A 57,671-nucleotide genomic window follows, 5' to 3' on the forward strand; every position below is an offset into this window, starting at 1 on the left:
CGGCTGTGCCTGGCCGAGCCGTTCGAGGGACTGCTGACGGCGGGCCTGCGGCCGGCCGGGGCGGTGCCCGCCGAACTGGTCGTCACCGAGGCCGCCGCGGACGCCGACCCGGCCGCACTGGCCGCCGCCGCGCGGACCAGGCTGGCGCTGGACCAGGGCGTCACCGTGCAGGTGGTGCTCACCGGGCGGCGCATCCTGGTGCTGGCGCACGAACTGGTCGTGGACGCCGCGTCCTGGCGGGTGCTGGTGGCGGACCTGCTCGCCGGATGCCGGGAGGCCGTCGCCGGCCGGGTGCCGGCGGCCGGCGAGGTGCCGGTGGAGTACCGCACCTGGGCGGCGGAGCTGGCCGGGCAGGCGCGCGCCGCACGCCGGGTACGGGAACTGCCGCTGTGGACGGAACAGCTCGACGCCGACGCCCAGTTGGTGCCCGACGCCGTACTGGACCCGGCCAGGCACACCGTGGGCGCCCTGCGCCACCTCCGCCAGGAGGTGTCCGCCGCGACCAGCGCGGCACTGCTGTCCGCGCTGCCGTCGGCCTTCCACGCCGGCCCCGAGGACGCGCTGCTGGCCGCGCTGGCGCTGGCCGGCTCCGCCCACCGCGGCGAGGCCGGGACGGGCCGCACCGCCCTCCTCGTCGAACTGGACGGACACGGCCGGGAACGCCAGGCCGGGGAACTCGACCTCGGCCGCACCGTCGGCCGCTGCACCACCGGCTTCCCGGTCCGCGCCGACGCGGCCGTGCCGTACGTCGAGGACCTCACCCCCGGCGACCCGGACCTGGACGACGCCGTCAAGCGGGTCAAGGAGCAGCTCAGGGCGCTGCCCGACGGCGGCTCCGGCTACGGACCGCTGCGCCACCTCAACCCGGGGACCGGACAGGTCCTCGCCCGGCGCGGCACCCCGCAGGTGAGGCTGCGGTTCGCCGGCGAACTGCCCGGCCCGGTGACCGCCGGGGCGGACCCGGCCACCCCGGCCGGCCACGTGGTGACCGTGACGGTGACCGTGTGCGACGGCCGTCTGGTCGCCGACTGGGCGTACCTGCCCGATCTGCTCCCCGGCGGCGACGGGCTCGCCGCCGAGTGGCTGCGGCTGCTGGACCTGCTGGCCGAGCACACCGCCACCCCGGGCGCGGGCGGCCGTACCCCCTCCGACCTGACGGTGGGCACGCTGACCCAGCGGGAGATCGACGGGCTGGAGGCGGACCTCGGCCCGCTGCAGGACGTGCTGTCGCTGTCCCCGCTGCAGAAGGGCATGCTGTTCCACGCGGGCCTGCACAAGAACGAACTGGACGTCTACCACGTCCAGGTGCTCGCCGACCTGACCGGCCCGCTCGACCGCGACAGGCTGCGCGCCGCCGCGGCGGGCCTGCTGGACCGGCACGTCAACCTGCGCTGCTGCTTCCGCTACAGCGCCACCGGCGAGCAGCTCCAGGTCGTCCCCGAGTCCGTGGAACTGCCCTGGTCCGAGGCCGACCTGACCGGCGCCTCCGAGGCGGAGCTGGCCGAGTTCGCCGCCGCCGACCGGGAGCGCGGCGTCGACCTGGCCGTGCCGCCGCTGATGCGGTTCACCCTGGTCCGTCTCGCCCCGGACCGGCACCGCCTGCTGTGGACGTTCCACCACATCGTGGCGGACGGCTGGTCCACCCCGATCGTCATGCGCGAACTGCTCACCGGCTACCGGGAGGGCCCGGCCGGGCTGCCCGCACCCCGCCCGTACCACGACTACCTGGCGTGGCTCGACGGCCGGGACGTGCCCACCGCCGAGCGGGCCTGGCGGACGGCGATGGCCGACGTCACCGAGGGCACCCTGGTCGCGCCGCACGGCGAGGAGACCCCGCCGGTCCGGCCCGAGCACCTCTTCTTCGACCTGCCCGCGGAGCTGACCTCGGCGGTCACCGACTTCGCCCGCCGCAGCGACCTCACCCTGGGCACCGTGATGCACTGCTGCTGGGCGCTGCTGATCGGCCGCCTCACCGGCGGCCGGGACGTGGTGTTCGGCAGCGTGCAGTCCGGGCGCCCGGCCGGCCTGTCCGGGGTGGACGAGATGGTCGGCATGTTCGTGAACACCCTGCCGGTGCCGGTGCGCCTGGACCCCTACCGGTCGTTCACCGAGGTGGCGGCCGAGGTGCAGGACCAGCAGATGGGGCTGGCCGAGCACCAGCACCTCGGCCTCGGCGACATCCAGCGGCTGACCGGCATCCGCAAGCTGCTGGACACCTCGGTGACCATCCAGAACTACCCGATGGACATCGCGGAGCTGAGCGCGATCGTGCCCGGCCTGACGGTGGACGACATCCGCGCCGACCTCTCCGGCGAGTACTCGATGGCGCTGCTGGTGCACCCCGGCACCCGCCTGCGGCTCCAACTGGCCTACCGGCCCGACCTGTTCACGCCGGACGCCGCCGACCGGGTCGCGCAGCGGCTGATCGGGCTGCTGGGCACCGTGGTGGACCACGCCGACCGGCCGCTGGGGACCCTCGACGCCCTCACCGACGCCGAACGCGCCGACCTCACCGGCCCGTGGGCGGGCGCGATCGCCGAGCGCCGGGTGTGCGACGTGCCGACGCTGTTCGCCGAACGGGTCGCCGCCGACCCGGACGCCCCGGCGCTGAGCTGGACCGGCGGCACCATGAGCTACGCCGAACTGGACGCGCGGGCCGCCCGGACGGCGCGCGAGCTGATCGCGTGCGGCGCCGGACCGGACACCGTGGTCGCACTGGTGCTGCCGCGCACCCCCGAGCTGCTGGTGTCGGTGCTGGCCACGCAGCAGGCCGGGGCCGCCTATCTGCCGGTCGACCCGCAGTATCCGCCGGACCGGATCGCCTTCATGCTCGGCGACTCCCGGCCCGCCGTGGTCGTCACCACCGCGGACCTCGCCACCGCGCTGCCCGCGCACGACGGGCGGACCATCCTGGTCGACGACCCCGGGCGGGTGGCCCGCGTCGCCGCCCGCCCCGCGGGCCCGGTCACCGACGCCGAACGCACCCGGCCGCTGCTGCCCGCCGACGCCGCGTACGTCATCTACACCTCCGGCTCGACCGGACGGCCCAAGGGCGTGGTGGTGGACCACCTCGGGTTCACCAAGATGGTCTTCGACCTGATCGAGCGGTTCGACGTCGCCCCCGGCACCCGCATGCTCCAGTTCGCGCCGTCCAGCTTCGACGCCTCCATCTGGGAGTGGTCGATGGCCCTGCTCGGCGGCGGCACGCTGGTGCTCACCGACGAATTGAGCAGGCTGCCCGGCCCGGAGCTGGTCGACCTCATCGCCGAGCAGCGGGTCAACCTGCTGGCCTTCCCGCCCGCCGTCGCCGCCGCGCTGCCCGAGGGCAGCACCCTGCCCGCCGACCTGACCATGGTGGTGGCCGGCGAGGCGTGCCAGAAGGAGGTGGTGACCCGCTGGTCGGACAGCGTCCGGATGTTCAACGGCTACGGACCGACCGAGACCGTGCTCGCCGCCACCGCCGCGGGCCCGCTGCACGGACCCGAACGCCCGGCCATCGGCCGCCCGCTGGGAGCGCACCGCGTCTACCTCCTGGACTCCGCGCTGCGCCCGGTCCCGGCCGGGGTCACCGGGGAGATCTACGTCAGCGGCGGCCTGGCCCGCGGCTATCTCGACCGGCCCGGCCTGACCGCCGCCCGGTTCGTCGCCTCCCCGTTCGACCCCGCCGGGGAGCGGATGTACCGCACCGGCGACCTGGCCCGCTGGGACGAGCACGGCGTGCTGCACTACGCCGGCCGCGTCGACGACCAGGTGAAGCTGCGCGGCTACCGGATCGAACTGGGCGAGGTGGAGGCCGCGCTGCGCGACGCCCCCGCGGTCGGCGACGCCTCGGTGGTGCTCGGCGCGGACGCCGGCGGCACCCGGCTGGTCGGTTACGTCGTCCCCGTACCCGGCGGCGAGGCGCCGGACGTCGACCTGGTGCGCGAGCACGTGTCCGGGTCGCTGCCCGACTACATGGTGCCCGCCGCGCTGGTCGCCCTGGAGACCCTGCCGCTCACCCCGAACGGCAAGGTGGACCGCGCGGCGCTGCCCGAGCCGGGCGCCGTCGCCCGGCCGGCCGGCCGCTCCCCGCGCACCCCGCTGGAGGAGACCCTCGCGTTCGTCTTCGCCCGGGTGCTGGGCGTGGACTCGGTCGGCATCGACGACGACTTCTTCGTCCTCGGCGGGCACTCCCTGCTGGCGACGAAGGTCATCGCCCGGCTGCGCTCGATGCTCAACCTGGAGGTGCCGATCCGGGCGCTGTTCGAGGCCCCGACCGTGGCCGGCCTCGCGCTGCGCATCGGCGGCGCGTCGGCGGCCCGCCCGCCGCTGGTCCCGGCACCCCGCCAGGACGCCCCGGGCGGGCTGTCCTTCGCCCAGCAGCGCCTGTGGTTCCTGGACCAGCTCCAGGAGGACGAGGCGGCCGGCATGTACAACGTGCCGATCGCGATCCGGCTGTCCGCCGCCGCCGACCGGCCCGCGCTGCGCGCCGCCCTCGCCGACGTGGCCGCCCGCCACGAGGTGCTGCGCACCGTGTACGCCGACATGGGCGGCGCCGCCGTGCAGCGCGTCCTCGACCCGCTGCCCGAACTGCCGGTCACCGTCGTGCCGATCGCGGCCGGCGACCTGGACGAGGCGCTCGCGGCCCAGGCGGACACCCGGATCGACCTGACCGGGACCCCGCTGCGCTGCGTGCTGTACGAGGTGGAGGACGGGCAGCACGTGCTGCTCCTGGTGATCCACCACATCGCCTTCGACGGCGGCTCGATCACCCCCCTGGTCCGGGACCTGTGCACCGCCTACGAGGCCCGCACCGCCGGGCACGCCCCCGAGTGGCCGCCGCTGCCCGTGCAGTACGGCGACTACGCGGTGTGGCAGCGCGACCTCCTCGGCGACCCCGACGACCCGGACAGCGTCTCCGCGCGCCAGCTCGACTACTGGCGCAAGGCGCTGGAGGACATCCCCGAGGCCCTGGACGTGGCGACCGACTACCTGCGGCCCGCCACCGCCGAATACGCCGGTGAGGAACTGCCGTTCGAGATCCCGGCGGCGCTGCACCGCGAGCTGACCCGGCTCGCCGCCGACCTGGACGCCAGCCTCTTCATGGTGGTCCAGGCCGCGTTCGCCGCGCTGCTCACCCAGCTCGGCGCGGGCACCGACATCCCCGTCGGCACCCCGGTCGCCGGCCGGGACGACGAGGCGCTGGAGGACCTGATCGGGTTCTTCGTCAACACGCTGGTGCTGCGCACCGACACCAGCGGCGACCCGACCTTCGCCGAACTCGTCGACCGGGTACGGGAGACGGACCTGGCCGCCTACGCCCACCAGGACCTGCCGTTCGAGCACCTGGTCGAGGCGCTCAACCCGAACCGCTCGCTCACCCGGCAGCCGCTGTTCCAGTACCTGCTGACCATGACCAGCCGGGAGGACACCACCGCGGACGCGGCCGAACTGTTCGGATCGATCGAGCCGGTCCCGCTGCGCCGCGCCAAGTTCGACCTGTCGCTCCTGCTCGACCAGCGCTTCCGGGACGGCGAGCCCGACTCGATGGTCGGGGTCCTGGAGTACCGCACCGAGCTGTACGCCCGCGCCACCGCCCGGCGCACCGTCGACCGGTTCCTGGCCCTGCTCGCCGCGACGGCCGCCGACCCGCACGCCCCGCTCAGCCGCCTGACCGCGCTGCCCCCGGCGGAGCGCGCCCACCTGAACGCGCTGGGCACCGGCCCGGTCACCGCGGAGCCCTACCAGGGCGTGGTGGCCCGCGTCCGGGCCCAGGCCGCGGCCCGGCCCGACGCCCCCGCGGTGATCGACCCGGACGGCACCTGCACCACCTACGCCGGCCTGGCCGGCCGGGCGAGCGCCCTGTCCCGCAGGCTGGCCGGCGTCGGACCGGTGGCCGTGCTGTCCGACCGGGGCGCCGGCCACCTCGCCGCCGTCCTCGCCGTACTGGGCGCCGGACGGGCGTACGTACCGCTGGACGGCACGGCGGACCGGGACGGCCTCGTCGGCACCCTGCTGGACTGCGGGGCCGGCCACCTGGTCGTCGACGAGTCGCACCGCGCGCTGGCCGACGACCTCCTCACCGAGCTGGCGGCGGACCACGGAGTGCAGGCCGAGGCGGTACCGCTGGGCCCGGAGACGGACGACGCCGACGCCCTCGCGCCGGACGCGGACTCCCCGCAGGCCCTGGCGTACGTCGTCCTCACCTCCGGCACCACCGGCCCGCCCAAGGCGGTCGCCGTCCACCGCGCGGCCCTGGTCGACCGACTGCTGGCCAGGGCCGAGGCGCTGCGGCTGACCCCGGAGGACCGGGTCCTGCACAGCGCCCCGGTCAGCGCCGAGACCTCGGTGTGGCAGACACTGGCCCCGCTGCTGGCCGGCGGCGTCGTCCACGTCACGGACCCCGGCACGGCCCGCGCGCCGCGCGCCCTGTTCGAGACCGCGGCGACCGAGGGCGTCACCGTGCTGGAGGTGCTGCCGTCCCTGCTGTCGGCCGCGCTCGACGCCTGGGAGACCGACGGCGCGCCGGCCGGCCTGGGCCGGGTGCGCCTGCTGGCGGTCACCGGCGAGGCGCTGCCGCGGGACCTGGCCGGCCGCTGGCTGACCAGGTTCCCGCACGTGCCGCTGATGAACCGCTACGGCCTGGCCGAGTGCGCGGGCGACGTCACCCACGCCGTGCTCCGCGCCCCCCTGCCGGCCTCCCGCCGGGTGCCGATCGGCAGGCCCGCGCGGAACACCACGCTGCGCGTCCTCGGCCCCGACCTGCGCCCGGTCCCCACCGGCGTGCCCGGCGACCTCTACGTCGGCGGCCCCGGGGTCGCCATCGGCTACCCGGGCCTGACCGCCCTGACCGCCACCGCGTTCCTGGCCGACCCCGACTCGGCGGCCGGCGGCCGGCTGCACCGCACCGGCGACCTGGTCCGCTGGGGCGCCGACGGCGAACTGGAGTTCCTGGGCCGGCGCGACGAGCAGGCCGAGGTCCGCGGCTTCCGGATCGAACCGGGCGAGGTCGAGACCGCGCTGCGCGCGCTGCCCTACGTCCGCGAGGCCGTGGTGCGCGTGGACGGAGAGGCGGGCGGCACCTGGCTGTCCGGCTACGTCGTGCCCGCCCCCGGCGCGGCCGTCCCGGAGGCCGCCGTCGTCCGGGCCGACCTCGCCGCGGTCCTGCCCGACCACATGGTGCCGGCGGTGGTGGTGCCGCTGGACGCGCTGCCGCTGACGGCCGACGGCAAGGTGGACCGCGCCGCGCTGACGGCGGTCGAGCCGGAGGCCGCCGGGGAGAGCCGCGCCCCGCGCGACCCGATGGAGCGACTGGTGTGCACCGTCTTCGCGGACGTGCTCGGCCGGACCGACCTGGGCATCGACGACGACTTCTTCGAACTGGGCGGCCACTCGTTGCTGGCGATCTACGCCCTGGGCCGGCTGCGCGCCGAGACGGGCGTCGGCCTGCCGGTGCGCGCGCTGTTCGAGGCACGCACCCCGGCCGCGCTGGCCGCGCTGCTGCCCGAGGCCGAGCGCACGGACCGGCCGCCGCTGCGGCCCGCGCCCCCGCTCGCCGAGGGCGAGCACTGGCCGCTGTCCTTCGCGCAGCGCAGGCTCTGGTTCCTCAACCACATGACCGAGGGCGGCACCGGCACCTACAACGTGCCCAAGGCGGTGCGCTATTCGGGCGTGCCCGACCCGGCGGCCTTCGAGGCGGCCCTCGGTGACGTCGTGGCGCGCCACCAGGTCCTGCACACGGTCTTCCCGCAGGACGCCGACGGAGTGCCGCACCAGGTGCCCAGGCCCGGGTTCCGGCCGAGGCTGCGGGTGGTGGACCTGCCGGCCGCGGCGCTGGCGGCCGAGCTGGCCCGCGAGGTCGACCGCGGCTTCGACCTGGAGACCGAGTGCCCGGTACGGGCCTTCCTGTACCGGCTCGACGACGGCGAGTCGGTGTCGCTGATGGTGTTCCACCACATCGCGCTGGACGGGGTGTCGACCGGGCCGCTGATGCGGCAGTTCGCCGAGGCGTACACCGAGCGGCTGGCGGGCCGGGAACCCGGCTGGGCGCCGGAGCCCCTGCAGTACACGGACTTCGCGGTCTGGCAGCGGGACCTGTTCGGCTCCGAACGGGACCCGGAGGGCCCGCTCTCCGCGCAACTGGCCGAGTGGCGCGAGGTGCTGGCCGATCTGCCGGACGAACTGGAACTGCCGCGCGACTTCCCCCGGCCCGCGGTCAGCGGCCACACCGGCGACATGGTCCGCTTCGACCTCGGCCCCGACCTGCACCGCGCGCTGGCCGAGCTGGCCCAGCGGCACAACAGCACCCTGTTCATGGTCCTCCAGGCCGCCGTCGCCGCCCTGCTCACCAAGCTGGGGGCCGGCACGGACATCCCGCTGGGCAGCACCGTGGCCGGCCGCGACGACGAGGGCCTGCACGACATGGTCGGGTTCTTCGTCAACACCCTGGTGCTGCGCACCGACACCGGCGGCGACCCGAGCTTCGCGGAACTCCTGGACCGGGTCCGGGAGACCGACCTGGCCGCCTACGCCCGGCAGGACGTGCCGTTCGAGTTCCTCGTGGAGGAGCTGAACCCGGCCCGGTCGCTGGCCCGGCACCCGCTGTTCCAGGTGCTGGTGCAGTTCACCGCGGACGACGGCGCCCCGGCGGCGGACCTGCCCGGCCTGACCGCCCGCGAGGAGCCGCTCACCACCACCCGGCCCAAAGTGGACCTCGCCTTCGACCTGTTCGAGCGGCGCTGCGACGGCGACCCGGACGGCATCGCCGGCGTGCTGGTCTTCAGCTCCGACCTGTTCACCCGGGCCTCGGCCGAGGAGCTGACCGAACGGCTGGCCGGCCTGCTGCGCGCGGTCGCCGACCGGCCGGACCAGAGGCTGGGCGCGATCACGCTGCTCGCACCGCGGGAGCGGGAGCGCATCCTCGTCACCCGCAACGACACCCGCGCCGCCGTACCGGACGCGCTGCTGCCCGGCCTGTTCGCCGATTCGGTGCGCCGCAACCCCGACCTGGTGGCCCTGCGCTGCGGCGGCCACGCCCTCACCTACCGGGAACTGGACGAGCGGGTCGGCAGACTGGCCGCCGCGCTGCTCGCGCGGGGCGCCGGACCGGAGACGGTGATCGGCATCGCCCTGCCCCGCGTGAGCGACCTGGTGGTCGCCGCGCTCGCGGTGGTCCGCGCCGGGGCGGCGTACCTGCCGCTGGACCCCGACCACCCGGCCGACCGCATCCGCTACATGCTGACGGACGCGGACCCGCTGCTGGTGATCACCGACGCGGCGACCACGGCCGAGCTGCCGGACACGGACGTCGCCCGGTTCCTGACGGAGGAGCTGGACCGGCCGGACGCCCCGGCGGCGACGGCACCCGCCCGGCCCGCCGGACTGCTGCCCGACCACGCGGCGTACACCATCTACACCTCCGGCTCGACCGGCCGCCCCAAGGGCGTCACCGTGCCGCACGGCGCGCTGCGCAACCTGCTGGCCGACATGGGCGGCCGGCTGGCCGTCCAGCCTGGCGAGCGGTTCCTGGCGACCACCACCTTCGGCTTCGACATGGCCAACCTGGAACTGCTGGTCCCGCTGCTGGCGGGCGGCGAGGTGGTGCTCGCCGACCGGGCGGCGGTACGCGACGCGCAGGCGCTGGCGGCGCTGGTCACGGCCGAACGCGTCGACGTCATGCAGGCCACCCCGAGCCTGTGGCGGGCGCTGCTGGACGCGGACGCCACGGCGCTGCGCGGCGTGCGCGCGATCACCGGCGGGGAGGCGGTCAGCGAACCGCTGGCCGCCGACCTGGCCGCGGCGGCCCGCTCGGTGCTCAACGTCTACGGCCCCACCGAGACCACCATCTGGTCCACCTCCTGCGACATCGACCCGGCCCGGCCCGGGGCGCCCGCGATCGGCCTGCCGATCGCCAACACCCGGGTGTACGTCCTGGACAGCGCGCTGCGCCCGGTGCCGGACCGGGTGCTGGGCGAGCTGTACATCGCCGGCGACGGGCTCGCCCGCGGCTACCACGACCGCCCCGGCCTGACCGCGGACCGGTTCACCGCCGACCCGTACGGCCCGCCCGGCTCCCGGATGTACCGCACCGGCGACCTGGCCCGCTGGGGCCGCGACGGCCTGCTGGAGTACGTCGGCCGCCGCGACCACCAGGTCAAGATCCGCGGCTACCGGATCGAGCTGGGCGAGGTCGAGGCCGCGCTGCGCGCGCTGCCGGGCGTCCGGGACGCCCTGGTGACGGTCGACGGCGAACGGGCCCGGCTGCTCGGCTACGTCGTGCCCGAGCCGGGCGCCGCCCCGGACCCGGCGGAGCTGCGCGCGTCGCTGGTGGCCTGGCTGCCGGAGTACCTGCGGCCGTCGGTGCTGGCCGTGCTGGAAGCCTGGCCGCTGACGCCCAACGGCAAGGTGGACCGGTCGGCGCTGCCGATGCCGGAGGTCGCGGCCACCGGCCAGCGGGCACCGGAGACGGTGCTGGAGGAGCTGCTGTGCGGGGTGTTCGCGGAGGTGCTCGGCCTGCCCCGGGTCGGCGTCCTGGACGACTTCTTCGACCTCGGCGGACACTCGCTGCTCGCCCCCGGGCTGATCGGCCGCGCCGTGCGGGCCGGGCTGCGGCTGGACATCGCCGACCTGTTCACCCACCGCACGGCCGCCGGCCTGGCCGCGGTCGCGGCCGAACGGCAGCCCCCCGAGCGGGCGGCGGCCTGGCGCGGCGAGGCGATGGGCCGCGTCTTCGAGGACGCCGCCGGCGTCGGGGACTTCGACCCGGTCGCCCCGGTGCTCCCCATCCGGCCGGACGGCGACCGGCCCCCGCTGTTCTTCGTGCACAGCGGCGTCGGCTTCGCCCTGCCGTACATCGGCCTGGCCCGGCGCCTGACGGCCGGCCACCCGGTGTACGGCCTGCAGTCACCGGCGCTGTCCGGCACCACCGGGCTGCCCACGAGCATGGGCGAGCTGGCCGACGACTACCTGGCCCGGATTCGGCAGATCCAGCCCGAGGGCCCCTACCACCTGTTCGGCTGGTCGTTCGGCGGCCTGGTGGTGCAGGAGCTGGCGGTCCGGCTGCGGGAGGCGGGGGAGCGGGTCGCCCTCGTGGTCGACCTGGACGGCTACCCCGAGCACGGCAGGCCGGCCGAGCAGCGCTCGGAGTCCGAGATGCTGGTGAACGTCCTGGAGGTGATCGGACACGACCGGTCCCGGTTCGACGGCCGCGTCCTCACCCCGGACGACGTCCTGGACGTGCTGCGCGGCGACGACCATCCGCTGCTCGCGCTCGGCGAGGACACCGTGCGCCGGATCATGGCGCTGTCCCACCGGCACGGGGCGCTGCTGCGGGAGTTCGTGCCGCGCCCCTACGACGGCGAACTGCACCTGGTGGCCGCCACCGCCGACCGCGACGACGCGGAGCAGGCGGCGATGGCCGACCGCTGGCGGCCGTACGTCGGCCGGCTCACCGAGCACGCCGTGGACGTCGGGCACGAGTACCTCATGCACCCGGCCCCGCAGGCATGGCTCGCGGCCGTGATCAACCGTCTGCTGAAGGGCGGTTCCGCCTGATGTCCGAGCAGGAACACGAGGCCGTATCCGGACGACCGGAGGCCCAGACGAGAGGCGGTGCGGCATGACCGCGCACGCGGTGCGGGTCCGGGAACGCCCCCTGGCGTCGGCCCTGATCGAGATCGAGACGGTGGCGGCCCGGCGGCTGCGCAGACTGCGCCGGGCACCGGGCAGGCTGGTCGGGATCATCATGAACCCGATCATCGTGCTGGTGGCCTTCGGCTATCTGCTCGGCGGCTCGGTGGTGGCGCCCGGCGACGGCGAGTACACCGAGTACATCTTCGCCGGCGGGCTGATGCAGGTGGGGCTGGCGGGCATCACGCCGACGGCGGTGGCCGTGGCGCTGGACCTGCGCAGCGGCCTGGTCGACCGGCTGCGCTCGCTGCCGATCTCCCGGGCCACCGTCCTGATCGGCAACTCGCTCGGCGACCTGGTGATGGGGCTGCTGGGCATCACCGTGGTCACCCTCGCCGGCCTCCTCCTCGGCTGGCGCCCGCACACCGACCCGCTGTCCGTGCTCGCCGGGTTCGGGGTGGCGGCCGTGTTCGTCTACGCCATGGTCTGGGTCGGCATCATGCTCGGCCTGCTCTGGCGCAACCTGGAGACCATCGAGTCCGTCGGCGGCCTCATCGCGGTGGTGTTCTCCTTCCTGTCCACGGGCTTCATCTCGCCCGACCGGATGCCCGCGCTGGTCCGCCCGATCGCCGAGTGGAACCCGGTCAGCGCCGTGGTCACGTCGGTGCGCGACCTGTGGGGCAACCCGCAGAACGTCACCGGGTTCGCCGCCACCCACTCCACCCTCGTGGTCGTGCTGTCGCTGGCGGCCGTGCTGGCGGTCACCGGCACGATCAGCATCCGGCGCTACCGGACCGACACCCACTGAGCAGTCCCACCCCGAAGGAGTCCACGATGTCGAGGGAGCCGTCATGACCGCGCACCCGGCCGAGCGGGCCGGCCCGCGCTTCCCGGACCTGGCCGACCCGCGCACGTTCATCGACGCCGACCTGCCCGCCCTGTGGCGCCGGCTGCGCGCCGAGGCACCGGTGCACTGGAACCCGCCCGCCGAGGACCGGCCCGGCTTCTGGGCGGTCACCCGCTACGAGGACGTACTGGCGGTCTACAAGGACAACCGCAGGTTCACCTCCGAGCAGGGCAACGTGCTCTCCACCCTGCTCCAGGGCGGGGACTCCGCGGCCGGCAAGATGCTCGCCGTCACCGACGGGCCCCGGCACCGCGAGACCCGCAAGCTGATGCTGAAGTCGTTCTCGCCGCGCGTCCTGGAACACGTCGGCCAACTGGTGCGCCGGCGCACCCAGCGGCTGATCGCCGAGGTGGTGGCCCGCGGCGAGGCGGACTTCGCCACCGACGTCGCGGACCACATCCCGATCAACACCATCGGCGACCTGATGGACATCCCGGTGGCCGACCGCGGCAAGCTCGTCGAGTGGAACAACCGCACCCTGTCCCGCTACGACGAGAACGACTCGCAGTTGGAGGAGTGGCTGGCCCGCAACGAGATCCTGCTCTACTTCGGCGAACTGGCCCGCGAGCGCCGCAGATCGCCGGGGGAGGACGTGGTCAGCGCGCTGGCCACCGGGCTGGTGGACGGCGAGCCGCTCACCGAGGACGAGATCGTCTTCAACTGCTACAGCCTGGTGCTCGGCGCGGACGAGTCCAGCCGGATGTCCTCCATCGGCGCGCTCATCGCGCTGGCCGAACACCCCGGGCAGTGGCGGGCGCTGAAGAGCGGCGAGGTCAGCATCGCCGAGGCCACCGAGGAGGTGCTGCGCTGGACGACGCCCGCCATGCACTTCGGCCGCCGGGCACTGGAGGACGTACCGCTGGGCGGCGAGGTGATCCGCGCCGGTGACGTGGTGACCCTGTGGAACTCCTCGGCCAACTTCGACGAGGAGGTCTTCCCGGACGCACAGCGGTTCGACCTCGGCCGCAAACCCAACCGGCACGTCGCCTTCGGCCACGGCCCGCATTACTGCATCGGCGCGTTCCTGGGCCGCGCACACGTTTCCGCGGTGCTGGAGGCATTGCGCGACCAGGTCGCCGCGGTGGAAATCCGCGGCGAGCCGCGGCGGCTGTTCTCCAATTTCGTCTACGGATATCTGGGACTGCCGGTCGCACTGACCGAAGAACGGTGAAGACGCGTACAGGAGGAGTGGGGAAATGAGCGGCAATCCTTTCGACGACGAGAACGGTACGTTCCTGGTGCTGGCCAACGCCGAGGAACAGCATTCGATCTGGCCGGCGTTCGCCGAGGTGCCCGACGGCTGGACGGTCGTGCACCCGGAGAGCGGCCGGGCCGAGGCGCTGGAGTACGTCGAGCGGCACTGGAGCGACATGCGGCCCAGGTCGCTGCGGGAACGCGTGGCCCAGCGGTGACGCACGCCATCAGGGCCGAGGGCCTGGCCCGGCGCTACGGCGGGGTGACCGCGCTGGCCGGCATCGACCTGGAGGTGGCGGCGGGCACCGTGCTCGGCCTGCTCGGCCCCAACGGTGCGGGCAAGACGACCGCGGTCCGCATCCTCACCACGCTGCTGAAGCCCAGCGGCGGCCGGGCCGAGGTGGCCGGGTTCGACGTGGCCCGCGAACCGGCCCGGGTGCGCTCGCGGATCGGGCTGGCCGGGCAGTACGCGGCGGTGGACGAGCTGCTCACCGGCCGGGAGAACCTGGTGATGTTCGGCCGGCTGCTGCACATGAGCCGGCGCACCGCCCGGGACCGCGCGGACGAGCTGGTGCGCCGGTTCGAACTGACCCAGGCCGCCGACCGGCCGGCGGGCACCTACTCCGGCGGGATGCGCAGACGGCTGGACCTGGCGAGCTGCCTGATCGGGTCGCCGGAGGTGCTGTTCCTCGACGAGCCGACGGTGGGGCTGGACCCGGCGAGCCGGATCGTGCTGTGGAGCACCGTCCGCGGCCTGGTCGACGACGGCATGACGGTGCTGCTGACCACCCAGTACCTGGACGAGGCCGACTGGCTGGCCGACGAGGTCGCGGTGATCGAGTCCGGCCGGACCATCGCGGCCGGCACCCCGGAGGAACTCAAGCGCAAGGTCGGCGAGGACCGGCTGGAGGTGCAGCTCGTCGCCTCGGCCGGCCCCGAGGAGACCGCCGCGACCACCGCGGCGGCGGTGCGCGTGCTCACCCCCATCGCGCAGGCGCCGCCCACCGTGGACAAGGTCACCGGCCGGATCTCCGTACAGCTCAACGACGGAGCCCAGGGCGTCGGCGCCGCCGCGGTCGCGCTCCGCGAGGCGGGCGTGGACGTCGCGGACTTCGTGCTGCGCAGGCCCACGCTGGACGACGTGTTCCTCAACCTGGTCGGTCACTCGGCCGACAACGGCTGACGCCCGTATCCCTACGCGCGGCGTGTTTCCAGTGCCTCATCGCATCCGATCGAGGCGAATCTCGAAGAACCCGGAGGACGGGGTATGAGCGAAGTGAGCAGTATTCGGGTGCGTGAGGACATGTACGCCGGATGGCTGAGCGCCGCGGTGTACAGCGCGGCGCGGCTGCGGGTGGCCGACCACCTGGCCGACGGCCCGCTCGGCATCGACGACCTGGCGGAGCGGACCGGCACCGACGCCGGCTCGCTGTACCGGCTGCTGCGCGCGCTGGCCGGCGCCGGGTACTTCCGCGAGGAGGAGGGCCGGCGGTTCGCGACGACCGAGCTGGCCGCGTACCTGCGCAGCGACACGGAGGACTCGGTCAAGGACCTCGTGCTCTTCTACGGCCGGGAGGTCTACCGCGCCTACGGGGCGCTGCCCGAGGCCGTGCGCACCGGCGAGCGCGCGTTCGACATGGAGTACGGGATGCCGCTGTGGGACTACCTGAACACGGTCCGGGACACCGGTGACGCGTTCCGCAAGGGCATGGGCGCCGCCACCTGGACCGAGCAGTTGCCGCTGCCGCGGACGTACTCCTTCGACGGCATCGACACCCTGGTCGACGTCGGCGGCGGCACGGGCTCGATGCTCGCCGCCGTGCTGCACGAGCACCCCGGCATGAAGGGCGTGCTGGTGGAGATCCCCGCCGGGATCGACCACACCATGCGCCACTTCAAGGAGGCGGACGTCCAGGACCGCGTCGAGGTGCGCGAGGGCAGCGCGTTCGACGAACTGCCCGAGGGCGACGCCTACCTGATCAGTTGTGTGCTGCACGCGATGGACGACGAGCAGAGCGTGCGCGTACTGCGCCGGATGCGGGAGTCGATCCGGCCCGGCGGCCGGGTGGTCGTCCTGGAGCGGATCGTGCCGGCCGGCAACGAGCCGGGCCTGGCCCGGATGCTGGACCTGACCATGATGCTGATGAACGGCGGCAAGGAGCGCACCGAGGAGGAGTGGCGCGCGCTGCTCGCCGCGAGCGGCTTCCGGTTCACCCGTGCGGTGGAGATGCCGTACTTCCAGGGCGGCGCGGAGCTGTACGCCATCGAGGGCGTCCCCGTCGAGGACTGAGCCGGCCGGGCCCGACGAGGCTCCCGTGCCGCGAGCGAGAGATGTGTCGTCTCGGCTCGCCGGCCCGGGAGCCTCGCCGTGTACGGAAGGCCGGAAGACGTCCACTGACAAATGGCTGACAAAGCGCTGACACGGCACTGACGCATAACAGCGGGTTCTCCACCGCGGCAAAGGTAGGGCTAGCCCCATGTTCCGGAAGGGCGTTGCCTCGCTAGGGTCATTTCCGTGCCGGCGACCTTGCCTCCGGCAGATCGACTTCCGAACGATTTTCCGAGCATTCGTATCCGCGGTCGGCCCGAACTGATGAAATTCCAGGACTAGGAGATCTTCATGCGTGTGAAGCAAGGGCGGCCGGCCACGGACGAGCTGTTGCGCTTACAGGACGTCCGCAAGGTGTACGGGCGCTCCCGCAACAGCGTGGAGGCACTGGCGGGGGTGACGCTCGGCTTCCAGCGCCACACCTTCACCGCCGTGATGGGTCCCTCCGGCTCCGGCAAGAGCACCTTCCTGCACTGCGCGGCCCTTTTGGACCGGCCCACCTCCGGCAGCGTCCTGCTGGAGGGCCAGGACCTGACGACGATGAAGGAACGGTCGCTGACCAAGCTGCGCAGGAACCGGATCGGCTTCGTCTTCCAGAGCTTCAACCTGCTGCCCGCGCTGAACGTCGTGGACAACGTGACGCTCCCGCTGCGGCTGGCCGGCAAGCGGCCCAACCGCCGGCTGGTCGACGAGGTCATCGAGCGCACCGGCCTCACCGCCCGCCGCAAGCACCGCCCGGGAGAGCTGTCCGGCGGCCAGCAGCAGCGCGTGGCCATCGCCCGCGCCCTGGTCACCCGGCCGGTCCTGCTGTTCGGCGACGAACCGACGGGCGCCCTCGACACGGAGACCGCGCTGGAGATCCTGGGGCTGCTGCGCTCGGCGGTCGACACCGGTGAACAGACCGCGGTGATCGTGACCCACGACCCGGTGGTCGCCTCGCACGCCGACCGCGTGGTGTTCCTGGTGGACGGCCGGGTCAGCGCCGAACTGGAGCGGCCCACCGTCCAGGAGGTGGCCCGGCAGATGACCCAGCTCGGTGCCTGGGCCCGCCGGCAGCAGCCCACGAACGCGCAGCGGGTGGTCTGATGCTGCGTCTGGCCCTCAAGACCCTGCGGTACCGCAAGGGCGGCTTCCTCGCGTCCCTGGTCGCGCTGTTCGTCGGCGCCGTCGTCGTCCAGGGCTGCGGCGGTCTGATGGAGACCGGCATCCGGGCCAACGTCGAGGCCCAGCGGCTGGCCGCGGCGCCCGTCGTGGTCACCGGCGACCAGGACTACCCCGGCCACGCGGTCGGGACCGCGACCGACCCGATGACCGAGCGCGTGCTGCTGGACGCGGGCCTGGTGGACACCGTGGCCCGGGTGCCCGGCGTCACCGCGGCCGTACCGGACGTCTCGGTGCCGATCACCTCGCTGGCCGGACGGCCGGCCGAGGCGTTCGGACACGGCTGGTCCAGCGCGCGGCTCGCGCCGTACAAGCTGGTCGACGGCGACGAGCCGGCCGCGTCCGGCGACGTCGTCGTGGACAGCGGCACCGCGCGGAAGCTGGACCTGCGGCCGGGCGAGAAGCTGGCGGCGTCGGTGCGCGGCGTCCCGCACGACTTCCGGGTCAGCGGGATCGCCGAGAGCAGCACGGCCGACGGGCCGTCGCTGCTGTTCACCGACGACGAGGCCACCCGGCTGTACGACCGGCCCGGACGGATCGACGACATCGGCGTGCTCGCCGCCGCCGGCACCGACCCGGTGAAGCTCGCGGCCGCGGTCGACAAGGCCGTCGCGGGCCGCGGCGCCCATGTGCTGCACGGCAACGACCGCGGGATCGCCGAGTTCCCGGACGCGATCAGCGGCAAGCAGAACCTGATCCCGGTCGCGGGCGCGTTCGGCGGCCTGGCCACCATGGTCGCGATCTTCGTGGTGGGCAGCACCGTCGGCATGCTGATGCAGCAGCGCCGCCGGGAGATGGCGCTGCTGCGCACGACCGGCGTGACACCGGGGCAACTGCGCCGCATGGTGATGGCCGAGACCTTCGTGATCGCGCTGCTCGCGGCCGGCCTGGCCCTCGTCCCCGGCCAGGTGTTCGGCCGGTTCATGTACGACATCCTGGTCGAACAGGGCCTGATCCCGGGCGAGATGATCTTCAGCCAGGGCTTCGTGCCGCGGCTCACCGGCTTCGGCGCCACCCTGTTCGCGGCGCTGGCCGCCGCGTTCATCGCCTCCCGCCGGGTGTCCAAGGTCCGGCCCACCGAGGCGATGGCCGAGGCGACGCTGCAGACCCGCTGGATGAGCCCGATCCGCGGCATCCTGGCCTTCCTGTTCCTGGGCGGCGCGACCGCCCTGGCGATCGTGACCGCGTCGGTGATGACCGGGCCGATCGCGGCGAGCACCGCCGGGCCGGCCGCGATGCTGTGGGCGGTCGGGATCGCGCTGGTCTCCCCGGGCCTGTGCCGCTGGCTGGCGGCGCTGCTGCGCTGGCCCATCGGCTGGTTCACCGGGCTGTCCGGCAGGCTGGCGATGCTGAACGCGTCGGTGCGCAAGGTCCGGCTGGCCTCGGCGGTCATCCCGATCATGCTGGCGACCGGACTGGCCACGGCGCTGATCTACCTGCAGACCAGTCAGGAGGACGCCAACAGCCGGATCTTCGCCGAAGGGCTCAAGGCCGACGCGGTGGTCGGTTCCGCCTCCGGCGCGCTGCCGCCCTCGCTGGTGGAGACACTCGCGGACCTGCCGCAGGTCTCCGGGGCGTCCGCCTCGGTCTCCAGCGAGGCCCGCCTGGAGACCGTCGTGAAGCCGGGCAAGGGCGAGGACGACCTGACGACGGCCCGCGAGGTCAAGCCCAGCCGGATCGACCTGCAAGGGGTCACGGCGGCCGGCGCCCGCCAGACCCTCGGGCGCCCGACGGTGGAGGGCGACTACGCGCGGCTGACCGGCAACAGCATCGTGCTGCCCACGGACGTACTCAAGGACAGCGGCAAGCACATCGGTGACCAGGTGCGGCTGCGCTGGGGCGACGGGGAGGCGAGCACGATGACGGTGGTCGGATCGTTCGACCCGCCGCGCGGCTTCGGCTACGCGATGGTGCCCGCGAGCGCGCTGCTGCCCCGCACCACCAGCGGCGTACTGCCGCAGATCCTGGTCAAGGGCGAGCAGGGCGTGTCGACCGAGGAGCTGAAGACGGCGGTGCGCAAGGCGGCCGGCGATCTGCCCGGAGTGATGGTCGTGGACCGCGCGGAGGCGACCGTGGCCCACACGGAGAGCGACCAGAGCGGCCGGGTGGCGAGCTACCTGCTGGCCTCGGTCGTGGTCGGCTACGCGGTGATCGCGCTGGTCAACTCGCTGATCGTGGCGACCGCCGAGCGGCGCGGCGAGTTCGCCCTGCAACGGCTGATCGGCTCCACCCGCAGCCAGGTGATGTGGATGATGTCGGTCGAGGCGCTGGTGACGGCCCTGGTCGGCATCGTGCTCGGCACCGGGGTCGCGGCCGGCTCACTGGTCCCGTTCGGAATGGCCCTGGACGGATCGGTGCTGCCGAGCGGTCCGGGGTGGATCTACCCGACGATCCTGGTGACCGCCGTGGCCCTCACGTTCGCGACGATCCTCTTCCCGACGTCGGTCGCGCTGCGGGCTAAGCCCGTGGAAGCCGCCGTCGCCCCCTGACCGGGGTCCGGCCACCCCCCGGCCGGACCCCATCCGCGCGGCAGCCCCCCGGTGTCCGGGGGGAGTCCGCGGCAGAGCACCGCGGCGGCAGGCGAATCCCCCGGCTTGCCGCCGCGGTCCCTCACGAAGCGCAGGAACTGTCCGCCGTCACCCAGCACGACGGGTCGGGGACCTCCGACGGCCGGTCGGCGAGGTCGCCCAGCCACGACCGGTAGCTCGGGAAGGACCGTGCATATTGGTAGTAGTAGCCGCGAATGATCTCCACCAGCTTGCGCGCGATGCCGCTGCTCATGGCGTCCCGGTGCCACACCAGTGTCAGCTCCGTGTACTGGGTGTCGGCGAGCGGCACGACGCGCACGTCGGAGGTGGCCCCCGTCAGCGGGGTGAGCGCCGCCGCGCCGACATGCCGCACCCAGCTCATGGCCTCGTGATGGCCGCCCGCGTAGTGCGAGACGCTGCGGTCGCGCTGGCCGTAGGCACCGAGCAGATGCCGTTCGACGGGAGAGAACCAGTGCTGCTGGGCATAGCCGATCCACCACAGTCCGTCCAACTGCGAGGCGGTGAGCACCCCGTGGTCCGCCAGCGGGTGGGCGACGGGCAGCGCCAGCCAGACCGGATCGCGCACGATCGTCTCCTTGGCGAGGTCGCGGTCCTTCAGCCGGAGCGGCGCGACCGACCCCATGCCCGACACCATCGCGGCGCCGAGCGCACCGCGCTGCACCTTGTCGACGGCGTCCGCCGACAGGATGGTCTCGGTCCGCATGTCGATCTTGGGGAGCATCGAGCGCAGCGCGCCCCGCAGGGACGGCGGCGTCCACTCGGCGGTGCCGAACCGCAGGGTGCCCGAGGTGTCGATGGCCGCCTCGGCGATGACCGCGTCGGCCTGCTCCGCCAGCGCGGCGAGCTTGGGGATCACCCGCTCCCCGAGCGGTGTGGGAATGACGCCGTTGCGGGTGCGGACGAACAGGCTGCCGCCCACCGCCTTCTCTATCCGGCGCAACTGGGCCGACAGGCTCGGCTGCGGTATGCCGATCTTCATCGCGGCTTTCGACAGGCTCCCTGTCGCGTTGATCATCTCGACCACCCGCGCATGCCTGACCTCGATATCCATGCCCCCGTACCTTCCTCATGGCAGCCGTTAGCTGTTGCGAGCGAAGCGATGCCCTGTTCGGCCCCTCGACGGACTGTTGCAGCGGCGGCAGTGACCAGGTCGTGCGCAGGCGCGTCTCCTCAGGCGGCCAGGAGTGGACGGGGTTCTCGGCGCCGCTGAACCGGCCCGGCGGCCCTCCGGAGTACAGCGGCTTCCAGAGACCCAAACCCATAATAATAATGGTGTTTCTTTTTTCAAGAAGCCCAACACAGCCGTCGGTCGGCACGCGCCGGCGACCCTGCGGGAAGGATCACGGTGATGCAACGAAGGGCGGCCGGCACCCGGCAGGTCCTGGTCGGCGCAGCCGCCGACGAGTTCGACCGCAACGGCTACAACGGGGCGTCGCTGACCCGGGTCTGCCGGGCCGCCGGCGTCTCGATCGGGGCGCTGACCTTCCACTTCTCCACCAAGGAGGGGCTGGCGGCCGCGGTCCGCAAGCAGGGCGGCGCCGCCACCGAGACGGCGGTCGCGGCGGTGACGGCACGCCGTGAGGAATCGGTGCAGTCGGTGGTCTCGCTGACGCTGGCGGTGACCGAACTGCTGGAGCGGGACGTGGCGGTGCGCGCGGCGGCCCGGCTGGCCCGGGAGCGGGCCGGGGCACCCGACTGGTTCTCCGCCTGGGTGCCCGCGATCCACCGGCAGTTGCGGCACGCCCGCGACGCCCGACTGGGCTCCGCCGCCGACCGGGCCGCGGTCGCCGCGCTCGCCACCCACCTGGTCACCGGCGCCGAGGCCACCATCCGGCAGCGGGCGCGCGGACATCACCGCACCGGCGGGGACCCGGTCGCCGAACTGGCCCGGATCTGGGGCCTGGTCCGCGACGGATTCCCCGGCCACCGCGGCGCCTTCGGCGTCGACGACCTCCTCGGTGACCTGCCGTGCCGCTGACCGGTCCGGGCCGGGCCGCCGTCACACGGCGGTGCAGCCGCCGTCCACGGGCACCGCCGCGCCGGTGACGAAGGAGGCATGGTCACCGAGGAGCCAGGCGGCGGCACGGGCTATCTCCTCCGGTTCCGCGAGGCGGGGCTGGACGGCTCGGGCGACGGCGGCCTGTTCCAGAAGCGGCATCCGGGCGATGGCACCCTCCATCAGCTCGGTACGGGTCGAGCCCACCACCAGGGCGTTGATCCGGACCCCCCGCTGACCGTACTCGGCCGCCGCGGCGCGCGTCAGACCCAGCACGGCGTGCTTGGCGGCCACATAAGGCGATACCGCGCCGGTGGCGAACACACCGGCGGTACTGGAGGTGTTGACGATCGCTCCGCCCCCGCCCTGCCGCAACATGACCGGGATCTCCTGCTTCAGGCAGTTCCACACTCCACGGACGTTGACGTCCATGATCTGGTCGAAGACGGCGTCGTCCGTCTCGTGCAGCTCGCTCCCGACGCTCCCCCAGCCGGCGTTGTTGAACGCCGCGTGCAGCGCGCCGAAGTCGCGCACCGCGGTGCCGACCGCGCGGGCGACGTCCGCCGGGACGGTCACGTCCCCCGCCGCCACGGCGGCCCGGCCGCCGTCGGCGGCTATCTCCGCCGCCAGGGCGCGCAGCCGGTCCTCGCGCCGGGCCATCAGCACCACCGCCGCCCCCTCACCGGCGAACAGCTTGGCGGCGGCGGCCCCGATCCCGCTGGACGCCCCCGTGATCAGGACCGTCCTGCCCCGCAGTGACCCCGTGCGGTCCTCCATGGCGGCTCTCCTCACCTGTACCGGTTCGCTGGTCGGGGCCGGGCGGCGTCAGTCCGCCGGGCGCCCGCGGTATTCGCCGAGTTCGATCCGCCGGGCCGCGCTGGGCACCGCGACGGCCGGCAGCAGGCACCGCCAGATCTCCTCCACCCGCTGGGGCAGGTCCCGGTGCCGGGCCTCGACGTACGAGTGCATCTGGGCGCCGGTACAGGCGTTCACCACCAGCCGGGCGACCGCCACGACGTCGGTGCCGGTGCGCAGTTCCCGCTGGCGCTGGGCGGTGCGCAGCTCCGGCAGCAGCAGCGTGGCCCACTGGTCGTGGGAGTTCAGCTCCGGCTCCATGAACCGCTCCTGCTCCCACACCAGTCGGGCGCCCGCCTGCAGAACGGGGTCGTCCAGCAGTTGGTACGCCCAGGTCAGCGTCACGTCGACGACACGCTGCAGGCCCTGGGCGGGGAGCGGGGGCGCCACGAAGTCCGGTTGCCGGGACACGATGTCCCGGGCCAGCTCGTTCTTCGACGGGAAGTGGAAGTACACCGCTCCCAGGGTCACCCCGGCCCGGTCCGCGATCCGCGCCACGCTGGCCCCGGCGAAGCCCCGCTCCTTGAACTCCTCGGAGGCCGCCAGCACCACGGCGGCGCGGGTCCGTTCGGCCCGCTCCTGCTTCACTGCCCGACCAGTCATGCGCCGCCCCCGGGGGCACCCCTCGCCACGAGAAGAGAAAAATTTTCATCATTCTATCCGCGTCGGCCGTGGACACCGGCCGCGCCTCGCGCGATGACCCGCCGGAATCCCACCGACTCTTATTCCGTGGAACCCACCCGTTCCGCACCGGAGGTTTTCATGCCCGTCGAACGCATGGTGATGGAGTTGTTCCAGCAGCAGGCAGCACGATGGCCGGACCGCCCGGCGGTGGTCGGGGAAGGGGGACGGCTGAGCTACGCGGAACTGGACCGCGCCACGGCCCGCCTCGCCGACGCGCTGGTCGACCGGGGCGCGGGGACGGACGAGCCGGTGGCCGTGCTGACCCCCCGCGGCACCGGCCAACTGGTCGCCCTGCTGGGCGTGCTGCGCGCCGGCGCCCCCTATGTCTGCCTGGACGTGGAGCAGCCGCGGAACAGGCTGACGGCCCAACTGGCCGACTCCGGCGCCCGGATACTGCTCACCGACCAGCCACGGCCCGACTTCGGCGGGACGGTGCTCCGCCCGGACGCTCCGCCGCCGGCCCCGGCCGCCCGCCCCCGGCCCCCCGAACCCGCCGACCTGGCCTGCCTGGTGTACACCTCCGGGTCGACCGGTACGCCCAAGGGCGTGGCGGTCACCCACGGTTCGCTGGCGAACTACGCCCGGCACGTGGTGTCCCTGCTCGACTGCGCCGACCGGCCCCGGTCGTTCGCCAGCGTCACCAGCCTCGCCACGGACCTCGGGAACACCGCCGTCTTCCCGGCGCTGATCTCCGGGGGCTGCGTCCACCTCGTCCCCTCCGAGGTGGTGCTCGACCCGGACAGCTTCGCGCGCTACGCCCGCACCCACGGCATCGACCACCTGAAGATCACGCCCTCGCATCTCGCGGCGCTGCTGAGCTACCAGGACGCCGACGTGCTGCCGCGTGAGGCGCTGCTGCTGGGCGGGGAGGCGCTGCCCTGGGAACTCGTCGACCGGGTCCGCGCCCAGGGCCGCTGCCGGATCATCAACCACTACGGACCGACCGAGACGACGGTCGGTTCGCTGACGTACGAGGTGGGACCCGCCGAGGCGGCCCGGCGACCGGGAACGACCGTGCCCATCGGCCGGCCCGTCCGGGCCACCGGGATCAGGGTCGTCGACGCCCGTCTGGAGCGCGTCCCGGACGGGACGGCGGGGGAGCTGCTGATCTCGGGTGCCGGGCTGGCGCGCGGGTACTGGCGGGCGCCGGAGCAGACCGCGGAGCGCTTCGTCACCCTCGACGACGGCACCCGGGCCTACCGGACGGGGGACCGGGTACGCCGCCTGGACGACGGGTCGGTGGAGTTCCTCGGGCGGCTCGACCAGCAGCTCAAGATCCGCGGGCACCGGGTGGAGCCGGGCGAGGTCGAGGCGGCGCTGCGCGGCCATCCGGCGGTGGCCCGTGCCGCCGTCACGCCGGTCCGCGACGGCATGGGGCAGCAGGTGCTGGCCGCCTTCGTGGTGCCCGCTGCCACCGCCGCGCCGACCGTACGGGAACTGCGCGTGCACCTGAGCGGGCTGCTGCCGCCGCACATGGTGCCATCGAGCGTCGAGGTGGTCTCGGCGCTGCCCTTCACCCTGAGCGGCAAGCTCGACCGCCGCGCCCTGGCCCACCGCGCCCATCGCGCCCACCGCGCCGCGGCCCCGGCCGAACGACGCTGACCGGTGGACCGGCCGGCCCCGGCACCGGGGCCGGCCGGTCCACCGGGGCCGCGCGGGAGGTGACGGCGCCGGGTTCGGACGGTACGGGCACGGCCTCGCCGGCGCCGCCCGCGCCCGGGGTCGGCCGGCCTCAGGCGCTGACGGCGCCGCGCGGGGGAAGGGCGGTGAGCCGGGCCGTCGCCGCCGGCCTCGGCCGCGTACCGGAGTCGTGGCCGTCCAGCAGGGCGATGCCGAGCGGTGTCACGGTGTGCAGCACCGTGTTGCGGAAGCGACGGGTGGTGATCAGCCCGGCCTCGCGCAGCACCGACGCGTGCTGGCTGGCCCCGGCCACCGAGATCCCCAGCCGGTCGGCGAGCTGGCTGGTGGTGCAGCCGACCCGCAGGACCCGCAGCGCCGCCGCGCGGGTGCGGCCGACCAGGGCGTTCAGCGAGGCGGAGCGCTCCCGCTGCGGCGCCCCCCAGATCCGCTCGGCGGCCCGGGGGTCGAGCTGCACCCCGAAGACCAGGAGCGGCCGTTCGTCGGGCGGGTCGCCGGCCGGGCGGGGCCGGACGACCATGCCGGGGCGGTGGCTGAGGAACACGGACGGGCAGAGCACCAGGCCGCGGCCGTGCAGCCGGACGTCCTCGTCCGGGCCGCCGGGGACGCTGAGGACGGAGTTGCGCCAGGTGATCCTCGGGTGCAGGGTGGCCAGCAGTTGCTGGACGCCGCCCGCCATCGCGACGCGTCCCCGGGCGTCGCACTCCGCCTCCAGGTGGGCGACCAGCCGGTCCCAGTGGGGGGCGATGGCCCGGCGCCACACCTCCGGCAGGAAACCGTCGCCGGACAGGCCCGTCCCGGCGGGGATCTCCGGGTCCCCGGGCGGCGCGGCGGCCGGGACCCCGGCCACCCGCCGCGGCAGACACGCGGCGGCCTGCCGCCGCCACACGGCGGAGGAGGCGCCGGTGCCCGCCGCGAGCTGGTACTGGGCGAGCGCGGTCTCGACGGCCGCCCCGGCGGTGGCTCTGAGGCCGACCCGGAGCAGGTCCCCGCTGCCGAAGTGAATCCTCTGCATGAACCTGCCTCTCGAAGACGCGGACCGACCGGGTGCGTCAGCCGGCGACCCGCGGATTCCCACGGCCGGCCGGGGCAGGAGTCGTAGAAAGACCGGACCGTGGGAATCAGGACGGGAGGAGGAGTCCGCGGGGGACGGCAACCCGTAAGGAGCACTCTCTCGTTGTCACCTGACACCACGCTGACCGGTCACTGATGCTCACCAGGTCCGCTCGTCGCCGACGACCGCCGGGGTGGCGCGGCCGACCCGCGTGGGCGGGGTCGGCGGCGGTCCGCCCACGGCGCGCAGCAGGGGCCCGCTGAGCACGGTGGTGACCAGCGCCATCACCACCAGCGCGAGATAGAGCCGGGGGGTCAGCACGCCGGAGGTCAACCCGGCCTGGAGCACCACGAGTTCGGTCAGGCCGCGGGTGTTCATCAGGGTGGCGAGGCGGAGCGCGACGGGGCGGGGCAGGGCGCCGGCCCGCGCGCCGGCGTAGGAGCCGATCAGCTTGGCCGCCATGGCGGCGACGGTGACCACGACGATGGCGGTCCACGGGATGCCGACGCCCGCCCCGGTCAGGAAGGTCCCGCCGGTGATGACGAAGTAGACGGGCAGCGTACGGCGGCCGGCGGCCCCGACGGTCTGTCCCACCCGCTCGAACGGCCCGTCGGCGGGCAGCGCGAGGCCGACCAGCGCGGCCCCGAACACGTCGGTGCAGCCCAGCTTCTGGGTGGTCGTGGCGGCCGCGATCGAGAGCGCGGCGGCGATGACGACGGCGACCCCCGGGTGCCGTACGGCGGCCCGGCGGACGGCCGGCGCGGTGGCGGCCCGGCGTGCCGCCAGGGCGACGACGGCGCCGCCGCCGAGCACGGCGGCGGTGCGCAGGGGGCCGCCGCCGCCCTCGGCGAGGGCCACGGCGACGGCCAGCAGCGGCCAGGTGACCGCGTCGATGGTGACGGCGGCCGTCAGCGAGAGCCGGCCGGTGAGGGTGCGCTCCAGGCCGTGGTCCTGGAGGATTCCGGCCAGTACCGGGACGGCGGTGACGGAGAGGGCGACGGCGAGCATCAGCATCAGGGCGGGGGCGGGCGAGTCGCCGCGCAGCGCCAGGTCGCCCGAGCCCAGCACCCAGGCGGCGACCCCGACGCCGGCCGCCATGGGCAGCAGCACGGAGCCGAGGGCGAGGGCGACGACCGCGCGGCCGACCGGGCGCGCGCCCTCGGTCCGCATGCCGTGGACGGCGCCGGTGACGAACAGGGCGAGACCGGCGTGTCCGACGGTACGGACGACGGGGTTGCCGGAATCCAGCAGGTGGAGGCTGGAGGCGGCGAGTACCGCGCCGAGCAGCAGGCACAGCACGATCTCGCCGACCATGGCGGGCTGCCGGGCGAGACCGGCGAGCCGCCGGCCCAGGACGGCCGCGGCGAGCGCCGCCGTCACGATGACGGCTGCGTCGAGAAGAGTCATGTCCTCCCCTTCCGAGGGATGCGGGGGATACGGGGACGCGCGAGGTACGGGGAGGAGATCCGGGGACGCGGGAAAGGCGGGGGCCGGAGCGGGGGGTGGCGGCGGGCGCCGGGTCAGCCGACCGTCCAGGGGCGGAACTCGCGCAGCCCGTACAGCAGGGGAGCGCGCCGCTGGTGCCGGGTGATCTGCCGGGTCCGGCCGAAGACGGCGACATGGTCGCCCACCCGCTGGGTCAGGGTCACCGCGCAGTCCGCGACCGCGTGCGCGTCCCGCACCAGGTGGGGGCCGCCCGTCGTCGGGGAGGAGTTCCAGGGCGTGGTGTCGAACCGCCGCGGGTCGCCCGAGGCGAACAGCACGGCGACGGACTCGGCACCGGAGTGCAGCAGGTTGAGCGCGAAGTTCCCGCTGCCGAGCACGCCCTCCAGGGTCGGGCTGCCGTGCCGCAGACAGACGACGATCGTCGGCGGGGCCAGCGAGACGCTGCACACCGAGGAGCAGGTCATCCCGCGCGGCAGGCCGTCCGGCCCGACGGTGGTCACCACCGAGACACCGGAAGGGAATCCGCTCATCATGTCGCGGAACTCGTCGGGGCCGGCTTCTTCGGCCGACAGAATTGTGTGATCGGTCATGTCTTCGGGCTCCGCCTCCGGAGTCGACAGAATACGCAAGGACGGGTACAGGGCCGGACCGGGCGATACGCGTCGTGCCGTATCCGCCTGCGGAAGGAATTTCCCGGCGCGTCCGCCGTATCGACTCACGCCCGGCGTTCCAGGTCGCGTCATTCGAAAAGGGAGCCTAGGCGGGCGGATCGGAACCGGGCCAGGAGTTTCAGTCCTGCGTGAAAGTCCTCGGTGCGGGTCGCCCGGCGGTCGCCCGGCGGCCCGCCGGCCGGGGTGCGCGGCACCCGTGCCGGGGCCGTACGCACCGCCTCCGCACGTCGATCCCGCAGCCCGCGCCCGTCCATACCGTTCGATCTTCGCGGGGCGGCCCACATGGTATGTCACTGATCCGGCCGTCAGGCGGCAGACTTTGACTCGATCATTTGGTCGATTGCTGATGGGGGATCATGCAGATCAGAATACTCGGGCCGCTGGAGATATCGACAGCGGAGAAAGAGAAACCGGTGGCCTCCAGACGGGCCGGAATGGTACTTGCGCTGCTGGCGCTTTCTCCGGGCCGGGTCATTCCTTTCGAGCAGCTCGTCGACGAATTGTGGGCGGACAGCAGCATGGCGAATGCGCGGAACGCGCTGCACGCCCATATCGTGCGCATCCGCCGGGCGATGTCGTCGACCACTCCCGGCGGCGGCAAGCGGCTGTGCACCACACGCAACGGCTATGTGCTGGACGTGCCCCCCGACGCGGTGGACGCGGTCCGCTTCACCGCGCTGGCCGACGCCGGCCGCGAGCGCGCGGCGGACGACCCGGTGGCCGCCTGCCGTTCGCTGGTGGAGGCCCTGAGCCTGTGGCGCGGCCCGGCGCTGATGGAGGCGCGGGACGGGGTGCGCTGCCGGATCAGCGCCGCGGACCTGGAGGAACGCAGGCTGACCGTCTACGAGGACCTGACCGAGCTGCGGCTGGCGGCGGGCCTGGGGCGGGTCGCCATCCCCGAGCTGCGGCAGTTGGCGGAGAGCCACATGGAACGCGAGCGGCTCACCGAGCTGTTCATGCTCGCGCTGTACCGCGAGGGCCGGCAGTCGGAGGCGCTGGCCGCCTTCCAGGCGGCCCGCAGGAAGCTGGCCGACGGCCTGGGCGTGGAGCCCGGCCGCTCCATGCGCAAGCTGCACCAGGCCATCCTCCAGCAGGCGGAGGTCCTCGGTGAGCCCCGGGGCGTCACCCAGGCCGACGTGTACTCATGACGGGCAAGTGGTTCCGGACCCACCCCGCCGCCGGGCCGCCCCGCGGGAGGGTGCTGGTACTGCCGCACGCGGGCGGCACCGCGAGCTTCTACCACCACTGGGGCCAGGCGTTCGGCACCGGCACCCAGGTCCTGGTGGCCCAGTACCCCGGACGCCAGGAGAGGTGGGCCGAGCCGCGGATCGAACGCATGGAGGAACTGGCGGACGAGATCACCGCCGCGCTGCTGCCCCTCCTGGACGTGCCGGTCACCCTCTTCGGACACAGCATGGGCGCCTCGCTGGCGTACGAGATCGCGGTGCGCCTGGAGGACCGGCACCGGGTGTCCGCGCACTCCCTGCACGTCTCCAGCCGCAAGGCCCCGCACCGGCTCACCCCCCGGGCGTGGCACCTCGCGGCGGACGACGCGCTGGTGGCGGAGGTGCGCGCACTGGGCGGCACCGACAGCGCCCTGCTCGACGACCCGGCACTGCTCGAACTGGTGCTGCCCGCGCTGCGCTCCGACTTCACCGTCGTGGGCACCTACGGACCCCGCGAGCCGACCCCGGTGAGCTGCCCCGTGCACGCCTACGTGGGCGACAGCGACCCGGTCGTCACCGCGGCCGACATGGCGGCCTGGGCCGAGGTCGCGCCGGGCGGCTTCACCCGGCGGCAGTTCACGGGCGGCCACTTCTATCTCGTCGAGCACCACGCCGAGTTGCTCGGCGCGCTGGGCGGAGTGCCGTGAGCGGGCCGCCCGTTCACGGCCGGGTGCCGGGCGCGTAGCGGTCCACCTCGTGGAAGAAGCCCTCGACGACCCGCGCCTCGCCGCGCCGGCGCACCTCGTCGTACACGTACTTGCCGACCGCGAGGTCCAGCACCCCGAGCCCGAACGGTGAGAACACCACCGGGCGGTCGGCGGGCAGCTCCACCCGGCCGGTGATCACCTCGTACAGCGTGCCGTCGATGAAGTCCCGGTTCCCGGTGAGCTGCTCGGTCAGATGGGGGGAGGTGTCGGCCTTCAGGCAGTGCTCGACGTCGTCCACCACGTTCGCCGAGGCCAGGAGGACCTCGGGGGCCAGATCGCGCAGGGAGACATTGAGGACCAGCGGGGCGTGCGCGAACCAGTCCGGTTCGCGCACGTGCGGGGCGGCCGCGACGGTGGCGAAGACGACCAGGTCCGAGGAGCGGATCAGCTTCTCGGCGCTGTCGTGGACGGTGACGCGTCCGCCCTCGCCGGCCGCCTCCAGATACGAGCGGAAGCCCTGCGCGTACTCGCTGGAGAGGTCGTGCACGCCCACCTCGTCGAAGGTCCAGCCGGTGCGGGCGAGGAAGGTGTGGATGTGCCGGGCGATGAACCCGGTGCCGATGAAGCCGACCCGCGCGGGGCGGGCGCGCCCGGCGGCCCCCGACAGCCGGTCCGCCGCGAGCGCCGCGGAGGCCGCGGTGCGGGCCGCGCTGATGATCGAACTCTCCAGGCAGGCGACCGGGTACCCGGTGTCGTGGTCGTTGAGCACCAGGACCGCGGAGGCCCGCGGTATCCCCGCGGCCACGTTCTGCGGGAAGCTGGAGATCCACTTCAGTCCGTCGACCCGGTTGTCACCGCCCAGCGAGGCGGGCAGCGCGATGATGCGGGAGGCGGGGCGGTCGGGGAAGCGCAGGAAGTACGAGGGCGGGTTGACCGTGTCGCCCTCGCCGTGCACCCGGTAGGCGGCCTCGACCAGGTCCACGACGGTCCGCTCGCGGCCGGCCAGGACCTCGTGCACCTGGGACCCGGGTATGACGGAGAACGGCGGGACGACGGCTTCCGTGGGCATCCATGACTCCCTTGCGGCGAACGGACGAGGCCGACGCCATGCTTCCCGGCGTCACTGACAGCGCGCTGACGGGGCGGCGGGCGCCCGGTCCGCGCGGCCGGTCCGCTCCCGGTACATCTCGGCCAGCAGGAAGGCCAGGTCCAGGGACTGGGTGTGGTTCAGCCGGGGGTCGCACGCCGTCTCGTAGCGGTGGTGCAGTTGCTCGGGCAGGACCGCGTTGCCGCCGCCGACGCACTCGGTGACGTCGTCCCCGGTCAGCTCCACGTGGATGCCGCCGGGATGGCTGCCCAGCGCGCGGTGCACCTCGAAGAAGCCGCGCACCTCGTCCATGACCGCGTCGAACCTGCGGGTCTTGTGGCCGCTGGCCGCGGTGAAGGTGTTGCCGTGCATCGGATCGCACACCCAGCAGACCCGCGCCCCCTCCGCCTGGAGCTTCTCCACCAGCGTCGGCAGGACGTCACGGACCCGCTCGGCCCCGGCCCGCACCACGAGGGTGAGCCGGCCGGGCTCGCGGCCCGGGTCCAGCCTGTCCAGCAGGCCCATCACGGCGTCCGTGCCGGTGGCCGGACCGAGTTTGACCGCGATGGGGTTCGCCACCCGTGAGAAGTACTCGACATGCGCTCCGTCCAGGTCCCGGGTCCGCTCGCCGATCCACAGCATGTGCCCGCTGGTGGCGTACGGCCGGTCGGTCCCCGGTTCGACGCGGGTCAGCGCGGACTCGTACTCCAGCAGCAGGCCCTCGTGGCTGACGAAGAACTCCGCGGTGTCCAGCCCGCGGGTGTCGACCCCGCACGCCTGCATGAAGGCCAGGCTGCGCTCGATCTCCTCGGCCAGTTGCTCATAGCGCTCCCCGGACCCGGAACCGGCCACGAACCCCTGGTTCCAGGTGTGCACCCGCCGCAGATCGGCGAAGCCGCCGGTGGTCAGCGCCCGGACCAGATTGAGCGTCATGGCGGAGTACTCGTACATCAGCCGCAGCCGTTCCGGGTCCGGCCGTCTGGCTTCGGCGGTGAACTCCGGCCCGTTGACGGCGTCGCCCCGGTAGACCGGCAGCACCGTCCCGCCGCGCCGCTCCTCGGTGCCCGAGCGGGGCTTGGCGTACTGGCCGGCCATCCGCCCGACCTTGACGATCGGCAGGGCGGACGCGTGGGTGAGGACGACCGCCATCTGCAGCAGCGTCTTCAGCTTGCCGCGGATGGACTCGGTCGTGGTCTGCGCGAACGTCTCCGCGCAGTCGCCGCCCTGGAGCAGCACGGCCTCGCCGCGCGCCACCGACGCCAGCCTGCGGCGCAGCGTCTCGCACTCGGCGGCGAAGACCAGGGGCGGGGCCAGCGACAACCGCCGCACCACCGCCCGCAGTTCCGCCTCGTCCGGCCAGTCGGGCTGCTGGGCCGCCGGACGGCGGCGCCAGGTCCCGGCCGCCTGTTCCCGCGCGTCGGATTCCCGCATGGCGTTTCCCATCGGCTGCCTTTCGTAGGGCCGGAGAAGAACCGTAGGAACAGGCGGGGGCGGCGGGCCACCTTATTCAGTGTCGGATGAAAGTAGCAGGTGAACCCGGCCGTTCACGCTTCCGCCCGGCCGGTGGCCGGAATCCCTTCCTTGCCGCCGGTACTGCGGGGACTCAATAATTATAGTGAGGTTTTTTATTTTCCATCGTCCGGTGGTTCGCGTCCGCCGGGCAGCGGCCCCGGCGCGTAACGCCGGAAGGGATCACGGTGATGCAGGAGCGAGCCCTCCGGACGCGGCGAGCCGTGACCACAGCGGCAGCCCGGGAGTTCGACCGGCACGGATACGCGGGATCGTCCCTGACCCGGATCGCCAGATCCGCCGGGATCTCCGTCGGCGCCCTGACCTTCCATTACGCCAACAAACGGGAACTGGCGGACGCGGTCAGGCGCAAGGCGCACGCCGACACCGTGCCGGCCGTCGGCAGGGCCGCGGCGCGGGGCGCGGACCCCGTGCTGGCGGTGGTGCTGCTGACGCTGACGCTCGCCGAACTGCTGGAGCAGGAGGTCGCCGTGCGCGCCGCCGCCCGCCTCTCCCGGGAGCAGCCGGGCCCGCTGGACTGGGCGACGGCCTGGACCCCCACGCTCCACGAATGCCTGCCGGACGACCCGCGGGAGAGCGCCGGCGACGGACCCGACCCCGCGGCGCTCGCTTCTCTGGCCACCTCTCTGGTCACCGGTGTCGAGGCGGAGATCCGCCGCCGGATCATTCAGCAGGAGGATTCGGCGGAGCGGGCCGGGGTCCGGCTCGCCCGAATATGGACCATCGTTCTCCAGGGACTTTCCCCCTCTGTCTGATTGCCTCCACCGCGCCCCTACTCCGGAAAAAGAACTCTCATTATTCTTTGGCGCCACGGGGGCCCCCGCGGGTCCCGGAGCAGGCGTATGCCCGCACAAAGGGCGTATGCGTCGACCAGGGGGTAAGTCGCCAGTGAGTTCGGAGAACGACACTTGTCGCGACAGAACCGGCACACCGCCTTCCGCGCCCGGCATCGGCGCTCTGGTGCGCAAGTCCGTACCGGGGGAGGTTCTCGTCACCGACTGGGGCGAGATCGACGGCAAGGACCAGCGGGTGACCGTCGGCTGGCCGTCCGGCCACTCCTTCTACGTCCAAGGGGACAACTACAGCCCGCTGCTGTTCGTCGAGAGCCTGCGCCAGGCGCTGGCCCTGCTGAGCCACCACGTCCACCGCGTGCCGCTCGGCCACAGGCTGGGCTGGGAGCACATCCGCTGCACCGTGAACCGCCAGGCCCTGCGGGCGGACGGGCGCGCCGCGGACGTGGTGCTGCGGATCTCCCATCCGTCGGTCAGGCGCAGGCGGCTCGGTTCGGTCCAGCTCACCTCGCGCATCGAGGCACAGCGCGCCGGGGCACACCTGGGGACCGCCGAACTGGACTACACGGCCCACCCTCCCGCCCTGTACGACCGGCTGCGCGGCAGCCACCGCGACGCCGCGCAGGCGGTCGCCCGCGCGCTGCCGCCCGCCCCGCCGGTACCGGCCGCCGGAGCGGGCCGGGAACACGAACGGGACGTGCTGCTGTCGCCGACCGGCACGCCGGGCACCTGGCGGTTACGGGTGGACACCGGCCACCGGGTCTTCTTCGACCACCCCCACGACCACGTGCCGGGGATGGTCCTCCTGGAGGCCGCGTCCCAGGCGGCGCGGGCGCTGGCGGACCACCCGGTGACGCCCGTCGCCTTCGACGCCCGTTTCCTGCGGTACGTGGAACTGGACCGGCCGTGCCTGGTGACGGCCGAGCCGGGGCCGCCCGGTGACCCGCGCGGTCCCCAGGCGCACGTCACCGCCACCCAGGACGGCGAGCCCGTCTTCTCCTCGGTCGTCATCGCCGCGCGGCGGAGCTGACCCGGGCCCCGGACGCCTCCGGGCCCCGCCCTACCAGGACCGCCGGGTCCGCCGGCCGAAGAGGACGCCGGGCGGGTCCGGCGGCGGGGGAGTGCCGGGCTTCAGCGGCAGGGCGAGGAGCAGGCCGACGACGAAGCCGACCACATGGGCGACGTAGGCGACGGTGCCCGCGGCGGAGACGCCCTGGCCCGCGGAGTAGAACGCCTGGAGCACGAACCACAGGCCGAGCACGATCCAGGCGGGCAGCCGCAGCGGCAGGAAGACCAGGAACGGGACGAGCACCCAGACCCGGGCCCTCGGGTAGAGGACCAGATACGCGCCGAGGACCCCCGCGATCGCCCCGGACGCGCCGATCAGCGGGGCGCCCGACCCGGCGTCGAACAGCGCGAAGCCGTACGTCGCCGCGTAGCCGCAGACGCCGTAGAACAGCAGGAACCGCAGGTGGCCCATGCGGTCCTCGATGTTGTTGCCGAAGATCCACAGGAAGAGCATGTTGCCCAGCAGGTGCAGCCAGCTCCCGTGCAGGAACATCGCGGTGAGCACGCTCAGCTCGGGGGACTTGTCGTAGCCGGGCGCGGCCACCACGCAGCCCGGCCCGTGCGGGCCGATCCCGACGTCGCCGGTGGGCACCAGCCGTGGCATCCGGTGGTGGATCAGCTCCTGGGGGACGGCCGCCCAGTGGTCCAGGTACGCCTGGAGATCGCACTGCTGGGCCAGGCCGGCGGCTCCGGTGAGGGAGTCGGCCATGCCGGGCATGGACAGGAACACGGCGACGTTGGCCGCGATCAGCGCGTAGGTGACCCAGGGGGTGCCGCGCACCGGGTTCACGTCATGGACGGGGATGACCACGCAGGACTACTGCCCGCGATGGCAGGGGCGAACCGGCGGGCTGGGCCGAACGCCCCCGTCCGGCCCCCCGTACGGCACCCGGCCCCCGTACGGCACCGCCCCCCGTACGGCCCCCCGGCCACCCGCGGCGCTCCCGCCGGCCCGTCAGCCGCGCTGCTCCACCGCCCGCGCCGCCTTGCGGGCCGCGACCAGCACCGGGTCCCACACCGGGGAGAACGGCGGGGCGTACCCCAGGTCCAGGGACGTCATCCGCTCCACCGTCATGCCCGCCGTCAGCGCCACCGCGGCGATGTCCACCCGCTTGCCCGCGCCCTCCCGGCCGACGATCTGCACGCCGAGCAGCCGGCCGGTGCGGCGCTCGGCGAGCATCTTCACCGTCATGAGGGAGGCCCCCGGGTAGTAGCCCGCGCGGCTGGCCGACTCGATGGTGACCGCCACGTACTCCAGGCCGGCCCGGCGGGCGTCCTTCTCGCGCAGCCCGGTCCGGGCGATCTCCAGGTCGCAGACCTTGCTGACGGCCGTGCCGACGACGCCCGGGAAGGTCGCGTAACCGCCGCCCACGTTGGTGCCGATGATCTGGCCGTGCTTGTTGGCGTGGGTGCCGAGCGCGATGTGCCGTTCCTGCCCGGACACCAGGTCCAGGACCTCGACGCAGTCGCCGCCCGCCCAGATGTTCTCGTGCCCGCGCACCCGCATCGCCCGGTCCGTCAGCAGCCCGCCGTGGTCGCCGAGGGGCAGCCCCGCGTCCCGCGCGAGCGAGGTCTCCGGCCGCACCCCGATGCCGAGCACCACCACGTCCGCCGGGTACTCCGCGTCGCCGGTGACCACCGCGCTCACCCGCCCGTCGGCGCCGGTGCGCACCGCGGTGACCTCGGCGTCGTTCACCATGGTGATGCCGAGGCCCTCCATGGCACGGTGCACCAGGCGGCCCATGTCGGGGTCGAGCGTGGCCATCGGCTCCCGGCCCCGGTTGACGACGGTCACCTGGTAGCCGCGGTTGATCAGCGCCTCGGCCATCTCCACGCCGATGTACCCGGCGCCGACCACCACCGCGCGACGGCCACGCGTGCGTGCCAGCGTGTCCAGCAGCGCCTGCCCGTCGTCCAGCGTCTGCACGCCGTGCACCCCGTCGGCGTCCATTCCGGGCAGCTCCGGCCGGACCGGGCGGGCCCCGGTCGCGATCACGAGCCGGTCGTACGACGTCCAGGACTCGGCCCCGGAGTCGACGTCGCGCACGCGTACCCGCCCGCCCGCGACGTCGATCTCGGTGACCTCGGTACGCAGCTTCAGGTCGATTCCGCGGGCGCGGTGTTCCTCGGGGGTGCGGGCGACGAGGTCGTCCCGTTCGGGGACCTCGCCGCCCACCCAGTACGGGATGCCGCACGCGGAGTAGGAGGTGAAGTGCCCCCGTTCGAAGGCCACGATCTCCAGTTCGCCGGGTGTCCGCAGGCGACGGGCCTGCGACGCCGCGGACATTCCCGCGGCGTCGCCGCCGATGACGACCAGTCTGCTCATGCGCCCACGCTACGACTCCTCGGTGCTTCCGGTGCTTCCGGTGCTTCCGGTGCTTCCGGTGCTCCCGGTGCCTTCGGTGGCCCCGGTGCCCCCGCTCTCCCCGGCCGGCCGCGGCGCCGGGCGGGCCGACGGCAGCGGGCCGAGGGCGGTCGTGGCCGGCGCGGGCGCCGGGCGGCGCGGCAGCCGGGGCCGGACCAGCCGCCGCCACAGCACCACCAGCAGCGCCACCGACGCGGCGAACGGCAGCACCGCGCCCACCGCCACCACCACCCAGCGCAGCATGGTCATGAACGCGTCCCAGCCACCCGCCAGGGCGTCCGCGAACCCGGGGTCGTCCTCCCCGCCGTCCCGCCCCACGGGCCGCTCGGACAGGGACAGCGTGATGGTGGCCAGGTCCGTGCGGTCCTTCAGGGACGCCTGCCGGGCGAGCAGCGACTCCAGTTCCGCCTGACGGCTGCTCAGCTCGCCCTCCAGGGTCACCACGTCGCTCAGTTTCGTCGCGCGGTCCATCAGGTCCCGGATGCGGGCCACGCTGGCGCGCTGTGTCCTGACCCGGCTCTCCACGTCCACCACCTGGTCGGTGACGTCCCGCGCCTCGGCGTTGCGCTCGATGAGCTTGCCGGCGCCCTCCAGGCCGGCGAGGACCTTGTCGTAGGCGTCGACGGGGACGCGCAGCACGACCTCCGTGTACTCGGCGCCCTCCTCGTCCCGGGCGGTGTCCTCCTCGCCGACGTAGCCGCCCGCGCCCTCGGCGGCGGCACGGGCCCGCGCGAGGGCCTTGGGGACGTTCTTTACCTCGACGGTCAGCGAGGCGGTGTGGATGACGTGATCGGGGACGAGCTTCGGCGCGGACGCCTTGCCGTCGCCGGCCGCACCGCCCTTGCCCCCGTCGTAGCCGGCCCCGGACTCGGCCTGGAGACCGGCCGCCTTGTCGGAGCTGCTCGCACCGGAGTCGTCCGAGGCGGAGCAACCGGTGAGCGCCAGCGCCGCGGCCAGCAGCAGCCCGGCCAGGACGGAGCCGGGACGTGCGGACCGAGTGGACCGAGTGGGTCGAGCGGGTCGAGCGGATCGAGCGGAACGTCGTGCCTGCATGAAGGCCCCCCGAGGGTCGTGACGACTGACGCTCCTATGACGGCGGAGCCCTCCGCGACGATGGCGCGGAAAGGTCCCGAAGCGGTCACGGTCCGGACTCGGCGCCGCCCGGCCGGGGCCCGTCCGGCGCTGTCGGTGCCGTCTGAGAGGCTGGACGCATGGACATGAGCGAGACCCCCGCGGGCGCGCGGCACGTCGTGGTCATCGGCGCCGGCATCGCCGGTCTGGCCGCCGCCCACCGACTGCTCGGGCGGGGCGCCCGGGTGACGGTGCTGGAGGCGTCCGACCGGGTCGGCGGCAAGCTGCTGCCCGGCGAGATCGCCGGCCTGCGCGTCGACCTCGGCGCCGAGTCGATGCTGGCCCGCCGCCCCGAGGGGGTCGCCCTGGCCCGCGAGGCCGGGCTCGCCGACCGCCTCCAGCCGCCGGCCACCGCGACGGCCGCCCTGTGGACCCGCGGCGCGCTCCGGCCCATGCCCAAGGGCCACGTCATGGGCGTCCCCGGCACCGCCGCCGCCCTGTCCGGCGTGCTCTCCGAGGAGGGGCTCGCCCGCATCGGCCGCGACGCCGAGCTGCCCCGCACCGAGGTCGGCGACGACGTGGCGGTGGGGGAGTACGTGGCGGCGCGGCTCGGCCGCGAGGTCGTCGACCGCCTGGTGGAGCCCCTGCTGGGCGGCGTGTACGCGGGCGACGCGTACCGCATCTCGATGCGCTCCGCCGTCCCCCAGTTGTTCGAGGCCGCCCGCGCGCACACCTCGCTGACCGAGGCGGTCCGCGCGATCCAGGGCCGTACGGCCGCCGCCCCGGCCGCGGCGGGCCCGGTCTTCATGGGCATCGAGGGCGGCATCGGCACCCTGCCCCCGGCCGTCGCCGCCGCCGTCCGCGCACGCGGCGCCGAGATCCTGCTGAACACGCCCGTCACCGAGCTGCGCCGCACCGGGCCCGCCGGATGGCGGGTGGTCGCCGGGGACCGGGTGCTCGGCGCCGACGCGGTCGTCGTGGCCGTCCCGGCGCCGGCCGCCGCCGCGCTGCTGCGCGCCGAGGCCCCGGCCGCCGCCGCCGAGCTGGCCGCCGTGGAGTACGCCTCGATGGCGCTGATCACCCTCGCCTACCGCCGCGCGGACGCCGCCGCGCTCCCCGCGGGCAGCGGCTTCCTGGTGCCGCCGGTCGACGGACGCACCATCAAGGCGTCCACGTTCGCCTCCCGCAAGTGGGGCTGGATCGACCGGGAGGACCCGGACCTGGTCGTCCTGCGCACCTCGGTCGGCCGGCACGGCGAGACGGAGATCCTCGGCCGTGACGACGCCGGGCTGATCGACGTCTCCCGGCACGACCTGAAGGAGGCCACCGGCCTGGCCGCCGCCCCGGTCGCCGCCCGCGTCACCCGCTGGACCGACGGCCTGCCCCAGTACCCCGTCGGCCACCACGCGCGTGTGGCCCGCGTCCGCGAGCACCTCGCGAACCTCCCCGGCCTCGCCGTCTGCGGAGCCGCCTACGACGGCGTCGGCATCCCGGCGTGCATCGCCGGCGCCCACGCGGCCGTCGACCAGCTCGGCGGGGACGCCACCGGTGTGCAGCGGCTCACGGCCCACCCGGTGCGGAGCCCGCACGGCGGAGCGGGAGAATGAGGGCATGAGTGACGACGCCTCCACCCCCGCCGCCGAGCGCATCCCCAACAAGGGCAAGCTGGCCAAGGACCTCAACGAGGTCATCCGCTACACCCTCTGGTCCGTCTTCCGGCTCAAGGACGCGCTCCCCGCGGACCGCGCGGGCTACGCCGACGAGGTCCAGGAGCTGTTCGACCAGCTCGCCGCCAAGGACGTGACCGTCCGCGGCACCTACGACGTGTCCGGGCTGCGCGCCGACGCCGACCTCATGATCTGGTGGCACGCCGAGACCAGCGACCAGCTCCAGGAGGCGTACAACCTCTTCCGCCGCACCAAGCTGGGCCGCGCGCTCACGCCGGTCTGGTCGAACATGGCGCTGCACCGCCCCGCCGAGTTCAACCGCTCGCACATCCCGGCCTTCCTCGCCGACGAGACCCCGCGCGACTACATCAGCGTCTACCCGTTCGTGCGCTCCTACGACTGGTACCTGCTGCCCGACGAGGACCGCCGCCGGATGCTCGCCGACCACGGCAGGATGGCCCGCGGCTACCCGGACGTGCGCGCCAACACGGTCGCCTCGTTCTCGCTGGGCGACTACGAGTGGATTCTCGCCTTCGAGGCCGACGAGCTGTACCGCATCGTCGACCTCATGCGCCACCTGCGTGCCTCCGAGGCGCGGCTGCACGTGCGCGAGGAGGTGCCGTTCTACACCGGCCGCCGCAAGGACGTCGCCGAGCTGATCGCCGGCCTCGCCTGACCGGGACCCCGGCGCCCGCTCAGGGCTCGGGGGCCGGGCGCGGGGCGCAGGCCGCGTCCCGCGCCGGCAGTCGGCCGCGCAGCAGATACGCCTCCAGATGGCCGTTCACGCAAGGGTTCGGCCCGCCCGCGACACCGTGGGTGCCGGTGCCCCGCTCGGTCACCAGCACCGAGCCCGCGAGCCGGCGCCGCAGCTCCCGCGCCCCCGCGTACGGCGTGACGGCGTCCCGTTCCCCGGCCAGGATCAGCGTCGGCGCCAGCTCGCCCGGCGCGGTGCGCACGTCGAGGGGCCGCTGCCGGGGCGCCCGCCAGAAGGCGCACGGCAGATACGTCCACACGGTGTCCCAGGCCGCGAACGGCGCCCGGCGCGCGAGGCGGGTGCCGTCCCGGTCCCAGATCCGCAAGCCGGCCGGCCAGGGCCCGTCGTTGCACTCCACGGCGGTACGGACGGCGCTCGCGTTCTCCGCCTCGACGGCCGCCTCCGGATGCGGCCCCGCCTGCTCCACCAGCGGCCCCGGGTCGCCCCCGAGGTACGCCGACAGCGCCCGCGTGCGGTGCGGCCACAGGTCGTCGTAGTACCCGGCCCGCAGGAACGCCGCCCGCAACTGCGCCGGTCCGACCGTGCCGCCGGCCGGTTCGGCGCCGAGCCGGGCGCTCGCCCGCCGGTAGGCGCGCTGCACCCGGCGGACGGTGCCGCCCAGGCCGTACACCTCGTCGTGGGCGGCGATCCACCGCTTGAGGTCCGTCCAGCGGCCCTCGAACGCCGCGGCCCGCGCCAGGGCGTTGCGGTACCCGATGTCCTCGGGGTCCGGGTTCACCACCGAGTCGAAAACCATCCGCCGCACCCGCCCGGGGAACATCTCCGCGTACAGCGCCCCGACATAGGTGCCGTACGACGCCCCCAGGAAGGTCAGTCTCCGCTCGCCCAGCGCGGCCCGCACGACCTCCAGGTCACGGGCGTTGTCGAGCGAGTGATAGTGCCGCAGCGCGTCACCGGTCCGCGCCGCGCAGCCCCGGGCGTACGCCCCGGCCTCGGCGGCGCGCTCCCGTCTGACCGCCGCCGAGGGCCGCTCGGGCGCGGGCCGGGGTCCCTTGACGAAGGCTTCCGGGTCCTGGCAGGACAGCGGCGCGTTGGGCGCCACCCCGCGCGGCGCGTAGCCGACCAGGTCGTACGCCGCGCCGAGGCGCTTCCACTCGGGGAGCAGGCCGAGCAGCGGGACGTACAGGCCCGAGGCGCCGGGGCCGCCCGGGAGGTGGACGAGGGCGCCCTGCCGGGCCGCCTTCCGCCCGCTGCCGCCCGGGTCCCCGCCGGTGGCCCGGACCCGGCCGACGGTCAGCTCGATCCGCTCGCCGCCGGGGTGCGCGTAGTCAAGGGGCACGGTCACCGTGCCGCACCGCAGGCTGCCCGGCAGGTCCTCGGCGCCGGGGCACCTGCCGAAGGCGATGCCGGCCGCGGCGGCGCGGGCGGCGGCCACCTCGGTGCCCCGCCGCTCGGCCGCGCCGGGGGCGTCCGGCGCGGCACCGGCCGACGGGGCACCGGCCGGGGCGGCGGCGAGCGCGGCCAGCAGCAGGGACCCGGCGGCCGTGCAGCGGCCGACTGCTCTCATCCGTAAATCCCTTCGGCGCACGACGGCGACAGAAGGGATGTTCGGTGCGCAACCGGACGAAGGCAAGCACTTCCGTCAGGTGTCGGCGCGGTGGAGGCGAGCGCCGCCGCCGGTCAGCCCGGCCGGTGCCGGCTCTCCTCGCGGTGCGCGAAGGCCGCGCGCAGGTCCGGTTCGCCGACCGCCCGGATGCCCCGCACGGCCACCGAGGTCAGATACGTCCGCTCGTCGGCGGGGCCGTCCGCCTGCCGGGCGAACGCGCCCAGCAGATGCTGCCCGGCCGGCGAGGCCCACGCCGAGTAGGGGTGGACCTCGATCCGGGCTATGGCGAGGCAGCTCAGGGTGAGCATCAGCGGCAGCGCGAACCACAGGGCGATCAGATAGCGCGGCACGTCCGCGTGCGCGGGCAGCGCCAGGGCCGCCGCGCCCAGCGCGCACACCGCCAGCGCGGCCCCTCGCACCCGGCGCACCCCGGCCGCGACCGTCCGGGCCCCGTCCGGCACCGCGAGGCCCGCGCTGACCAGGCGTTCCGCCAGGCTCCGTACCGCTTCCGCGGTCGCCGCCGAGGCCCGGACCGGGGCGATCCGGGACTGCCCGCCGGGTCCGATGGCCCCGAGGACGGACCGCTCCATCTCGTCGTGGCCGCGCGGGTCGACGACGGTCGCCCAGCCGGTGTGGGCCAGCAGCAGCTTCCGCTGCCGGGCCATCGAGACCAGCGTCAGGTCGGCGACCCGCGCGGGACCGCCGGACAGGAACGCGGCCTCGTAGAGATCGAGTTCACGTCCCCGCTCCGGTCGTGCGTCGGCGGTCGCCGCGTGGACGGCGGCAAGGCACAGCCGGGTGCACGCCGCGCCCGCGACGAACCAGGCCGGCAGCAGGAGAAGAACCCAGAGCATGCCGCTTTTCTATGTCCAACGCCTCGGCCTCCGCCATGCCCCGTTCACCATCCGGACGCGAGTGTGGCCGGTACGTGACGTTCCGCCGGGCCGGTTCAGCGCCCGAGCACCACCCGTCGCGCGGCCCGCGCCAGCCGCACCGCCGGACGCCCCGAGCGGGGCACCGGACCGGACCGCTCGCGCCACCACTGCCGCAACTCCCGCCGCGCGGCCGCCTCCCGGGGCTCACCGCAGCGCAGCAGATGCCCGGCGAAGTCGAGCGCGTCCCGCCGGTAGCCGCCGGTCATCGGACGGCGCTGGGCGTACGCCAGGAAGGCCGGCCGGTACGCCGCCCCCAGGATCTGCGGCAGTTCGGGCGCGAGCTTGGCCACCACCCCGGCCCGCTTGGCGGCGAGCGCCCGTGACTGCACCGTCAGCCGGCCCCGGTCGAACCCCTCCGGCGCGGGCGTCCCGGCGACCAGCGCGGACAGCAGGGCGGCCTGCGCGAGCCCGACCCGCTGCCGGGCGGGCCCGGTGCCGGACGCCGCCGCCCCGGCCCCCCGTGCGCGGCGGGCGGACGTACGGCCCCGGCCCTGCTCCCGGCCCTTGTCCACCGCGGCCCGGATCGCCGTCAGCTCGCCCGCCAGCTCGGCCGCCCCGGGGAAGTCCTCGTCGCGTTCCAGCAGCACCCCCGGCGGATCGACGCGGGAGGCCAGGTCGGTCAGCACGTCCAGGACCGGCCGGGCCACGGGGTGGGCGTGGCTGTCGTGCCAGACGCCGTCCCGTTCGTAGCCGCCCGCGACATGGACGTACGCGAGGGCCTCCAGCGGCAGTCCGGCCAGCGCCTCGGCCGGGTCCTCGCCCTGGTTGACGTGGTTGGTGTGCAGGTTCGCCACGTCGATCAGCAGCCGGACGCCGGTCCGGTCGGCCAGCTCGTACAGGAACTGCCCCTCGGTCAGCTCCTCGCCCGGCCAGGCCAGCAGCGCGGCGATGTTCTCCACGGCGAGCGGCACCGGCAGCGCGTCCTGGGCGATGCGGATGTTCTCGCAGAGCACGTCCAGGGCGTCGCGGGTGCGCGGCACGGGCAGCAGGTGCCCGGCCTCCAGGCGGGGCGACGCGGTCAGCGGCCCGCCCGCCCGGACGAACGCGATGTGCTCGGTGACCAGCGGCGAGCCCAGCGCCCCGGCCCGCTCGGCGAGCGCCGCGAGCCGCGCCGGATCGGGCCGCTCCGCGCCCCCGAGGCCCAGCGAGACGCCGTGCGGCACCACGGTCACGCCCCGCTCGCGCAACCGCAGCAGCGACGCCGGGAGGTGTCCGGGACAGACGTTCTCGGCCACCACCTCGACCCAGTCGATCCCCGGCAGCCCCTCCACGGCGTCCGCGATCTCCGGCCGCCACCCGATCCCCGTCCCCAGCTTCTCCATGTCCCGTCCCCCTCCTGCGTTCTCGGGGGGTATGGCCCGGCCGGGGCGGAGCCAACCGCGGGGCGGCGGGTTCAGAGCAACACTTGAGGTTCGGCTACCGCAGCGCCGGATGGTCCGCCACCACCGTGCACGACCCCGGGGCGATCTCCGTGTACCCGGCGTCGCGGACGACCGGGAGGCGGCCGGCGGTGAGGGACTTCCAGCGGGCGGGGGACGCGGTGCGCACCGCGAGCGGGAAACCGGCGTCGTGCCAGGCGGCGCGCTGGTCGTCGGTCAGTTCCCACCAGGCCAACTGGGCACCGTGCCCGGCCTGGGCCATCGCCTTGCCGGCCGACATGTCGAGGCCGGGGCTGAGCCAGAGCACCGGTGCCGAGGGGTCGGCGTCCGCCGGGGGCCCGGGGTCGTCGAGGTCGGTGCCGGAGACCTGGAGCCGGGCGAGGTCCTTGGGCCAGTCGTCCACCGGGACCGGCGGGAAGACGCGGACCTCGGCGGACTTCCCGGTGACCGTGATGCCGGGGAGCGCCTCGGCGCGCCGCCACTCCGCGCCCCGGGCCCGCCGGACCACCTTGCGGATACGGGCGTCCTGCCAGTCCCGGACCGCCTTCGCCCACGCGCCGTCGCCGGTGGAGCGCTCGTCGGTGAGCATCACCAGGACCGCCCGCGCGGCGGTCTCCAGCGCGTCGGTGCGGGCCGGGGGCGCGGCCCGCTCGATGCGCACCACCAGCGGCAGCACGAACTGCGGGGCGCGGTCGCGGTCGCCGGGCTCGGGACGGAAGGGGCTGTCGGGGACGGGTGCCGGATCATTGTTCACGCCCCCAGTCTGCCAACCCCGCGCTCAGCCCGAGCAGGCCGTCCGCTGGGCCTCCTGCCACTCGCAGACCGGGCACAGGGTGATGCCCTTGTACGACTCGGGGTACTCCGTCGGCTCCCGGCACAGCACGCACTCGGCGTACGGCGGGCCGTCGGCCTCGGGGGGCCTGGCCGCGTCGTCGATCAGGCAGTAGTCGTCGTCGCTCATACCTCCAGCGTAGGACGGCCGCGCGGCGGTCAGCGCCGGCCGTTCGCCGCGCCGATCAGCTCGGAGACCTTCACGAACCGGTAGCCCTGGCGGCGCAGTTCCGGGACGATCCGCCGGACCGCCCGCTCGGTGGCCGGGGCGGCGCTGCGGGTGCAGTGCAGGACGACCACGGACCCCGGCCGGACCCCGTCCAGCACCTGCCGGGCGACGGCGTCCGCGTCGGTCGCGAAGGCGTCGCCGCCCACCACGTCCCACTGCACGGCGGTGACCCCGGCGGCCGTCAGCTCCTTCAGCGCCGCCCGGTCGTGGCAGCCGCCGGGGAAGCGGAAGTACGGCATCGGCTCCGGCACCCCCGCCGCGCGGAAGGCCGCGTACGCCCGTTCCACGTCCGCCCGCATCCGGTCCCGGGCGACGGTCGGCAGGCCGTAGCAGCCGCCGGTGAAGGCGTAGTGGCTGTAGGAGTGGTTGGCGACCTCGAACAGCGGGTCCCGGCCGATCGCGCGGGCCTGTCCCGGGTACTCCTCGGCCCACCGGCCGGTCATGAACACCGTCGCGGGCACCCCCAGTTCGCGCAGCGCCGCGACGAGCCCGGGGTTGTCGAACCGCTCGCCCGCCGCCGCCCGGGGCCCCTGGTCGGCGGTCATGTCGGCGTCGAAGGTCAGCGCCACGGTCCGCCCGCCGGCGCGCGGACCGTGTGTGAAGACGGGCGTGAGCCCTGCCGGACCGGGTGCCAGCGTCGGCGGCCGGGACGGCGCGGCCGAGGACGAGACGGCCGGGGAGGCCGGGCGGGGTGCCTGCGGGGCGTGTGCGGTGCCGCAGCCGGTGAGGACGGCGGCACCGAGGACACCGACGGCCACCGTACGTCGTACGAGAGTGATCATCGTACGAACGTATGGGGGTGTACGTGGGGTTTCGCCCCGTGACCGGGTGACCGGGCCGGACGGTCACCCGGGCGGGCGGACCGGGGTCAGATCTCCCGGCGCTCCAGCGGTTTCGTCGCCGGGCCCTGGACGACCTTGCCGTCGGTGTCGAAGCGGGAGCCGTGGCAGGGGCACTCCCAGGCGCGCTCGGCGGCGTTGAAGCCGACCAGGCAGCCCAGGTGGGTGCAGCGCGGCGAGACCGCGTGCAGGGCGCCGTCCTCGTCCCGGTAGACCGCGACCCGGTGGCCGTCGACCCGGACGACCGCGCCCTCGCCGGGCGGCAGCGCGTCCAGCGGCGGGGCCGGCTTGAGGCGGTCGCCGATGAAGTGCCCGGCCACCTCGGCCTGCGTCTTCAGGAACTGCGGGGCCTCGCGCACCTGCGTCCGCAGCCGGCGCGGGTCGTACAGCCCGCTCCAGGCGCACTCCTCGCCGGTGATCTGCGCGGTCAGCAGCCGGCCCGCCATGAGGCCGCCGCTCATGCCCCAGCCGCCGAAGCCGGTGGCGACGTAGGTGTGCCGCGCGCCCGGGTGCAGCGGGCCCACCATGGGCACGGTGTCGGTGGGGTCGATGTCCTGCGTGGCCCAGGAGTGCGTGAGCCCGACGCCGGGGAAGTGCTCGGCGGTCCAGGCGCCCAGCCGGTCGAAGCGCTCGCGGGTGTCGCCCGTGCCGGGGGTGAAGTGCTCCCCGGTGACGATCAGCAGCCGCTGCCCGGAGTCCCCGGCCAGCGGGGCGGTGCGGACCGAGCGGGTGCCCTCGTCCGGCGTGATGTACATGCCGTCGACCTCGCGGTCCGCGGCGATCGGCCCGGCCACGACCAGTTCGCGGCGCGGGGAGAGGCGGGAGAACAGCAGTGCCCGGTCGAAGACGGGGTAGTGCGTGGCGACCACGACGTCCCGGGCCCGTACCGTCGCCCCCGTCCCGGCCTTCACCCGGCACGGCTCGCCCTCCTCCAGGCCGTGCACGGTGGTCCGCTCGAAGATCCGCCCGCCGCGCGCCTCGAAGTCCTCGGCGAGGGCCAGCAGGAACTTGCGCGGATGGAACTGCGCCTGCCCGGTCACCCGCACCGCCCCGGCCACCGGGAACGGCAGCCCGGTCTCCGTCACGAACGCGGCCGGCAGCCCCGCCTCCTTGGCCGCCGCCGCCTCGGCCCGCACCTCGTCCACCCGGTTGGCGTCACCGACGTAGGTGTACGCGCTGCGGGTCTCCCACTCGCAGTCGATGCCCAGTTCGTCCACCAGCGCGGCGGCGTGCTCGATCGCCTCCGTCTGCGAACGGGCGTACAGCCTCGCGCCCTCCGGGCCCCGGGTGCGGCGCAGCTTGGCGTAGACCAGGCTGTGCAGGGCGGTCAGCTTGGCGGTGGTGTGGCCGGTGACGCTCGCCGCGATCCGCCCCGCCTCCAGCACCGCCACGCTGCGCCCGGCGCGGGCCAGCCCGTACGCCGTGCACAGCCCGGCGATGCCGCCGCCGATCACGGCGACGTCGACATCCAGGTCCTCCGTCAGTGCGGGGCGGGGTGCGCCCGGTGCCGTCTGAAGCCAGTACGAGCCGCTGACCTGCGCGTTCTCCGTCATACGGCACCGGGTACCCCGTTTACCGGCGCTTCACCGGCGCCAGGGGCCGGTCACCGCGAAGGTGGTCCCGGGGGTGTAGCAGTTGACGTACATCGTCCCGCCGTCGGGGGAGAAGGTGACGCCGGCGAACTCGCCGTACGCCGGCTCCTCGGCGGTGCCGATGTTCTGCGCGTTGCGGGCCATCGGGTAGACCTCGCCGTGCCGGGTGACGCCGTAGACGTGCTGGGCGCCGTCGCCGTCCTCACAGACCATCAGGCCGCCGCTGGGGGCCAGGCAGATGTTGTCCGGCGACTCCCCGGGAAGCTGTACGTCGGTGTCCGGGCCGAAGACGATCACCAGGGTGAGGCGGCGCCGCTCGGGGTCGTAGCGCCAGATCTGCCCGTAGTGGTCGGCCGCCGAGCCCTGGGCGCTGCGGGCGAAGGACGACACGAAGTACACGCTGCGCCCGCCCCAGTAGCAGCCCTCCAGCTTCTGCGCGTGGGTGATGCCCCGCTCGCCGAAGTCCTGGAGCCGGATCGGGGTGCCGGTGGCCAGCGGGTCGGGTACGTCGGCCCACTCCACGCCGTCGAAGGCGGCGCCGGTCTCCTGGATCGAGGACAGGTCGGGTACGCCGGGCACGCGCATCGCCTGGAGCCGGCCGCCCGCGCGCAGCGAACCGGTGCCGCCGAGCGGCCTGTCGGGCAGGAACCGGTAGAAGAGGCCGAAGGGCCGCTCGAAGGCGTCCTCGGTCTCGTAGACCACGCCCCGGCGGGGGTCCACGGCGATCGCCTCGTGCGCGAAGCGGCCCATGGCGGTCAGCGGCACGGCGCCGGTGCGGTGCGGGTCGGCCGGGTCGACCTCGAAGATGAAGCCGTGGTCCTTGGTGTAGCCGTTGGTGCCGGCTCTGTCCTCGGTCTCCTCGCAGGTCAGCCAGGTGTGCCACGGGGTGGGCCCGCCCGCGCAGTTGACGGCCGTACCGGCGATGGCGACCCGCTCGGCGAGCACCCGGTCGTGGGAGTCCAGGGTGAGGGCGGTACAGCCGCCCTTGCCGGCCGGGTCGTAGGTGAGGCCCTCGACGGCGGGCACGCGGATGCGGCCGCCGACCCGGTTCTCGTGGTTGCGGACCAGGTGGACACGGCCCCGTCCGGCGGGGAAGGCGGCCATGCCGTCGTGGTTGGAGGGGACCGGACCCTCGCCGGAGCGCAGCGCCTCGCCCTCCCGGGACAGCACCCGGTAGCGGAAGCCCCTGGGCAGGTCGAGCAGTCCGTCGGGGTCGGGGACGAGGGGGCCGTAACCGTGGTGGCCGAGGGACTGCGCGGCGGCGGTGCCGGCGAAGAGTTCGCCCAGGGCGCCGGTGAACGCGATGCCCGCGGCCACGGCGCCGGAGCGGGCGAGGACCTGGCGGCGGGAGGCGGGCTCTTGCACGGGCTCGGAGACGGACATGGGGAAACCTTCCTGCTGGCGGACAGGACTGTGACCCCGCCGTGTCTATCACCCGCGCGGACCGCCGGGAACCACGCACGCGTCCACGCGTGTCCGCCCGCCCGGCTCCGGACGGCGCCCGGTCCGGGGTCGGACGGTGCCCGGTCCGGGGCCGTGCCGCCGGACCGGGCACCTCGCGGGCGCGGGCTACCGGGCCGGTGCGGCCGGTTCCGTGACCGTCTCCTCCGTGGCCCCGCCGGATTTCGTGGACCCGCCGGGTTTCGTGGCCCCGCCGGGTTTCGTGGCCTTCACCGGTTGCGTGACCTTCACCGGTACCGGGCCGGTGGCGCTGTGCCGCTCGGCCCAGTTCTCCAGCGCCGTACGGCAGGCGTGGTCCAGGTGCTGCAAGCCGGTCAGGTCCAGCTCGACGGGCCGGTCCTCGGGCAGGGACTCCAGGCTGTCCAGGATCTTCGGCAGCCGCAGGAAGGTGGCGTTCCCCGCCAGGTACACCTGGACCGGTCCGGCGCCCTTGTCGACGACCTCCGTCCGCAGGTGCGACGCCTCCCAGGCGGTCTTGACCACCGACAGGGCCAGCCCGATCAGCACGCCCTCGAACATGTTGACCGCGACGATCGACACCGCCGTGACGACGAGGATCAGCGCCTCGCCCCGGTGCCCCCGCCACAACGCCACGAGCTGGCGGAACGGGATCAGCTTCCAGCCGGCGTGGACCAGCACGCCGGCCAGCGCGGGCAGCGGGATCAGGGCCAGCGCGGACGGCAGCAGCGCGGCGAACAGCAGCAGCCAGACGCCGTGCAGGACCCGGGACGCCTTGGTCCTGGCACCCGCCGCGACATTGGCGGAGCTGCGCACGATGACGGCGGTCATCGGCAGCGCGCCGAGCACACCGCACACGGTGTTGCCCGCGCCCTGCGCCATCAGCTCCTTGTCGTACTCGGTGCGCGGGCCGTCGTGCAGCCGGTCCACCGCGGCGGCGCTGAACAGGCTCTCGGCGGAGGCGATCAGGGTGAAGGCGACGATGGTGCCGAGGAAGCCGACGCCCGCCAGTTCGCCGAAGGCGTCGGCGCCGGGCATCTGCACGGAGTCCAGCAGGCCGTTGACCTCGACGGTGGCGACCGGCAGCCCGAGGACGAGCGCGGCGAGCGTGGCCAGCACGACCGCGGCGAGCGCGCCCGGCTCGGTCCGCGCCCGCGGCGGCAGCGTCTTCCACAGCACCATCACGGCGATGGTGCCCGCGCCGACCGCGAGCGAGGCCAGCGCCTCGGTGCTGCCGACCGCGTCGGCGGCCGCGCCGGGCAGCCCGAGGATCTTGTCGAGGCCGGAGGCGGGTGCGTCCAGGCCGGCCGCCGCGTACAACTGGCCCGCGATGATGACCAGTCCGATACCGGCGAGCATGCCCTCGACCACCGACAGGGAGATGGCCCGGAACCAGCGCCCCAGCCGCAGGGCGCCCATCGCCACCTGGAGCAGCCCGGTGGCCAGCACGATCACGCCGAGCGCGGGCACCCCGTAGCTGTCGACGGCCTCGTAGACCAGCACGGTCAGTCCGGCGGCCGGGCCGGAGACCTGGAGACTGCTGCCGCGCATCAGGCCGGTGACGATGCCGCCCACGATGCCGGTGACCAGGCCGACCTCGGCCGGGACCCCGGAGGCGACGGCGATGCCCACGCACAACGGCAGGGCGACCAGGAAGACGACGAGGGAGGCGGCGAAGTCCTGCCGCAGATGGGGGTACTTGGCTATGGCGGTCATGGCGCGGCTCACAGGACCTCGAAGGAGTCGGTGCCCGCGCGGTGCTCGCGCACGGTCCCGGTGTGCACTTCGTAGTACCAGCCGCGCAGCCGCAGCCCGCCCGCCGCGAGCCGGCGCTCCACGCACGGGTAGGAGCGCAGCCGGAGCAACTGGGCGAGCACGTGGTTCTGCACCGGCTCGGAGACGGCCGGGTCGGCGGGGTCCGAGCAGGGCGGCGGTTCGGCGCCGTACGAAAGCCAGTCCCGCACGGCCGGTACGGCGGTCAGGTCGTCGCCGCGGACCATGGCGCCGACCGCGCCGCAGTGCGAGTGGCCGCAGACCACGATGTCCTGGACGCCGAGGACCTGCACGGCGTACTCGATGGTGGCCGCCTCACCGGTGGGGCGGTCGGCGGTGTACGGCGGGACGACGTTGCCCGCGGTGCGCAGCTCGAAGAGCTGGCCGGGGCGGGCGCCGGTGATCAGGGCGGGCACGACCCGCGAGTCGGAGCAGGTGATGAACAGGACGTCGGGGGACTGGCCTTCGGCGTACCTGGCGAACTCCTCAGGGCGCTGTCCGAACGTGCGGGCGTGGTCGATGAGGGGCTGCATGATGGTTTTCCTCCTGGCGCGCGGTGGGGGCGCGTCGGATGAGCAGGACAGAGGTGGGGGGTGCAAGCCGAGCGACGCTCAGCAGCGGAAGACCTGCAGGGCCGCCGGGGTGCGGTCCGCCGAGGGTCTCGGCGGGTGCGGGTGCCCGGCGGCGGGCGCGGAGGATGCGGGGACGGCCGGGACGGGCCGTCCGGTCAGCGGTCGCTCGGCCGTCCCGTGGCCCGGGGCGGCGGCGGTGCGGTGCCGGTCGCGGGTGCGCGCGGGACCGGTCGGGTCGCCGGGCCGGCCGGCGTCGTGGCAGAGCACGGTCTCACCGCGCGGAGCCGTGCCGGGGGGAAGGACCCCGGGCTCGGCATTGGCCACGACTTGACGGCCGGTGTGCGCGGATGCGAAGGAAGCGTCGGATGCGAAGAGGGAGAGGGTGAGCAGACCGGCGGCGAGGAACGCGATCACGGTCCGGGCCGTCGCACCTCGGAACATGCGCCCCCTCCCGCCCTTCTCGTACCTATGGTGCAGACCAACACTTGGTCAATGGTTGGTCAAGAAGTACGTTAACCCGATGGAGGTCTTTGCAGGGTTAACTCCGTGTTGCGAAGCGAGAAGCGCCTGAAAAGCGCGGGGTCTTGGCTTGAACCCGGTCAGTCGCGGGGCGGTTCGACCAGCCGGGCCCCGTCCCGGGCCAGCGCGGTGAGCCGGGATATCGCCCGGAAGTACTTCTTGCGGTAGCCGCCCTTGAGCATGTCCTCGCCGAACAGTTGGTCGAAGGGCGCTCCGGAGGCCAGCACCGGCACCTCACGGTCGTACAGCCGGTCCGCCAGCACCACCAGGCGCAGCGCCGTCGACTGGTCCGGCACCGGACGCACCCCGGTCAGGCACACGGCCCCGAGGCCGTCGGTCAGCGCCCCGTAACGGCTCGGGTGGACCCGGGCCAGGTGGTCCAGCAGAGCGCCGAACGAGTCCAGGGACGCCCCCGCGGTCGCCTGCGCCGCCGCGGTCACCTGCTCCTCGGTGAACGGCGCGGGCGCCTCGGGCAGACCCCGGTGGCGGTAGTCCTCGCCGTCGATGCGCAGGGTGCGGAAGTGGGCGGACAGGCCCTGGATCTCCCGCAGGAAGTCGGCCGCCGCGAACCGGCCCTCGCCCAGCTTGCCGGGCAGCGTGTTGGAGGTGGCGGCCAGCGCCACGCCCGCCTCCACCAGCCTGCTCAGCAGGGTGGAGACCAGCACGGTGTCGCCCGGGTCGTCCAGCTCGAACTCGTCGATGCACAGCAGCTCGTGCCCGGACAGGGTCCGCACGGTCTGCTGGAAACCGAGGGCGCCGACCAGGTTGGTCAGCTCCACGAAGGTGCCGAACGCCTTGCGGGAGGGCTCGGCCTCGGTGGCGTGCCACAGGGAGGCCAGGAGGTGGGTCTTGCCGACGCCGTACCCGCCGTCGAGGTACACGCCGCGCGGGCCCGCCGGCGTCTTCGGCGCCCTGCTCCGGCCGAACCCGAACAGGCCGCGCCGACCGCCGCCCGCCGGGCGCCCGCCAAGTCCGGCCGCGAAGCCCTCCAGCACCTGGACGGCCTCGCGCTGGCTGGGCTGGGCCGGGTCCGGGACATAGGTGCCGAAGCGGACCGCGTCGAACCGCGGCGGCGGGACCATCTCGGCCACCAGTCGCTCCGCGGGAACGCGCGGCTCACGGGCGCACAGGGACAGCGGGGCGGTGTCCGCGGTCGGAGCGGAACCGGAGGCGGCGGGGCCGGAGGCCGGGGAGGGAGACGACACGGTTCACCATGCTAAATGCCGTGGAACACTGCACGGCATGCGACGCCTGTTCCCTGTGACCGACCAGACAGCAGCGCCGGACTCCGACCGGGAGTGGACTCTCACCGAGCTGGCCGCCGCGTACGCCTACCCGGGCGGCGGCGGCGACGGCCCCGGGGTGTGGCTGCGGGCCAACATGGTCGCCACCCTCGACGGTGCCGCCCAGCACGACGGCCGCTCCCAGCCCATCTCCAGCGCCGCCGACATGCGCGTCTTCGGCATCCTGCGGGCCCTGGCCGACGCCATCGTCGTCGGCGCCGAGACCGTCCGCGCCGAGGGCTACCGCCCGGCCCGCCCCCGCGAGGGGCTCGCGGAGCCGCGGCGGGCCGCCGGGCAGGGGCCGGTGCCGGTGATCGCGGTGGTCAGCGCCGGGCTGGACCTGGACTTCTCGCTGCCGCTGTTCACCTCGCCGCTGGTCCCCACGCTGATCCTCACCGGCGCCGCCGCGCCCTCCGACCGGATCGCCGCCGCCGAGAAGGCCGGTGCCCGGGTGCTGATCGCCGGGGACGGCGCCGGCGTCGACCCCGCCCGTGCCGTGCGCGCCCTGGCCGGCCTCGGGCACACCCGGCTGCTCACCGAGGGCGGGCCGAAGCTGCTCGGGCAGTTCGTCGCGGCGGGCGTCCTGGACGAGCTGTGCCTGACCGTCTCGCCGATGCTCACCGCGGGTGACGCGCAGCGGATCGCCGGAGGTCCCGCGATGGCGGTGCCGCGCCGGTTCGCCCTGACGTCCCTGCTGGAGGAGGAAGGTTTTCTCTTCAGCCGGTACCAGCGGGACTGACCGCGGCCGGACCGCGGCCGGACCCGCCGCCGCGGCTCCCCGGAAAACGACGGAATCTGCCGTTCCGCTTGCTCCGCGAGGGGCACACTGGTTCCGGCGGTTCCCGTACGGTCACGGGGCAGGATGGTTTCCGCAGGGCCGGGTAGCGGCTCACGGAGGGTGGGGCCGAAAAGGGCCCCTCGAAGGAGAAGGGGCGCCTGGTGTTCACAAGCGTTTTGATGATCGAGAAGGCCCTGACGTCCGCCGACGTGGAGTTCGTCACCACCTTGCACGGGGACGAGCCGGTCTCCTTCCAGGTGCTGCTCCAGCCCCGCGGCGACCAGGCCGACCGCCTGCTGCGGGCCATCGACGACGTCGCCCTCGGCGAACTGGACGAGGCCGTCCGCGAGGGCGAGACCCCCGAGGGCGAAGAGGCGCTGACCGTCGGCCAGCGCGCCCTGGAGGTCTCCCTCACCGCCCTGCACGCGGCGGGGCACCGGGCGGAGGGCAGGCTGGTCGAGGACCACCCGCTGGACGAGCTGAAGTCCCTGGTCGCCGAGTGCGGCGCCGACGAGGTGATCGTCCTGACCGACCCGCACTACGTGGAGGAGTTCTTCCACCGCGACTGGGCCTCCCGGGCCCGGCACAAGGTCGGCGTCCCGGTGCTCAAGCTGTTCTCGCACAGCAAGGCGTGAGGGAGGGCGGGACGACGCCGTCCGGGGCGCGGGGAACCCGCACGGCCGGCCGGGGCACGCGCGCACCCCGGCCGAGGTCGGCCCCCGCCCCCCGCACCGCATAGGCTGACCGCCGCAGACCCGCACGTACCGACCCGCACGCACAGGGAGACAACATGGCACCCGGCCTCCCCACCGCCATGGACCGACCGCACTTCATCGGCATCGGCGGCGCCGGAATGTCGGGGATCGCCAAGATCCTCGCGCAGCGCGGGGCCAAGGTGGCCGGCAGCGACGCGAAGGACTCCGCGACCGCCGAGGCCCTGCGCGCGCTCGGCGCCACCGTGCACATCGGGCACGCCGCCGAGCACCTCGCCGACGACGCGAGCTGCGTGGTGGTCTCCTCCGCGATCCGCGCGGACAACCCGGAGCTGGCCCGCGCCGCCGAACTGGGCGTCCCGGTCGTCCACCGCTCCGACGCCCTCGCCGCCCTGATGGACGGCCTGCGCCCGATCGCGGTGGCCGGCACCCACGGCAAGACCACGACCACCTCGATGCTGGCGGTCTGCCTGGCCGAGCTGGGCCTGGACCCGTCGTACGCCATCGGCGGCGACCTGGACGCGCCCGGCTCCAACGCCCTGCACGGCACCGGCGAGATCTTCGTCGCCGAGGCCGACGAGTCCGACCGCAGCTTCCACAAGTACGCCCCCGAGGTCGCGATCGTCCTCAACGTGGAACTCGACCACCACGCCAACTACGCGTCCATGGACGAGATCTACGAGTCCTTCGAGACGTTCGCGGCCCGGATCGTGCCCGGCGGCACCCTGGTGATCTCCGCCGACCACGAGGGCGCCCGGGAGCTGACCCGGCGGCTCGCCGGATCGGTGCGCACGGTGACGTACGGGGAGGCGGCCGACGCCGACGTGCGCATCCTGTCCGTGACCGCGCGGGGCCTGCGCAGCGAGGTCACCGTCCTGCTGGACGGCACCGAACTCTCCTTCACCGTCTCCGTGCCCGGCCGGCACTACGCCTCCAACGCCGTCGCCGCCCTCGCCGCCGGCGCCGCGCTCGGCGTCCCCGCCGCCGACCTGGCCCCCGCGCTCGCCGCCTACACCGGCGTGAAGCGGCGGCTCCAGCTCAAGGGCGAGGCGGCCGGCGTCCAGGTGATCGACTCCTACGCCCACCACCCCACCGAGATGACCGCCGACCTGGAGGCGATGCGCGCGGCGGCCGGCCAGGCCCGCATCCTCGTCGTCTTCCAGCCGCACCTGTTCTCCCGCACCCAGGAACTGGGCAAGGAGATGGGCCGGGCCCTCGCCCTCGCGGACGCCTCCGTGGTCCTCGACATCTACCCGGCCCGCGAGGACCCGATCCCCGGCGTCACCAGCGACCTGATCGTGGAGGCGGCCCGCGCGGCCGGCGCCGAGGTCACGCCGCTGTCCGACAAGGCCGAGGTGCCGGCGGCGGTGGCGGGAATGGCACGGCCCGGTGATCTCGTTCTCACCATGGGCGCGGGCGATGTCACCGACCTCGGCCCGCTCATCCTGGACCGTCTGCCGAAGCAAAGGGGCTGAAGTCTCATGTCGTACGCCGTCGAGAAGCCGGACGAGCAGTGGCGCGCGGAGCTGTCCCCGGCCGAGTACGCCGTCCTGCGCCAGGCCGGCACGGAGCCCGCGTTCACCGGTGAGTACACCGACACCAAGACCCGGGGCGTCTACTCCTGCCGGGCCTGCGGCGCCGAGCTGTTCACCTCGGACACGAAGTTCGAGTCGCACTGCGGCTGGCCGTCGTTCTTCGACCCGAAGGACACCGACGCGGTCGAGCTGATCGAGGACCGCTCCCACGGCATGGTCCGCACCGAGGTCCGGTGCGCGCGCTGCGGGTCCCACCTCGGTCACGTCTTCGCGGGCGAGGGCTACCCGACCCCCACCGACCAGCGGTACTGCATCAACTCCGTCTCGCTGCGGCTGACGCCCGCCGAGGACGCGGGCTGAGCGGGTCCGGCGCGGGCCGTGGCGGCCCGCCCCGCCTCGGCCGTGCGACCGTCACGGGAGGCGGGCGACCAGACCGGCCCAGGTGATGCCCACTCCGAAGCCGAGCAGCAGAGCCCGATCGCCCGGACGCACCGCTTTCGCGGCCATCAGGCTGTCGAGGGCGAGGGGAATGGAAGCCGCCGAGGTGTTGCCGTCCTCCGTGATGCTCGTGGCGAGGGCGACACGGTCGGGCAGTTCGAGGGCCAGCCGCCATTCGCGGATGAAGCGCAGATTGGCCTGGTGCGGTACGAGGGCGTCCAGGTCTTCCCAGGTCATCTGCGCGGCGGTCATGACCTTGCGGGCCACTTCCGGCATCAGCGGCCCGAACCGGCGGGCGAGGTCCCTGCCGTGCATGCGGACGAACTGCTGCGAGCCGGTCGGGTTGCGCTCGGGCGGCGCGGGCACCAGGACGAAGGACTCCTCCGCGGCGCCGTCCGCGCCCCACACCACGGGGCTGAAGCCCGGCTCCTCGCAGGCGCTCACCACCGCCGCGCCCGCGCCGTCGGCGAGGATCACCGCGGTGTCGCGGTCCAGCGGGTCGGTGATGTCGGTGAGGCGCTCGGTGGCCACGACGAGTACGTGGGTCGCGCTGCCGGCGGCGATCAGGCCGCTGGCGTGGGCGAGTCCGTAGACGAATCCGGCGCAGGCCGCCTGCAGATCGCTGGCGCCGGCGTGATCCGCCCCGATCCGCCGGGCCACCAAGGGCGCCAGGGCGGGTACCTGCCGGGTGTTCGTCATGGTGGCCAGGAGCAGGAAGTCCACCTCGGAGGCGGCGAGACCGGCCTGTGCCAGGGCGGCGCGAGCTGCCTCGCTCCCCATGTGCACGAGCGTCTCGTCCGCCGCGGCGTGGCGTCGGCGGCGCACACCCGTACGGGAGACGATCCATTCGTCGTCGATGCCGAAGCGTGCCGCTATCTCCGCGTTCTCCACCACGCGCCGCGGCCGGTAGACGCCCAGCCCGGTCATCTCGCCGGCCCGGCCGCGGGGCTTCGGCCAGGGATATCGGTTCAC

45 protein-coding genes (2 of these 45 cut by a window edge) are annotated in these 57,671 nt (G+C 74.3%); 20 read left to right on the plus strand and 25 right to left on the minus strand.

From position 1 onward, the window contains the following. The 8 genes from ACFY32_RS26010 to ACFY32_RS26045 form a co-directional block, all read left to right on the plus strand. A protein-coding gene (locus ACFY32_RS26010) for an amino acid adenylation domain-containing protein (RefSeq protein ID WP_390675392.1) crosses the window boundary here: on the plus strand, positions 1 to 11,532 show its 3' portion. The gene continues 216 nt to the left of window position 1, outside the view; only the last 11,532 of its 11,748 coding nucleotides appear in the window; its start codon lies off the left edge, out of view; its stop codon occupies positions 11,530 to 11,532. A 64-nt stretch (positions 11,533 to 11,596) separates the two neighbouring features. Then, positions 11,597 to 12,415 (plus strand): ABC transporter permease, encoded by an 819-nt coding sequence (locus ACFY32_RS26015; RefSeq protein WP_359202544.1) that lies wholly within the window; start codon positions 11,597 to 11,599, stop codon positions 12,413 to 12,415. A gap of 43 nt (positions 12,416 to 12,458) precedes the next feature. Then, positions 12,459 to 13,685 (plus strand): cytochrome P450, encoded by a 1,227-nt coding sequence (locus tag ACFY32_RS26020; protein ID WP_390675393.1) that lies wholly within the window; start codon positions 12,459 to 12,461, stop codon positions 13,683 to 13,685. A gap of 25 nt (positions 13,686 to 13,710) precedes the next feature. After that, positions 13,711 to 13,926: an MbtH family protein gene (locus ACFY32_RS26025; RefSeq protein ID WP_359202550.1), complete on the plus strand. Its 216-nt coding sequence runs from the start codon at positions 13,711 to 13,713 to the stop codon at positions 13,924 to 13,926. After that, entirely contained in the window at positions 13,923 to 14,891 is a 969-nt protein-coding gene (locus ACFY32_RS26030) for an ATP-binding cassette domain-containing protein (RefSeq protein ID WP_359202553.1), read from the plus strand. The genes ACFY32_RS26025 and ACFY32_RS26030 overlap by 4 nt, the downstream gene beginning before the upstream one ends. An 84-nt stretch (positions 14,892 to 14,975) precedes the next feature. Beyond that, a complete protein-coding gene (locus tag ACFY32_RS26035; RefSeq protein ID WP_359202556.1) occupies positions 14,976 to 15,998 on the plus strand; it encodes a methyltransferase in 1,023 nt (340 codons plus the stop codon). Between the two features lie 330 nt (positions 15,999 to 16,328). Further along, complete coding sequence (locus tag ACFY32_RS26040) at positions 16,329 to 17,123, plus strand: ABC transporter ATP-binding protein (protein ID WP_359202559.1); 795 nt, start codon at positions 16,329 to 16,331, stop codon at positions 17,121 to 17,123. Then, a complete protein-coding gene (locus tag ACFY32_RS26045) occupies positions 17,123 to 19,687 on the plus strand; it encodes an FtsX-like permease family protein (protein WP_390675394.1) in 2,565 nt (854 codons plus the stop codon). The genes ACFY32_RS26040 and ACFY32_RS26045 overlap by 1 nt, the downstream gene beginning before the upstream one ends. Positions 19,688 to 19,808: 121 nt before the next feature. On the opposite strand, the gene ACFY32_RS26050 is transcribed toward ACFY32_RS26045, so the two are convergent. Beyond that, on the minus strand, positions 19,809 to 20,798 hold the full coding sequence (locus ACFY32_RS26050) for a LysR family transcriptional regulator (RefSeq protein ID WP_359202565.1): 990 nt from the start codon (positions 20,796 to 20,798) through the stop codon (positions 19,809 to 19,811). Positions 20,799 to 21,095: 297 nt separating this feature from the next. On the opposite strand from ACFY32_RS26050, the gene ACFY32_RS26055 reads away from it, so the two are divergent. Beyond that, positions 21,096 to 21,725: a TetR/AcrR family transcriptional regulator gene (locus ACFY32_RS26055; RefSeq protein ID WP_359202568.1), complete on the plus strand. Its 630-nt coding sequence runs from the start codon at positions 21,096 to 21,098 to the stop codon at positions 21,723 to 21,725. Positions 21,726 to 21,746: 21 nt separating this feature from the next. Here the strand turns inward: ACFY32_RS26055 and ACFY32_RS26060 are convergent, their stop codons facing one another. Together ACFY32_RS26060 and ACFY32_RS26065 are read right to left on the minus strand one after the other, a co-directional pair. Beyond that, positions 21,747 to 22,520, minus strand: a complete 774-nt coding sequence (locus ACFY32_RS26060) for an SDR family oxidoreductase (protein ID WP_359202571.1) — start codon at positions 22,518 to 22,520, stop codon at positions 21,747 to 21,749. Between the two features lie 48 nt (positions 22,521 to 22,568). Next, complete coding sequence (locus tag ACFY32_RS26065) at positions 22,569 to 23,201, minus strand: ScbR family autoregulator-binding transcription factor (RefSeq protein ID WP_359202575.1); 633 nt, start codon at positions 23,199 to 23,201, stop codon at positions 22,569 to 22,571. Positions 23,202 to 23,360: 159 nt separating this feature from the next. On the opposite strand from ACFY32_RS26065, the gene ACFY32_RS26070 reads away from it, so the two are divergent. Beyond that, positions 23,361 to 24,884, plus strand: coding sequence for an amino acid adenylation domain-containing protein (locus ACFY32_RS26070; RefSeq protein ID WP_359202578.1), 1,524 nt, complete (start codon positions 23,361 to 23,363; stop codon positions 24,882 to 24,884). 130 nt (positions 24,885 to 25,014) lie between these two features. Here the strand turns inward: ACFY32_RS26070 and ACFY32_RS26075 are convergent, their stop codons facing one another. The 3 genes from ACFY32_RS26075 to ACFY32_RS26085 all read right to left on the minus strand — a co-directional run bounded on the left by ACFY32_RS26075 (position 25,015) and on the right by ACFY32_RS26085 (position 28,010). Next, a complete protein-coding gene (locus tag ACFY32_RS26075; RefSeq protein WP_359202791.1) occupies positions 25,015 to 25,935 on the minus strand; it encodes a winged helix-turn-helix domain-containing protein in 921 nt (306 codons plus the stop codon). Positions 25,936 to 26,133: 198 nt separating this feature from the next. Next, positions 26,134 to 27,381, minus strand: coding sequence for a cation:proton antiporter (locus tag ACFY32_RS26080; RefSeq protein WP_390675395.1), 1,248 nt, complete (start codon positions 27,379 to 27,381; stop codon positions 26,134 to 26,136). 113 nt (positions 27,382 to 27,494) lie between these two features. After that, on the minus strand, positions 27,495 to 28,010 hold the full coding sequence (locus ACFY32_RS26085; protein ID WP_359202785.1) for a flavin reductase family protein: 516 nt from the start codon (positions 28,008 to 28,010) through the stop codon (positions 27,495 to 27,497). A 515-nt stretch (positions 28,011 to 28,525) separates the two neighbouring features. Here ACFY32_RS26085 and ACFY32_RS26090 point away from each other — a divergent pair. Both ACFY32_RS26090 and ACFY32_RS26095 read left to right on the plus strand, forming a co-directional pair. Further along, positions 28,526 to 29,239 carry a BTAD domain-containing putative transcriptional regulator gene (locus ACFY32_RS26090; RefSeq protein ID WP_390675396.1) on the plus strand — a complete coding sequence of 238 codons (714 nt, stop codon included), beginning with the start codon at positions 28,526 to 28,528 and terminating at the stop codon, positions 29,237 to 29,239. After that, positions 29,236 to 29,964 carry an alpha/beta fold hydrolase gene (locus ACFY32_RS26095; protein WP_359202779.1) on the plus strand — a complete coding sequence of 243 codons (729 nt, stop codon included), beginning with the start codon at positions 29,236 to 29,238 and terminating at the stop codon, positions 29,962 to 29,964. Before ACFY32_RS26090 ends, ACFY32_RS26095 begins: the two co-directional genes overlap by 4 nt. Positions 29,965 to 29,977: 13 nt before the next feature. Here the strand turns inward: ACFY32_RS26095 and sbnB are convergent, their stop codons facing one another. Beyond that, positions 29,978 to 31,033, minus strand: a complete 1,056-nt coding sequence (gene sbnB, locus ACFY32_RS26100) for a 2,3-diaminopropionate biosynthesis protein SbnB (RefSeq protein ID WP_359202776.1) — start codon at positions 31,031 to 31,033, stop codon at positions 29,978 to 29,980. Positions 31,034 to 31,084: 51 nt separating this feature from the next. Further along, a complete protein-coding gene (locus tag ACFY32_RS26105) occupies positions 31,085 to 32,482 on the minus strand; it encodes a class II 3-deoxy-7-phosphoheptulonate synthase (RefSeq protein WP_359202773.1) in 1,398 nt (465 codons plus the stop codon). 302 nt (positions 32,483 to 32,784) lie between these two features. On the opposite strand from ACFY32_RS26105, the gene ACFY32_RS26110 reads away from it, so the two are divergent. Together ACFY32_RS26110 and ACFY32_RS26115 are read left to right on the plus strand one after the other, a co-directional pair. Next, positions 32,785 to 33,336, plus strand: coding sequence for a helix-turn-helix domain-containing protein (locus tag ACFY32_RS26110; RefSeq protein ID WP_359202770.1), 552 nt, complete (start codon positions 32,785 to 32,787; stop codon positions 33,334 to 33,336). Between the two features lie 205 nt (positions 33,337 to 33,541). Next, a complete protein-coding gene (locus ACFY32_RS26115; RefSeq protein ID WP_359202767.1) occupies positions 33,542 to 34,402 on the plus strand; it encodes a ScbA/BarX family gamma-butyrolactone biosynthesis protein in 861 nt (286 codons plus the stop codon). A 30-nt stretch (positions 34,403 to 34,432) separates the two neighbouring features. Here ACFY32_RS26115 and ACFY32_RS26120 read toward each other — a convergent pair whose 3' ends face one another. The 3 genes from ACFY32_RS26120 to ACFY32_RS26130 form a co-directional block, all read right to left on the minus strand. Further along, entirely contained in the window at positions 34,433 to 35,251 is an 819-nt protein-coding gene (locus ACFY32_RS26120; protein WP_359202764.1) for a rhomboid family intramembrane serine protease, read from the minus strand. Positions 35,252 to 35,395: 144 nt separating this feature from the next. Next, positions 35,396 to 36,766, minus strand: coding sequence for an FAD-dependent oxidoreductase (locus ACFY32_RS26125; RefSeq protein ID WP_390675397.1), 1,371 nt, complete (start codon positions 36,764 to 36,766; stop codon positions 35,396 to 35,398). Between the two features lie 9 nt (positions 36,767 to 36,775). Further along, a complete protein-coding gene (locus ACFY32_RS26130; RefSeq protein ID WP_390675398.1) occupies positions 36,776 to 37,858 on the minus strand; it encodes a DUF4349 domain-containing protein in 1,083 nt (360 codons plus the stop codon). 158 nt (positions 37,859 to 38,016) lie between these two features. Between ACFY32_RS26130 and hemG the strand changes: the two genes are divergently transcribed. Together hemG and hemQ are read left to right on the plus strand one after the other, a co-directional pair. Beyond that, positions 38,017 to 39,483 (plus strand): protoporphyrinogen oxidase, encoded by a 1,467-nt coding sequence (hemG, locus tag ACFY32_RS26135; RefSeq protein ID WP_390675399.1) that lies wholly within the window; start codon positions 38,017 to 38,019, stop codon positions 39,481 to 39,483. A 4-nt stretch (positions 39,484 to 39,487) separates the two neighbouring features. Beyond that, entirely contained in the window at positions 39,488 to 40,219 is a 732-nt protein-coding gene (hemQ, locus tag ACFY32_RS26140) for a hydrogen peroxide-dependent heme synthase (protein WP_359202752.1), read from the plus strand. Positions 40,220 to 40,238: 19 nt separating this feature from the next. Here hemQ and ACFY32_RS26145 read toward each other — a convergent pair whose 3' ends face one another. From ACFY32_RS26145 to zapE, 12 genes are all read right to left on the minus strand, one after another. Beyond that, on the minus strand, positions 40,239 to 41,825 hold the full coding sequence (locus ACFY32_RS26145) for an alpha/beta hydrolase (protein ID WP_390675400.1): 1,587 nt from the start codon (positions 41,823 to 41,825) through the stop codon (positions 40,239 to 40,241). Between the two features lie 113 nt (positions 41,826 to 41,938). After that, positions 41,939 to 42,718, minus strand: coding sequence for a TIGR04222 domain-containing membrane protein (locus ACFY32_RS26150; RefSeq protein WP_359202746.1), 780 nt, complete (start codon positions 42,716 to 42,718; stop codon positions 41,939 to 41,941). A 95-nt stretch (positions 42,719 to 42,813) separates the two neighbouring features. Then, entirely contained in the window at positions 42,814 to 44,121 is a 1,308-nt protein-coding gene (locus ACFY32_RS26155; protein ID WP_390675401.1) for a DUF692 domain-containing protein, read from the minus strand. Between the two features lie 94 nt (positions 44,122 to 44,215). Then, positions 44,216 to 44,932: a peptidyl-tRNA hydrolase gene (locus tag ACFY32_RS26160; protein ID WP_359202741.1), complete on the minus strand. Its 717-nt coding sequence runs from the start codon at positions 44,930 to 44,932 to the stop codon at positions 44,216 to 44,218. A 24-nt stretch (positions 44,933 to 44,956) separates the two neighbouring features. Next, the gene (locus ACFY32_RS26165; RefSeq protein ID WP_359202739.1) at positions 44,957 to 45,139 is read right to left on the minus strand and encodes a hypothetical protein; all 183 of its coding nucleotides are present in this window, start codon (positions 45,137 to 45,139) and stop codon (positions 44,957 to 44,959) included. Positions 45,140 to 45,168: 29 nt separating this feature from the next. Next, positions 45,169 to 46,020 carry a polysaccharide deacetylase family protein gene (locus ACFY32_RS26170; protein WP_359202736.1) on the minus strand — a complete coding sequence of 284 codons (852 nt, stop codon included), beginning with the start codon at positions 46,018 to 46,020 and terminating at the stop codon, positions 45,169 to 45,171. 86 nt (positions 46,021 to 46,106) lie between these two features. After that, complete coding sequence (locus ACFY32_RS26175; protein WP_359202733.1) at positions 46,107 to 47,630, minus strand: FAD-dependent oxidoreductase; 1,524 nt, start codon at positions 47,628 to 47,630, stop codon at positions 46,107 to 46,109. Between the two features lie 30 nt (positions 47,631 to 47,660). Further along, entirely contained in the window at positions 47,661 to 49,052 is a 1,392-nt protein-coding gene (locus ACFY32_RS26180; protein WP_359202730.1) for an alkaline phosphatase PhoX, read from the minus strand. A 186-nt stretch (positions 49,053 to 49,238) separates the two neighbouring features. Beyond that, positions 49,239 to 50,804 carry a SulP family inorganic anion transporter gene (locus ACFY32_RS26185; RefSeq protein WP_390675402.1) on the minus strand — a complete coding sequence of 522 codons (1,566 nt, stop codon included), beginning with the start codon at positions 50,802 to 50,804 and terminating at the stop codon, positions 49,239 to 49,241. An 8-nt stretch (positions 50,805 to 50,812) separates the two neighbouring features. Then, entirely contained in the window at positions 50,813 to 51,394 is a 582-nt protein-coding gene (locus tag ACFY32_RS26190) for a carbonic anhydrase (RefSeq protein ID WP_359202724.1), read from the minus strand. A gap of 78 nt (positions 51,395 to 51,472) precedes the next feature. Then, a complete protein-coding gene (locus ACFY32_RS26195; protein ID WP_359202722.1) occupies positions 51,473 to 51,874 on the minus strand; it encodes a hypothetical protein in 402 nt (133 codons plus the stop codon). A gap of 158 nt (positions 51,875 to 52,032) precedes the next feature. Further along, the gene (gene zapE, locus ACFY32_RS26200) at positions 52,033 to 53,157 is read right to left on the minus strand and encodes a cell division protein ZapE (RefSeq protein ID WP_390675403.1); all 1,125 of its coding nucleotides are present in this window, start codon (positions 53,155 to 53,157) and stop codon (positions 52,033 to 52,035) included. A 37-nt stretch (positions 53,158 to 53,194) separates the two neighbouring features. Between zapE and ACFY32_RS26205 the strand changes: the two genes are divergently transcribed. The 4 genes from ACFY32_RS26205 to msrB all read left to right on the plus strand — a co-directional run bounded on the left by ACFY32_RS26205 (position 53,195) and on the right by msrB (position 56,621). Further along, positions 53,195 to 53,974 (plus strand): pyrimidine reductase family protein, encoded by a 780-nt coding sequence (locus tag ACFY32_RS26205; protein ID WP_390675404.1) that lies wholly within the window; start codon positions 53,195 to 53,197, stop codon positions 53,972 to 53,974. 200 nt (positions 53,975 to 54,174) lie between these two features. Continuing rightward, positions 54,175 to 54,648, plus strand: coding sequence for an indole-3-glycerol phosphate synthase (locus ACFY32_RS26210; protein ID WP_359202714.1), 474 nt, complete (start codon positions 54,175 to 54,177; stop codon positions 54,646 to 54,648). 155 nt (positions 54,649 to 54,803) lie between these two features. After that, entirely contained in the window at positions 54,804 to 56,201 is a 1,398-nt protein-coding gene (gene murC / locus ACFY32_RS26215; protein ID WP_390675405.1) for a UDP-N-acetylmuramate--L-alanine ligase, read from the plus strand. A gap of 6 nt (positions 56,202 to 56,207) precedes the next feature. Further along, a complete protein-coding gene (gene msrB, locus ACFY32_RS26220; RefSeq protein WP_359202708.1) occupies positions 56,208 to 56,621 on the plus strand; it encodes a peptide-methionine (R)-S-oxide reductase MsrB in 414 nt (137 codons plus the stop codon). A 51-nt stretch (positions 56,622 to 56,672) separates the two neighbouring features. On the opposite strand, the gene ACFY32_RS26225 is transcribed toward msrB, so the two are convergent. Continuing rightward, positions 56,673 to 57,671, minus strand: coding sequence for a beta-ketoacyl-ACP synthase 3 (locus tag ACFY32_RS26225; RefSeq protein ID WP_390675406.1), 999 nt, complete (start codon positions 57,669 to 57,671; stop codon positions 56,673 to 56,675). Next, positions 57,668 to 57,671 carry the end of a hypothetical protein gene (locus ACFY32_RS26230; protein WP_390675427.1) on the minus strand. Its footprint extends 2,408 nt past the window's final position, so the window shows 4 of its 2,412 coding nt (coding positions 2,409–2,412); its start codon lies beyond the right edge, outside the window — the gene reads right to left on this strand; it ends in the stop codon at positions 57,668 to 57,670. The genes ACFY32_RS26225 and ACFY32_RS26230 overlap by 4 nt, the downstream gene beginning before the upstream one ends.

The organism is Streptomyces sp. NPDC000134 (assembly GCF_042899225.1).
Taxonomy (GTDB): domain Bacteria; phylum Actinomycetota; class Actinomycetes; order Streptomycetales; family Streptomycetaceae; genus Streptomyces.

What these genes read in the sequence shown, in the direction of transcription:
- ACFY32_RS26015 (WP_359202544.1), top strand. Translation starts at nt 11,597, where the DNA reads ATGACCGCGCACGCGGTGCGGGTCCGGGAACGCCCCCTGGCGTCGGCC.
- ACFY32_RS26020 (WP_390675393.1), top strand. Translation starts at nt 12,459, where the DNA reads ATGACCGCGCACCCGGCCGAGCGGGCCGGCCCGCGCTTCCCGGACCTG.
- ACFY32_RS26025 (WP_359202550.1), top strand. Translation starts at nt 13,711, where the DNA reads ATGAGCGGCAATCCTTTCGACGACGAGAACGGTACGTTCCTGGTGCTG.
- ACFY32_RS26035 (WP_359202556.1), top strand. Translation starts at nt 14,976, where the DNA reads ATGAGCGAAGTGAGCAGTATTCGGGTGCGTGAGGACATGTACGCCGGA.
- ACFY32_RS26040 (WP_359202559.1), top strand. Translation starts at nt 16,329, where the DNA reads ATGCGTGTGAAGCAAGGGCGGCCGGCCACGGACGAGCTGTTGCGCTTA.
- ACFY32_RS26045 (WP_390675394.1), top strand. Translation starts at nt 17,123, where the DNA reads ATGCTGCGTCTGGCCCTCAAGACCCTGCGGTACCGCAAGGGCGGCTTC.
- ACFY32_RS26050 (WP_359202565.1), bottom strand. Translation starts at nt 20,798, where the DNA reads ATGGATATCGAGGTCAGGCATGCGCGGGTGGTCGAGATGATCAACGCG.
- ACFY32_RS26055 (WP_359202568.1), top strand. Translation starts at nt 21,096, where the DNA reads ATGCAACGAAGGGCGGCCGGCACCCGGCAGGTCCTGGTCGGCGCAGCC.
- ACFY32_RS26060 (WP_359202571.1), bottom strand. Translation starts at nt 22,520, where the DNA reads ATGGAGGACCGCACGGGGTCACTGCGGGGCAGGACGGTCCTGATCACG.
- ACFY32_RS26065 (WP_359202575.1), bottom strand. Translation starts at nt 23,201, where the DNA reads ATGACTGGTCGGGCAGTGAAGCAGGAGCGGGCCGAACGGACCCGCGCC.
- ACFY32_RS26070 (WP_359202578.1), top strand. Translation starts at nt 23,361, where the DNA reads ATGCCCGTCGAACGCATGGTGATGGAGTTGTTCCAGCAGCAGGCAGCA.
- ACFY32_RS26075 (WP_359202791.1), bottom strand. Translation starts at nt 25,935, where the DNA reads ATGCAGAGGATTCACTTCGGCAGCGGGGACCTGCTCCGGGTCGGCCTC.
- ACFY32_RS26080 (WP_390675395.1), bottom strand. Translation starts at nt 27,381, where the DNA reads ATGACTCTTCTCGACGCAGCCGTCATCGTGACGGCGGCGCTCGCCGCG.
- ACFY32_RS26085 (WP_359202785.1), bottom strand. Translation starts at nt 28,010, where the DNA reads ATGACCGATCACACAATTCTGTCGGCCGAAGAAGCCGGCCCCGACGAG.
- ACFY32_RS26090 (WP_390675396.1), top strand. Translation starts at nt 28,526, where the DNA reads ATGGTACTTGCGCTGCTGGCGCTTTCTCCGGGCCGGGTCATTCCTTTC.
- ACFY32_RS26095 (WP_359202779.1), top strand. Translation starts at nt 29,236, where the DNA reads ATGACGGGCAAGTGGTTCCGGACCCACCCCGCCGCCGGGCCGCCCCGC.
- sbnB (WP_359202776.1), bottom strand. Translation starts at nt 31,033, where the DNA reads ATGCCCACGGAAGCCGTCGTCCCGCCGTTCTCCGTCATACCCGGGTCC.
- ACFY32_RS26105 (WP_359202773.1), bottom strand. Translation starts at nt 32,482, where the DNA reads ATGCGGGAATCCGACGCGCGGGAACAGGCGGCCGGGACCTGGCGCCGC.
- ACFY32_RS26125 (WP_390675397.1), bottom strand. Translation starts at nt 36,766, where the DNA reads ATGAGCAGACTGGTCGTCATCGGCGGCGACGCCGCGGGAATGTCCGCG.
- ACFY32_RS26130 (WP_390675398.1), bottom strand. Translation starts at nt 37,858, where the DNA reads ATGCAGGCACGACGTTCCGCTCGATCCGCTCGACCCGCTCGACCCACT.
- hemG (WP_390675399.1), top strand. Translation starts at nt 38,017, where the DNA reads ATGGACATGAGCGAGACCCCCGCGGGCGCGCGGCACGTCGTGGTCATC.
- hemQ (WP_359202752.1), top strand. Translation starts at nt 39,488, where the DNA reads ATGAGTGACGACGCCTCCACCCCCGCCGCCGAGCGCATCCCCAACAAG.
- ACFY32_RS26145 (WP_390675400.1), bottom strand. Translation starts at nt 41,825, where the DNA reads ATGAGAGCAGTCGGCCGCTGCACGGCCGCCGGGTCCCTGCTGCTGGCC.
- ACFY32_RS26150 (WP_359202746.1), bottom strand. Translation starts at nt 42,718, where the DNA reads ATGCTCTGGGTTCTTCTCCTGCTGCCGGCCTGGTTCGTCGCGGGCGCG.
- ACFY32_RS26155 (WP_390675401.1), bottom strand. Translation starts at nt 44,121, where the DNA reads ATGGAGAAGCTGGGGACGGGGATCGGGTGGCGGCCGGAGATCGCGGAC.
- ACFY32_RS26165 (WP_359202739.1), bottom strand. Translation starts at nt 45,139, where the DNA reads ATGAGCGACGACGACTACTGCCTGATCGACGACGCGGCCAGGCCCCCC.
- ACFY32_RS26170 (WP_359202736.1), bottom strand. Translation starts at nt 46,020, where the DNA reads ATGATCACTCTCGTACGACGTACGGTGGCCGTCGGTGTCCTCGGTGCC.
- ACFY32_RS26175 (WP_359202733.1), bottom strand. Translation starts at nt 47,630, where the DNA reads ATGACGGAGAACGCGCAGGTCAGCGGCTCGTACTGGCTTCAGACGGCA.
- ACFY32_RS26180 (WP_359202730.1), bottom strand. Translation starts at nt 49,052, where the DNA reads ATGTCCGTCTCCGAGCCCGTGCAAGAGCCCGCCTCCCGCCGCCAGGTC.
- ACFY32_RS26185 (WP_390675402.1), bottom strand. Translation starts at nt 50,804, where the DNA reads ATGACCGCCATAGCCAAGTACCCCCATCTGCGGCAGGACTTCGCCGCC.
- ACFY32_RS26190 (WP_359202724.1), bottom strand. Translation starts at nt 51,394, where the DNA reads ATGCAGCCCCTCATCGACCACGCCCGCACGTTCGGACAGCGCCCTGAG.
- ACFY32_RS26195 (WP_359202722.1), bottom strand. Translation starts at nt 51,874, where the DNA reads ATGTTCCGAGGTGCGACGGCCCGGACCGTGATCGCGTTCCTCGCCGCC.
- ACFY32_RS26205 (WP_390675404.1), top strand. Translation starts at nt 53,195, where the DNA reads ATGCGACGCCTGTTCCCTGTGACCGACCAGACAGCAGCGCCGGACTCC.
- murC (WP_390675405.1), top strand. Translation starts at nt 54,804, where the DNA reads ATGGCACCCGGCCTCCCCACCGCCATGGACCGACCGCACTTCATCGGC.
- msrB (WP_359202708.1), top strand. Translation starts at nt 56,208, where the DNA reads ATGTCGTACGCCGTCGAGAAGCCGGACGAGCAGTGGCGCGCGGAGCTG.